The organism is Falsiroseomonas sp. HW251 (assembly GCF_050563545.1).
GTDB lineage: Bacteria > Pseudomonadota > Alphaproteobacteria > Acetobacterales > Acetobacteraceae > Falsiroseomonas.
Map to the genome: position 1 here is coordinate 1 of NZ_JBNXUM010000020.1, position 55,612 is coordinate 55,612.

Genomic DNA, 55,612 nt, shown 5'->3' on the forward strand with positions numbered 1-55,612 from the left:
ACGCTAAAATGCTCCGCCCGCCCCGAACACCTCCGTCCAGGCCGCCATCAGCGCGGAATCCGCCTCCTCCATCGTCGCCGTCACCCCGAGCCGGTGCAGGCTCGTCACCCCATGCTCCGCCACGCCGCAGGGCACGATCCCGCCGAAATGCGAGAGGTCGGGATCCACGTTCAGCGCCACCCCGTGCCAGCTCACCCAGCGCGTCACCCGCACGCCGATTGCGCCGATCTTGTCCTCCGTCCCGCGCGCGCGGTCCGCGACCCAGATACCGACCCGCCCCTCGCGCCGCTCGCCCCTGATGTTGAAGCGGTCGAGCGCCCGGATCAGCCATTCCTCGAGCCCATGGACATAGGCGCGCACGTCCCGCGCCTTCACCGTCCCATGCGGCTCCGTCAGGTCCAGCAGGACATACCCCGTCCGCTGCCCCGGCCCGTGGTAGGTCCACTGCCCCCCGCGTCCCGCCGCCACGGCGGGGAAACGCTTCTCCAGCAGGTCCTCGGGCCGCGCCGAGGTCCCGGCCGTGTAGGTCGGGGGGTGCTCGACCAGCCAGACCAGCTCTCTCGCCTCGCCGGCGCGGATGGCGGCGACGCGCGCCTCCATCGTCGCCACCGCCTCCTCATAGGGCGTGAGCCCGGGGGCGGCGATCCATTCGGGGGAGCGTGTTGTCGAGGCGATTGTCATGGGCTATAGGCGCGCCCTCTACCGGATCAGCGGTCGTGGCGGAATGGTAGACGCGCCAGCTTGAGGTGCTGGTGGGGGCAACCCCGTGGAAGTTCGAATCTTCTCGACCGCACCATCCGCCGGCCCGCCGGGGCCGGCGAACAGCACCGGCAGCTCAGCTCGCCTTTCGCTTCGTCCAGGCGTCGATCGTTGCCCGCGCCCCGTTCTTCGCGGGGTCCATGTCGGCGTCATGCCCCGCCGTCTTGGCCGCGAGCTCCACGACATAGCCGTTGGGATCCCGCAAGTAGATCGAGTGCATGATCCCGTGGTCCGACGGACCGCGCGCCTCCATCCCCGCCGCCTTCGCCTTCGCCAGCACGGCCTGCAGCTCGTCCGGCGAGGTTTCCATCGCGACATGCAGGTCGAAATCGTGCTGCGTCTTGAAGTCGAACTCGCTGTCCGGGACCTCGAAGAAGGCGAGGAAGCTGCCGTCCTTCAGCCGGTAGAAGCTGTGCAGGACCGAGGCGTCGCGCCCCGTCGCCGTCCGCTTGATCTCGAAGGCCTGTGCCAGCGGCATCCCGAGGAAATCCTCGTAGAAGGCGCGCGTCGCCTCGGAATCGCGGCAGCGATAGGCGACGTGGTGGAACATCTGCGCGGGGTTGCTCATGCCGCCTGCCCCCGCAGCATATCGCGCCAGCCATGGAAGCCGCCGTTGCAGGGGTTCCAGCTGGGCCGCGCCTTCATTGCCGCGATCCACTTCTCGACCCGCGGCCAGCGCGAGTAGTCCCAGCCCACGAGCTCGCCGATCGTGGCGAAGGCGACACCCATGAAGTCCGACAGGTCGGGCTCCTGCCCGCCGAGGAACGGCGCGGCGTCGGTCAGCATGTGGTCGTTCAGGATGCCGAACAGCCGCTCGGACTCCGCCTTGGCCTTCGCCAGCGCCGCCGCCTGCATCGCCGGATCCTCCCAGGCGAGGTAGGGCAGGACCTGCGGATAGACATAGCCGTAGCCGAAGTTGCGGTAGAAGGCGGTGTTGAACCAGTCCATCCGCGAATTCACCGCCGCCCGCGCGCGCGGATCGCTCGGCCAGGCCGCGTGCTTCGACACGTCGGCCAGGTATTTCAGGATCGCCGAGCTTTCGTACAGGCGGTGGCCGTCCCGTTCCTCCAGCACGGGGATGAGCTGGTTCGGGTTGATGCCGGTATAGGCCTCGCCCTTGTGCTCGCCGGCAAAGAGGTTGACGGGCACGGTCTCGATGGAAAGGCCGGCCTCGGTCGCGAACATCATGATCGGGCGGCAGGTGGTCGAGCCGTCGAAGAAATAGAGCTTCATGGCGTGTTCTCCCTCGCTCGGACCCCCGGGCATCGCCCGGGGTCGGCACGGCCTGGACCGGGCGGGGCGGTGTGCCGCGCCGTGGCGCGGGGCCCGTTCCGGGCTGCCCGTCGCACTGTCCCGCAGCCCGCGACGGCCGGCAAGCGCCGCCGCAATGTCGCCTCGGCGCCCGAACCCGCCTAGACTGTCGGCGGAGGTGCCGGGATGGACGAGGATTTCCGCAAGGCGGCGCTGGACTATCACCGCCTGCCGCAGCCCGGGAAGCTCAGCATCGAGCCGACCAAGCGCATGGCCACGCAGCGCGACCTGGCACTCGCCTACAGCCCCGGCGTCGCCGCGGCGTGCGAGGAGATCGCCAAGGACCCCGACAAGGCCTGGGACTACACCGCGCGCGGCAACCTGGTCGCGGTGATCTCCAACGGCACGGCGGTGCTCGGGCTCGGCGCGATCGGCGCGCTCGCCGGCAAGCCGGTCATGGAGGGCAAGGCCGTGCTCTTCAAGAAGTTCGCCGGCATCGATTCCATCGACCTCGAGATCGAGGAACGCGACCCCCAAAGGTTCATCGAGGCCGTGGCCGTGCTGGAGCCCAGCTTCGGCGCCATCAACCTCGAGGACATCAAGGCGCCGGAGTGCTTCGAGATCGAGCGCACGCTGCGCCAGCGCATGAAGATCCCGGTCTTCCACGACGACCAGCACGGCACGGCGATCATCGTGGCGGCCGCGGTGCGCAACGGCCTGCTGCTGCAGGGCAAGCGGATCGAGGAGGTGAAGGTCGTCAACACCGGCGGTGGCGCCGCGGCGATCGCCTGCCTCGACCTCCTCGTCGCGATGGGGCTGCGGCGCGAGAACGTGACGATCTGCGACATCGACGGCGTGGTCTGGAAGGGAAGGCCGAACACCGATCCCTTCAAGGCAGCCTATGCGCAGGACACCGACGCGCGGAAGCTGGAAGACGTGCTGGAGGGGGCGGACATCTTCCTCGGCCTCTCCGCGCCGCGCGTGCTGAAGGCGGAGTGGCTCGGCAAGCTCGCGCCGAAGCCGCTGGTGCTCGCGCTCGCGAACCCCGAGCCCGAGATCCTGCCCGAGGCCGTGCGCGCCGTGCGTCCCGACGCGATCGTGGCGACCGGGCGCAGCGACTACCCTAACCAGGTCAACAACGTCCTCTGCTTCCCCTTCATCTTCCGCGGCGCGCTGGATGCGGGTGCCACGACGATCAACGAGGAGATGAAGGTCGCCGCGGCGGATGCGATCGCCGCCCTGGCGCGCATGGAAGCCAGCGAGGTCGTCGCCGCGGCCTATGGCGGCCACGCGCCGGTCTTCGGCCAGGACTACATCATTCCCAAGCCCTTCGACCCCCGCCTGATCCTGGAGATCGCGCCGGCGGTGGCGAAGGCGGCTGCCGAATCGGGCGTCGCGCGGCGCCCGGTCGCCGACCTCGACACCTATCGCCGCGAGCTCGAGCGCTTCGTCTTCCGCAGCGGCAACCTGATGCGCCCGGTCTTCGAGGTCGCGCGCTCGCGCCCCGCGCGCGTCGTCTTCGCCGAGGGCGAGGACGAGCGCACTCTGCGCGCCGTGCAGACCGTGCTGGATGAGGGGCTTGCCGAGCCGATCCTGATCGGCCGGCGCGACCGCATCGCCGCGCGCGCCCAGGCCATGGGGCTGCGCATGGATTTCCGGGAGTCCGTGCGCGTGCTCGATCCCAATGCGGACAACGCGATCTTCGACCCGCTGGTCGCGCTCTATGTCGGCAAGGTCGCGCGGCGCGGCGTGCCGCCGGATGCCGCGACGCGGCGCGTCGGCAACCGCCCGACCGTCGCGGCGGCGCTGCTGCTGGAAGCGGGGCTGGCCGATGCCTGCCTTTGCGGCGGCACTGGCGACTGGCTGAGCCACTGGCACCACGCCTTTGACGTCATCGGCAAGCAGCCCGACGTCGCGCGGGTCTATGCGCTCTCCGCGCTGATCCTGCCGAACGGGCACCTGTTCTTCGTGGACACGCACCTGACCGTGGACCCGACGCCGGAGCAGCTCGCCGACATGACGATGCTGGCCGCCGAGCAGATCCGCGCCTTCGGGATCACGCCGAAGGCCGCGCTGCTGTCGCATTCCAGCTTCGGCGCCTCCGGCGCGCCCGGCGCGCAGAAGATGCGCCGCGGGCTGAAGGCGCTGCTGGCGCGCAACCCGGATTTCGAGGTGGATGGCGAGATGCACGCCGACGCCGCCCTGGTCCCCGCGATCCGCGCGCGCGCCGTGCCGCAGAGCCCGCTGACGGATGCCGCGAACCTGCTGGTGATGCCGGACCTCGACAGCGCGAACATCGCCTTCAACCTGCTGAAGGCCGCGGCCGAGGGCCTGCAGGTCGGCCCGATCCTGCTCGGCATGGCCAGGCCCATCCATGTGCTGGTGCCGAGCGTCACCGCGCGCGGCATCGTCAACATGACGGCACTCGCGGCAGCGCAGGCGAACGGGCTGAAGGCGGGATAGCGGACGGCGCGGCGCCGGTGCCGGTCGCCGTCACGCTGCGCCTCGACGACGCGGCGGCCGCGCGGATCGAGAGCCTGCGGCTGGCGGCGCGTGATCCCGCCGATCCGCCGCATCACGGCTATCCCGCGCATCTGACCCTGGCGGTGCTGGCCGATGACGCGCTTCCCGCGGTCGAGGCGACGCTGCCGCGCATCATCGCGCCATGGCGACGCCTTCCGCTGACGATCGCGGGTCTCGGGGTCTTTCCCATGCCGACGCCGGTGCTGTGGGCCGCCCCCGTGGTCACCCCGCCGCTGCTTGCGGCGCAGGAGGCGCTGTGCACGGCGCTCGCCGGCTTCGCCCTCGATCCGCATTATCGGCCGGGCGATTGGGTGCCGCATGTCACGTTGCAGCAGGGCGGTTCATCGTCGGCGACGGCGGCCCTCGGCCGTGCCTCGTCCGTCTGGGACGGTCCGATCTCGGGATGGCTGGATCGCGTGGAACTCGTCTCGTTCCACCCCGTGCGCGTCGTCGGCAGCCATGGGCTGCGCGGGTAACTCAGCGGAGGTCTGCGAGCAGCCAATCGTCCTGCCGCACCCGGTTCTCGAAGGTCACGCGGAAGCGCCGGCTGGCCTGCATGTAGGCCAGCAGCACCAGCATCCCCGCCGTGCCCACCAGGTCCGTCGCGACCTGCTCGGCCAGCGCATCCGACGACCCGCCATCGAGCGCGCGCCACTCCCAGAGATCGAAAGCCAGCGCGACCAGTGTCGCGACCACCACCAGCCCCGCGAAGAAGCGCCGGAAGCGGGGCCATGCGCGGAACCACAGCACCGCCACAACAAGCTGCACCGCCGTGGTGACCAGGCCGATGAGCGATTCCGCCACGGCATCCCCGCCCGCAGCCCCGGCCAGCGTTCCCGCGTCCCTGACCGCCAGCATAACCCCGCCGATCGCCGCCAGCGCGATCCAGATCGAGAAGAAGCGCAGCCACCCCCGCATGCCGTGCAGCGGATGCCTTGCCGCGACATCCGCCGGCACCTCGACCCAGCGTGCCATCAGCCCGGCATCGCGCCGTGGCGCAGCGCATGCGCCCAGTCCGGGCGGCCATTCGCCTCGGCGCGCCTGGCCGCGGCCTCGTGGTCGTAGGGAAGTGCGATCATCTCGGCCGCGCGCAGCAGGCCCTCCGCAATCTCCACCACGGCGTAGCGCGCGACCGGCGAGCCGGCCTCCGACACATGCGCCGGCGCCGTTGGATCGGCATAGGCGGGACAGCCGACGCTGCCAGGGTTCAGGACATGCCGCCCGTCCGGCAGCACGCGCAGCCCCGCGAGGTGGCTGTGCGCGCAGAGCACCAGCCCTGCCGCGACCTCGCCCAGCCGCGCCGCCACCAGTGCGGCCGGCGCCGGCACCAGCCGCCCGTCTCGGACATCCTCGAGCAGGTAGGCGTTGTCGTCCTCCGGGCAGGCGTGGAAGGCCAGCACGCCGGGGGCCGGCTCCAGCCGCACCGGCAGCGCGCCAAGCCAGGCGATGCTCTCCGCGTCCAGCGCGGCGATAGCGTGGCGGTCGGACGCGCCTTCGCCGCCCTCGCTCACCCAGCGGTCGTGGTTGCCGCGCAGCGCCGGGACGCCGCCCTCGCGCAGCACGGCCAGAGTCTCCCGCGGCCAGAGCGGGCCCGAGACGAGATCGCCGAGGTTCACCGCGGCGTCCACCGCGCGCCGGCGCATGTCGGCCAGGACGGCCTCGAGCGCCGGCAGGTTCCCATGCACATCCGCAAACACCCCGAGGCGCATGCCCCACCCTTTCCTGCCACGCCACCCGCGCCCATGTTCACCCCATGACCAACCTGCCGGACAAGCCCGGCAATGCCGCCGTCGCTGCCTTCCTCCAGAAGGTCGCCGCCATGCCGACGGTCCGGCCTGCCTCCGGCAAGCCGGGGCGGCTGATCTTCGCCATCGACGCGACGGCGTCCCGCCAGCCGACCTGGGACCGTGCCTGCCAGCTGCAGGGCGAGATGTTCATGGCAGTGCGCGACGTCGGCGGCCTGGCCGTCAGCCTCGCCTACTACCGCGGCTTCCAGGAATTCGCGGCGACGCCCTTCCTGACCAATGCCGACGACCTCGCGAAGCGCATGACGGGCGTCACCTGCCTCGGCGGCCACACCCAGATCCTGCGCACGCTGAAGCACTGCGTGGCGGAGACGCAGAAGGACAAGGTCAATGCGGTGATCCTGATCGGCGACGCGCTGGAGGAGGACATCGACCCGATCTGCCACGCCGCGGGCGAGCTCGGCCTGCGCGGCACGCCGGTCTTCACCTTCCAGGAAGGCCGAAACCCGGTGGTGGAGACCGCCTTCCGCCAGATCGCGAAGCTGTCGGGCGGCGCCTGGGCACCCTTCGACGCGGCCAGCGCCGACGCGCTGCGCGACCTGCTGCGGGCGGTCGCGGTCTTCGCCGCCGGCGGGAGGCAGGCGCTCGCGCGGCTGACCTCGGCCTCGGCGCGCGCCATCGCCGGGCAATTGCCGGCGCCCCGCAGATGACCTGGATCATCGTCGGGCTGATCGCCCTGACCGCGGTGCTGGGGCTGCTGCGCGTCTTCGCCGATGCGAAGCCCGCGCAGGTCAAGACCGCCGCGGTCTGGGGCGGCGGCATCATTGGCGCGCTCCTGCTGGGCCTGCTGCTTTGGTCGGGACGGGGCGTGCAGGCGCTGTGGTCGCTGCTGCTCTTCGGCCCGGCGATCTGGCGCACGGTGAAGGGGATCGGCGCGGCCCGCACCTTCGCTCGCGGCGGCTCGGCCTCGCCCGGCCAGGAGAGCGACGTCGAGACGTCGCACATCGCGATGGGCCTCGATCACGACAGCGGGCGGATGTTCGGCCGCGTCAAGGCCGGCCGGTTCGAGGGCGCCGACCTTGCCGAGCTCGATCTGCCGCGGCTGCTCGACCTCATGGCCGAGCTCGCCGCCCGCGACCCCGAGGGCGTGCCGCTGCTGGAAGCCTGGCTCGACCGCGCGCATCCCGACTGGCGCGACCAGGCGCAGGCCGCGCGCCCCGGCCGGGCGCCCGGGCCGATGACGCGGGAGGAGGCGCTGGAGGTCCTGGGCCTCGCCCCCGGCGCCGGTGAGGACGACATCCGCGCCGCCCATCGCCGCCTGATGCGCGCCGCCCATCCCGATGCCGGCGGCTCCGATTGGCTGGCCGCCCGGTTGAACGAGGCACGCGACGTTTTGCTCGGGGATTAGGGGGACGGGGCGCCGGTGGACGCATTAACCCGGTCGTGGCACATCCGCCCGATACAGCCAGGGACAACGCCGTGAAGCCTCTCCGGAAAGCCGTGCTGCCCGTGGCCGGGCTGGGAACCCGCTTCCTTCCCGCCACCAAGCAGATGCCGAAGGAGATGCTGCCGGTCGTGGACAAGCCCCTCATCCAGTATGCGGTGGAGGAGGCGCGCGCGGCGGGGATCGAGCAGTTCTGCTTCGTCACCGGCCGCGGCAAGACGATGCTGGTCGAGCAGTTCGACGTCGCCTACGAGCTCGAACGCACGCTCGCTGAGCGCAACAAGCAGAAGGAGCTCGCGGCGCTGCAGGCGCAGGCGCTGCCGCCGGGTTCCATCGTCTCGACTCGCCAGCAGGTGCCACTCGGGCTCGGCCACGCGATCTGGTGCGCGCGGCATTTCGTGCAGGACGACCCCTTCGCAATCATGCTGCCGGACGACCTGATGCTCTGCGAAACGTCCTGCATGAAGCAGCTCGCCGACGCCTACGAGGCGACGGGGGGTAACGTCGTCGCGATCGAGGAAGTGCCGATGGAGCATGTCTCGCGCTACGGCGTGATCGCCCCCGGCGCGACGAAGGGCAACCTTGTCGAGGTCACCGGCCTAGTGGAGAAGCCGCCGGCGGACAAGGCGCCGTCCAACCTGACCGTCATCGGCCGCTACGTGCTGATGCCGCAGGTGATGGCGTATCTGTCGAAGATGGAAAAGGGCGCGGGCGGCGAGATCCAGCTGACCGACAGCATGGCGAAGCTGATCGGCACGCAGCCCTTCCACGGCGTGCGCTATGAAGGCCGGCGCTTCGACTGTGGCGACAAGGCGGGATACCTGGAAGCGCAGGTCGCCTTCGCCCTCGCGCGCGAAGACATGGCACCCGCGATGCGCACCATCATCAAGAAATACGCCTGAGCGGCGAGCCCGGGAGCCACGACGCCATGACCGCCTTCCATCACAGCTTCGACCCGACCTCGCTGCGCGAATACGACATCCGCGGCATCGTCGGGCAGACGCTAAAGCCCGAGGATGCCTTCGCGATCGGCCGCTGCTTCGGCTCCATCGTGTCGCGCCAGGGCGGCAGCAAGGTCGCGGTCGGCTATGACGGCCGCCTCTCCTCGCCGGAGATGGAGGCGCAGCTCGTCGCGGGGCTGCGCGCCTGCGGGCTCGAGGTGCTGCGTGTGGGCTGCGGCCCGACGCCGATGCTCTACTACGCGGCCTATGCGCTGGAGGCCGACGGCGCGGCGATGGTGACCGGCAGCCACAACCCGCCGAACTACAACGGCTTCAAGATGATGCTTGGCAAGAAGCCGTTCTTCGGGAAGCAGATCCAGGAGATCGGCCGGATGGCCGCCGAGGGCGACGTGGTGCCCGCCGCCACCGGCAGCGACCGCGAGGTCGATGTCTCCGAACAGTATGTTGCTCGCATCCTGAAGGATTGGGACGGCGGCGATCGCGCCTTGAAGGTGGTGTGGGATCCCGGCAACGGCTCCTCCGCCGAGATCGTGAAGCAGCTCGTCGCGCGGCTGCCGGGCACGCATTACGTCATCAACGGCACGATCGACGGCACCTTCCCCGCGCATCATCCCGACCCGACGGTGGCGAAGAACCTCGAGCAGCTGATCACCGAGGTCGCGCAGGAAAAGGCCGATCTCGGCATCGCCTTCGACGGCGACGGCGACCGCATCGGCGTCGTGGACGACGAGGGCCACATCCTGTTCGGCGACCAGCTTCTGGTGGTGCTGGCGCGCGACGTGCTCAAGTCGAAGCCCGGCGGCACGATCATCGCCGACGTGAAGGCATCCCAGGTGCTGTTCGACGAGATCGCCAAGGCCGGCGGCAATCCGCTGATGTGGAAGACCGGCCATTCCCTCATCAAGGCGAAGATGGCCGAGACCGGCAGCCCGCTGGCCGGCGAGATGTCGGGCCACATCTTCTTCGCCGACAAGTGGTACGGCTTCGACGACGCGCCCTATTCCGCCGTCCGCCTGCTCGGCATCGTCGCGCGGATGACGACGAAGCTTTCCGCGGTCCGCGCCGCGCTGCCGCAGGTCATCAACACGCCGGAGCTCCGCTTCGATTGCCCCGACACCCGCAAGTTCGAGGTGGTGGAGGAGGTGAAGAAGCGCCTCGCCGCCGCGGGCGCGAAGGTCCAGGACGTCGACGGCGTGCGCGTGCTGACGGACGACGGCTGGTGGCTGCTGCGCGCCTCCAACACCCAGGCCGTGCTCGTCGCGCGTGCGGAAGCCAGGAGCGAAGCCGGGCTCGAGCGGCTGAAGGCGCAGATCGCGCAGCAGGTCGAGGCCTCGGGCCTCGCGGCGCCGGATTTCTCGGGCGCCAACGCCGGGCACTGATCGTTCGGGCCGAAGGTGGGCGAGGCGATCTTCGTCTACGGCACGCTGCTCGATCCCAGGGTCTTCGCCCGCTTTGCCGGCCGCACGCCGCCGCTGCGCGCGGTGCCGGCACGGCTTTCCGGGCACCGCCGCGTGCATCTCAGAGGGACGCCCTGGCCGACGCTGCTGCCTGGGCAAGGCGAGGTTGCGGGGCTGCTGATGCCGCGCCTGGCGCCGGATGCGATGCGGCGCCTCCGCGCCTATGAGGGGGCCTGCTACCGTTTGTCGCGGGTGCGCGTCGTAACCGCCCGCGGTGCGCGCATGGCCCGTGCCTGGATCGCGCCACGATGGCTGGCCGATCCGCGCCGGGACTGGGTCGCGCCTCGTTAAAACCGTTCCTCCGGCGCGATCACGCGCGAATGTGAGCGACTCCTCGGCGCATCTCGCGTTAGAGCTATCTCATTCGCGCGATGTCGTGCGTCTCGGGAGATGATCAAATGGCGATGGATGGGCGCAAGGTCCTGGTTGTCGAGGACGAGGCGCTGGTCGCCATGCTGGTCGAGGATGCGCTTCTCGATGCCGGCTTCGGCGTGATGGGCCCGGCCGCCACGGTGGACGAGGCGATGTCGCTGCTGGCGCGGGAGCGTCCCGACGCCGTGGTCCTCGACCTCAACCTGGCCGGCGAGACCTCGACTCCCGTGGCCGACGTGCTGGCGCAGCGCGGCATCCCCTATGTCATAGCGACGGGCTACGGCGCTTCCGGCCTGCCGGCGGGGCACCAGGATGCGATGGTGCTCGCCAAGCCTTACGATCCCGCGGAGCTCACGTCGATGCTCGGGCGGATCTGCAGGCAGGCGGCGTAACCAGGCCGACTACACGGCCCGGCTGTGCCGGGCCTGGCTGGCGGCGAGCCGGGCATCGAAGCAGGCAGCGACGTGGCGCACGAAGCGGCGCCCGTTCTCGGTCACCTTCAGCCAGCCATCTTCCAGGGTTGCCAGCCCGTCCTGAAGCAGCGGCGCGAGCCGTGGCTGCGCGGTCCGCATGACCTCGGCCGGCACGCGCGAGAGATCGAGTGCGAGGTCGCACATCACGGCCTCGATCAGGTCGCGGCGGACCCGGTCGTCCTCGGTCAGCGCGAGGCCCCGCGCAACGGGAAGCGTCCCCGCATTCACCGCGGCGAGCCAGGCGCGCTCATCCCCGATGTTCTGGACGTAGCCCTGCGGCAGCGACCCGATCGCACTCGCGCCCAGCCCGAGCAGCACCGGCGCGCGGTCCGTCGTGTAGCCCTGGAAGTTGCGCCGCAGCGTGCCTGTCCTGGCTGCGATCGCCATGGGGTCGTCCGGCCGCGCGAAGTGATCGAGCCCGACCGCGACATAGCCCGCCGCCAGCAGCGCACGTTCCGCTGCATCGGCCTGCTCCATGCGCGCCGAGGTGTCGGGCAGCAGCGCCTCCGCGATCGCCTTCTGCGCGGGCTTCATCCAGGGCACATGGGCGTAGCCGAAGACAGCCACGCGCGACGCGCCGAGGTCGGCGGCGAAGCGCGCGCTCGCCTCGACATGCGCGCAATCCTGGCCGGGCAGGCCGTACATCAGGTCGACATTGATGCCGGCGATGCCGGCGCCGCGCAGCCGCGTCACGGCGCTCTCCACCATCCCGCGGGGTTGGATGCGGCCGGACAGCCGCTGGACCTCCGCGTCGATGTCCTGCACGCCGAGGCTCGCGCGGTTGAAGCCGGCCTGGCCGAGAAGCGCGACGACGTCGTCGTCCAGCGTGCGGGGATCGAGCTCGACCGACAGTTCCGCATCCCCGCGGAAGGCGAAGCCGGTGCGCAGCGCGGCCATGATGCGCGCCAGCGCCGGCGCGCCGATCGCGGACGGCGTGCCGCCGCCGAGATGCAGGGACACCACGGGGAAGCGCGCGGGCAGCGCCTCGGCCAGCATGGCGATCTCGCGCAGCAGCGCATCGGCGTAGCGGCCGACCCGCGCCTCGCTGCGGGTGATCGCGGTGTGGCAGCCGCAATACCAGCAGAGCTCCTTGCAGAACGGGACGTGCAGGTAGAGCGAGAGCGTGTCGTCCGGCGCCAGCGCGCTCAGCCAGGCGTTATAGGTCGCCTCCTCCATCGCCGCGAAATGCGGCGCGGTGGGGTAGGAAGTGTAGCGAGGCAGGCTCTGCCGGGCATAGGCCTCGAGCCTGGTGCGCGGGTCGGGGAGGGCGTCCATCCGGCCAAGCTTGCCGCAGAAGGACCGCCGCGGTCCTTGCGCGGGATCAAGTTTCTGCGCCGTCAGCCCACCGCGCGCTCCAGCGCCGACAGCCGGGCCGGCAGGTCGTCTTCCAGGCACGCCATGACGGCGACGATGCCGGCGCCGACCTGCCGCTTCGCGCGGTCGCCGAGCGCGACGCCGTCGCCGGAATCGAGGTCCACCGCGATGCCCGCCGGCCCGCAGGCGGCCTGCAGCACGATGGTCGCCGTCTCGTCCTCGGCCAGCGCCAGGGCGCGCCAGGCTTCGGGTGCGGCACCGCGGGCGCGCAGGCGTAGCACGATCCCGCCGGGCGGGCCGCGCAGTTCCAGCAGCACGCGCGCCGGCGTGCCCTCGGGCGCGTCGAGCGGCAGGCTCAGCGTCGCGATGCCGTCGCGCGTCCAGCAGCCCCAGGCCTCCGGCCACCACCAGCCCAGCCCCTCGCGCACCGCCTCGCCCCAGGCGCCGGCCAGCGTCGGCGGCGGCGGCGCGGCGGCCAGCGGCAGGCGTTCGCCGGCCGGAAAGGGGGGGCGCGGCGCGGGCGCCTGCGGGGCGGCGAGATGCGCCAGCACCTCCTCGGCCGCGGCGGTCCAAGGGCGCGTCGCGGCGGCGCGGTCGATGCGGGATTCGAGCTCGGCGCGGTGGCCAGGGTCGGTCGCGAGGCGCGCGACGGTGCGCACCAGCGCCGGCAGGTCGCCCGGCGGGAAGTAGACGGCGCCCGGCGCGCCGGATTCCAGCAGGCCGCTATGCGCCGGCACGACGCAGAGCCGTCCCATCGCCAGGCTCTCGCTGACCGGCAGACCCCAGCCCTCGTGGAAGGAGTTGTAGAGCGTGAAGAGGCACTGCGCCGTCAGCCCCGCCAGCGCCAGGTCCGACACGCCAGAGACCACGCTGACCTTGCGCCGCAGCTCCGGCGATCGCTCCAGCAGGCCGAGCGCGGCTTCCGCGCGCCAGCCCGGCCGGCCGACGCAGACCAGCCGCGGCACCTGGTCCGGCGGCAGGCTGCGCAGCAGCTCGAGCCAGGCCTGGAAGACCATGAGGTGGTTCTTGCGGCTTTCGAGCGTGGCCACGAACAGCACGAAGGGCTCGCGCGTGGCGTCGAGGTCGAGCGCCTCCGCCGCGGCCAGCGCGGCATCGCGTTCGGGCGGCGGCTCGGCCGCGAGGGGGATCACAGCGGGGATCGCGTGCTGGCCGAGCGGGGCGGCGAAGTGGACGACGTCGGCGGCGGTCGCGCGCGAATTGGCCATCAGCGCATCGGCATGCAGGGCGAGGGCTGCGAACCAGCGGGCATAGAGGCGCGCGGTGAGGTCGAGGCAATGCTCCGGCATGACCAGCGGCACGCAGTCATGCAGGAAGGCGGCGTAGCGCAGCGGGACGCGGCGACGGAGCAGCCGCAGGCCGCGGAAGTAGTCCTCGACGCCCCAGGCATTGCCGAGGCTGGCGAGTGTCGCGCCGGCGATCAGCGGCGCCTCCGGCCTGACATCGGCGCGGCAGAGCAGGCCGGTCGCACGCACCCAGTCCGGATCGTCATGCGCCGCGCCGATGCGCGACAGCGCGAGGGCGCGGCGGAACAGCGCGTCGTCCACATGCCACCAGCGCCAGGCCGAGGGGTCGTACCCGACCAGGATGACGGGAGCCGGCGGCGCGGGGTGTTCCAGGATGGCGCCGAGCAGGCCCATCTGCACGCGCTGGATGCCCGTCGGCGTGCGGGCGTCGCGAAGGTAGTCCAGCAGGTCGGTCACGTCGAAGGCGAGCTGCGACGGCGGCCCGGGCGGCGCGGTGGGCAGCGCCTCGGGCGGCGCCACCGGCTCGGGCAGAAGGCGGTGCCCGAGCAGCCAGGTCTCGCGCCGCAGCAGCGGCGAGGACGGGTCGAGCGAGAGGGCGCGCGCCATGCAGGCGGCGGCTGCCCGCCCGCGGCCGAGCAGGCGCAGCGCATGGCCTTCCTGCAGGGCGGCGTCGGGGTCGAGCGGGTCGAGGCGCGCGGCCTCGCGGTAATGCGGCAGCGCGGCTTCGGGGTCGCCCTGTTCCTTCACGGCGTGGCCGAGCTGGATGTGGATCGCGGCGTGCAGCGGGCGCTGTTCGAGATAGGCGCGGTAGAAGGGCTCGGCGGCCGCCCAGTCGCCGCCGTCGCGCAGCGCGTCGGCGCGGGACAGGAGCTGGTCGGGGGTGGTGCTGGGCGTCGTCATGGGCGGCGCGACGACGATGCCCCCTCCCTTACTTCCCCCGCAACAGCGGGGGAGGGGAAGAGGCATCAGGCGGGCGCGGTTTCGCGCAGCGGCAGGCGCTGGCCCTCGCCGGAGAAGACGTGCCAGGCGGAGGGCGGCAGCGCGACGGGCAGCACCTCGCCGATGCCGCTGGCGGCGACGGGCAGGCGCGCAACCAGCACCTCGCCACCGGGGAGGCGGCCATGGATCACGGTCTCGGAGCCCAGCGGCTCGACGAGGTCGACCGCGACCGGCAGGGCGGCGGCATCGCCGGGGCGGTGCTCGACATGTTCGGGGCGGATGCCGATGACGAGATCCGTGCCGTCCGCACCCGCCGCGACGGGCGCGGCGAAGGGCAGGGTGGGGCCGGCCTTCAGCGTCGCGCCGGCGCCGCCCATCGAGACGGCGGCGTGCAGGAAGTTCATGGCGGGCGATCCGATGAAGCCCGCGACATAGGTGTCGGCGGGCTCGCCCCAGACCTGCATCGGGGACGCCACCTGCGCGGCGCGGCCCTTGTGCATCACCACCAGCCGGTCGCCGAGAGTCATCGCTTCCACCTGGTCATGCGTGACGAAGAGCGACGTCACGCCGAGCCGCTTCTGCAGGCGCCGGATCTCGGCGCGCATCTGCACGCGGAGCTTGGCGTCGAGGTTCGACAGCGGCTCGTCGAAGAGGAACAGCTTGGGCTCGCGCACGATGGCGCGGCCCATGGCCACGCGCTGCCGCTGCCCGCCCGAAAGCTGGCGCGGCTTGCGGTCGAGCAGCGGCCCGATCTCCAGCATCTCCGCGGCCTCGGCCACGCGCTTTCGGATGTCGGGCATCTTCAGGCCGCGGATCTTCAGGCCATAGGCCATGTTCTCGAACACGCTCATATGCGGATAGAGCGCGTAATTCTGGAACACCATCGCGATGTCGCGGTCCGCGGGCTCGAGCTGCGTGACGTCGCGGCCATCGATGCGCACGCTGCCGGAGGTCGGCGATTCCAGCCCGGCGACGATGCGCAGCAGCGTGGACTTGCCGCAGCCCGAGGCGCCGACGACGACGATCATCTCGCCATCCGCGACCTCAAGGTCGATGCCGTGCAGGACCTGGGTCTGGCCGAACTGCTTCTTGACGGAGGAAAGCGTCAGGGTCGCCATTACTTCTCGGTCTCCGTCAGGCCCTTCACGAACCAGCGCTGCATGAAGATCACCACGCCCACGGGGGGCAGCAGCGCGAGCACCGCGGTCGCCATGATGACGTTCCACTCGTTCTGCGCGTCGCCGTTGCCGATCATCTTGGTCATGCCGACGACGACCGTCTCCAGGCTCTTGTCCGTGACGATCAGCAGCGGCCAGAGATACTGGTTCCAGCCATAGATGAAGAGGATGACGAAGAGCGCCGCGATGTTCGTGACCGACAGCGGCAGGACGACGTCCTTGAAGAAGCGCATCGGCCCGGCGCCGTCGATCTTCGCGGCCTCGACGTATTCGTCGGGGATGGTGAGGAAGAACTGCCGGAACAGGAGCGTCGCGGTGGCCGAGGCGATGAGCGGCACGACCAGCCCCGTCATGCTGTTCGACAGGTTCATGTCGATGATGACCTGGTAGGTCGGCACGATGCGGACCTCCACGGGCAGCATCAGCGTGATGAAGATCAGCCAGAACGCGACCATGCGCCCGGGGAAGGAGAAGAAGACGACGGCATAGGCCGACAGCAGCGAGATCGCGATCTTGCCCACCGCGATCAGCACCGCCATGGACAGGCTGTTCCACAGCATCAGCCAGGCCGGCACGCCGCCCGTGGTGCGCACCGCGTTGCCGCCGGTGGTCCAGGCCGAGACGTAGTTCGCGATGGCCTGGGACCCGAACCAGAGCGGGACGTCGCCGCGGCCGATGGTGCTGACGTCGTGGGTGGAGCCCACGAGGGTGATCCAGATCGGGAAGGCGAAGACGAGCACGCCGGTCGCGAGGATCGCATGCGCGATCCAGCGGCTCCTCGCGTGCCGCCGCGCCGTGGCGCGGGCGAGGGCGATGTCCTCGGCGGTGTGGTCGCGCATCAGCATGGCGCGATTCCTAGAGAATGGGCGCTGGCGGACTGCCGCACTTCAGGCAGGCCGAGCGCGCGAACGCGCGCCGCGCACAAACCGACAGCCGTGCCCAGTACGACCGCCGTCTGCGCGAAAGCCAAGGCCGCGGAGCGGCCGCCCGGCGTCTGAGGGCACATCAGTAATGCACCTTCCGCTCGATGAACCGGAACTGCACCGCGGTCAGCGCCACCACGATCGCCATCAGGATCACGCTCTGCGCGGCGGAGGAGCCGAAGTTCAGGTTCTGCACGCCGTCCACATAGACGCGGTAGATCAGCGTCGTCGTCGCCTGGCCGGGCCCGCCGCGGGTCAGGGCATGTATCGTGCCGAAGGTCTCGAAGAAGGCATAGACCAGGTTCACCACCAGCAGGAAGAAGGAGGTCGGCGCAAGCAGCGGGAAGATCACCGTCCAGAAGCGCCGCATCGGCCGCGCGCCGTCGATCGCCGCGGCTTCCAGCACGCTGCGTGGGATGGATTGCAGCCCCGCGAGGAAGAAGATGAAGTTGTAGGAGACCTGCTTCCAGGCCGCCGCGATGATCACCAGCAGCATCGCCTGGTTGCCGTTGAGCTGGTAGTTCCAGTCGAACCCCATCTGGTTCAGCAGCCGGCCGAACAGACCGATATGCGGGTGGAACATGAAGAGCCACAGCACGGCAGCGACGGCGGGCGCGACGGCGTACGGCCAGATCAGCATGGTCTTGTAGACATCGGCCCCGCGGATCGCCTTGTCCGCCTGCACCGCGAGGAAGATCGCCACGCCGAGCGCGAGCACCGCGACCGAGGTCGAGAAGACCGCCGTGTTCCAGATCACGCCGATGTAGTTCGGGTCGGCCAGGATCTCCGCGAAGTTCTCGAAGCCGACGAAGTCGCGCGACAGGCCGAAGGCGTCCTCGCGCAGGAAGGAGCCGTATATCGCCTGGCCCGCGGGCCAGAAGAAGAAGATGCCGGTGATGATGAGCTGCGGGAGCAGCAGGAGGTAGGGCAGCGCCACTCCCTTGAAGATCACCTTTTTCCGCAAGGGTGCCGCCTCCGCCGCAGTGCGTTTCCCTCTCGAGGGGGAGGGTGGGGGTGCGAGGATGAGTGACTCGCCTGACGAAGCACCCCCACCCCATCCCTCCCCCGCTTGCGGGGGAGGGAGCCTCATGGGCGGGAGAGGTGGCGCGGGCCGCTCAGCCCGCGCGGTTCGCGCGCTCGAAGTTGCGCAGGACCTGGTTGGAGCGCGTGACGCTCGCCGCCAGCGCCTGCTCGGCGTTCTGCTGGCCCTGGAAGGCCTTCTCCATCTCCTCCGACATGATGTCGCGGATCTGGACGAAGCCGCCGAGGCGGATGCCGCGGGTGTTCTCCGTCGTCGGGCCGCGCAGCATCTGCTCGATCGGCACGTCGGCGCCGGCATTCTCGGGCTTGGCGTAGAAGCCGGTGGACTTCGCGTAGTCGAAGCCGGACCGCGTGATCGGCAGGTAGCCCGTGTCCATGTGCCACTTGCCCGCGATGTCGGGCTTGGCGGTGTAGGCGAAGAACTCGGCGATGCCGCGCTGCTCGGCCTCGCTGCGCGGGGCGTTCGGGCCGCCGTTCATCACCCAGAGGCTCGCGCCGCCGATGATGGAATTGGCCGGCGCGTTCCGCACGCCCTCGTAGTAGGGCAGCATCGCCACGCCCCAGCGGAACTGCGCCTCGCGCTGGACGCGCGCGCGGAAGCCCGAGGAGGTCGTCATGATTGCGCAGCCGCCCGAGGGGAAGAGCGGCTCGCCGTCGCTGTTGCGGCCGCCGTAGCGGAACAGTCCGTCCTTCGACCAGTTGATCAGGTTGCCCCAGTGGCGCTGCATCAGCGGGTTGTTGATGCTGAGCTCGGTGTTCATGCCGCCGAAGCCGTTGCCGAGCGTCGCCAGAGGGGTGTCGTGGATCGCGCTGAAGTTCTCGACATGCACCCAGGTCGGCCAGGCCGTGGACAGCGGCACCGCGACGCCGGCGGCCTTCATCTTCTTCAGCGCCTCTTCCACGCCCTGCCAGGTCGCGGGGAACTGGTCGGGGTTGAGGCCCGCCTGCCGGAAGGCGTCCTTGCTGTAGTAGACGATGGTGGTGGAGGAGTTGAACGGCATCGACATCTGCTTGCCGTCGGCCGCCGCGAAATAGCCGCGCACGCCGGGCAGGAAGTCCTCGAAGTTGACGGCAATGCCGGTACGGGACAGCAGCTCGTGCACGGGGATGATGGCACGGCCGGCATTGATCATGGTGCCGGTGCCGGCTTCGAACATCTGCACCAGGCCCGGCGCCTGGCCCGCGCGGAAGGCGGCGATCGCGGCGACCAGCGTCTCGGGGTAGGAACCCCGGAAGACCGGCACGATCTTCGCGCGGCTCTGGCTCGCGTTGAAGCCGGCAACGAGCTGCTCGAGCAGGCCGCCGAGCGGCTGGCTGAGCCCGTGCCAGAACTGGATCTCGGCGGGCGCCTGCGCGAGGGCGGGGCGGGCCAGGGCGCCAAGGCCGAGCGCGGCGGCGCCCGTCATCAGGTTACGGCGGAACATCAGGCTTTCCTCTCCCATGAAGCGATGATCGCGGACTGCTATCGGGGCCGCGTTGCGCACCTTTTACAGTTTTATGACGGCGCTATGAAGGGGCCTCATTCGACCTTTGCCGCGGCCCGCAGCCCGCTGATCATGGACGATCTCAGCAGCTGCTCCCTCGCCAGTGCGGGGTCGCCCGCGATGCGCTGGAGGTCGGCCAGCATCGCAGCGCGCCGTTCCGGGTCGGTCTCCCGCATGCGGGCGCGGTTGCGGTCGGCCTGGGCGATGATCTCGCGCTCCGCCACCGGGCGCCGGCGGCGCGTGTAGCGGTCGAGCAGTCCGTCCCCGGCCTCGCCGCGCCAGACCGGCGCGAGCGTCGCGGCCAGTTCCATCGCGTCATGGATGCCGCCGTTCATGCCCATCCCGCCGGAGGGGCTGTTGAGATGCGCGGCGTCGCCGGCCAGCAGCAGGCGGCCGCGGCGATAGGTCTCCACGATGCGCTGGTGGATGCGGTAGGGGCGGAGGTCCGGCACGTCATAGGGCGTGGCCTTGGGATGGATCGCCTGCAGCTTGCGCTCGATCGCCTCAGGGCGCAGCGCGTCCTCAACGCTCTCGCCCGGCGCGGGATAGAGGCTGGCGCGCCATTTCCCCGGCACGCGCAGCAGGCTGAAGGTGCCGCTGAAGGCCGGGTGCTGCGTCCAGACGTAGTTGACGTTGGACAGCCCGTCGAAGGCCTGGTCGAAGTCGAAGGGCGTGGTCGCGAGGATCGTCGTCTCGGGGTAGGTGTCGCCGGGGAAGTCGATCCCCATCGAGCGCCGCACCGCGCTGCGCGCGCCGTCGCAGCCGACGGCGTAGGGCACGCGCAGCGGGTCTAAGCCCTTGCCCGACAGCGTGACGCCGTCTTCGTCCTGCGCGACCTCCTCCACGCGGGCACCGAAGCGGAGTTCCACCGTGCCGGCATGGTCCGCGCGCAGCCGCGCCAGCAGCAGGCGCGAGAGCCTCCACTGCTCCGCCTGCAGCCGGTAGGGATGCGCGGTGTCGTCGCGCAGGACCGAGAGGTCGAAGACCGCGCGCGCCCCGTCCTCGTGCCGCCGGACCTGCCAGGTCGGTGTCACCAGCCCCTGCGCGATCAGCGCCGCCGCGACGCCGAGCCGGTCCAGCATGTCGAGCGTCGGGGGGTGGAAGGTGGAGGCGCGCAGCTCCTCCGAGATGTCGGGCTCGGCCTCCAGCAGGATGCTCGGGATTCCCAGCGTCGCCAGGCGGAGCGCCAGCACCAGCCCGACCGGACCCGCGCCCACGATGGCGATCCGCTGCTCCGCCGGGCGCCCGGTCATGGCGCGGTCTCCGCCACGGGCTCCAGCCCCGCGGCCAGGCGCTCCACGAGCTCGAGCTGGCGCGGCAGGCAGACCGTGCGGAGGTCGTAGCGCTCGACCACGCTGCGCCGTCCGGCCTCGGCGAGATGCGCATGGCCCTTCGGGTCGTCGAAGACCTTCAGCACGGAAGCCGCGATCGCCTCGGGAGCGAAGAAGGGAACGAGCAGCCCGTTCACGCCGTCCTCGATCACCTCCTGCACAGGCGGCGTGGCCGATCCCACCACCACGGCGCCGCAGGCCATGCTCTCCAGCATCGACCAGGACAGGACGAAGGGATAGGTGAGGTAAACATGCGCCCGCGTCACGCGGAAGAGGTGATGCAGGTCGTCATGCCCGACGCGGCCGGTGAAGTGGATGCGCGACAGGTCGAGCTGGCCCTCGAGCTCGCCCAGCACCTTCTCGCGCCAGGTCGCGGCGCCCTCGGGCTTGCGGCCATAGGACACCTCGTCCCCGCCGACCACGATCGCCTGCAGGTCGCGCCGTTCCTTCTGCATGATGGCGAGCGCCTTCATGAAGGACGGGAAGCCGCGATAGGGCTCGAGGTTGCGCCCGACATAGGAGATCACGGGATCGCCCCGGCGGAACTCGCGGCCCTCCGGCGTGCGGAACACCGCGCCGTCCCGCGGCGCGCAGCGCTGGGTGTCCACGCCTTCGTGCAGGATGGTGATGCGCCGGCGGGCCCAGCCGGGGTAGCGGCTCCATTGCCAGCGCGTCGGGCTGACGCCCCAATCCGCGGATTGCAGCGAGATCAACTGCGTCGCATTTAGCGCGCGCACCCGCGCCGCGTCGTCCAGCGTGACCTGCTGGGTGGTGTCGAAGCCGAGGTCCTGGCCGAAGGCGTTGTAATAGAACTCCCAGTAATAGAGCGTCTTCGCCTGCGGGAAGACGTCCTTCAGGAAAAGCCCGTCGCCCCAGCCGGGGTGGCAGACGATGACATCGGGGCGGAAGCCTTCCTCGTCGCGCATCTGCACGAGCCGGTTGGCGATCACCTGGCCACGCCGCACCGCCGCCTCGAGCGAGCGGATGTAGCGGTGCGTCTGGTCGCCGGCCCCCTTGGGCGTGCCGTAATGGATGTAGCGCACGCCCGGCGCGCTGTAGCCCGGCTTCTCGCCCATGCCCCAGACCTGCACCCCCGCGCGCTCCGCCAGGATGGGGGCGAGGTGGGCGTACTGGCCGGGGAAATTCTGGTGCACGAACAGCGCGCGCAGCGGTCGGCGTGGCTGGAAGGCGGTCATCGTCGGTCCGGTGGAGTCCTCGGGCCGAGGCTGCGGGGTGGCCGGGGCAGGGTCAAGCCGGGCGGTCCCGGAACGGTCGGCGCGGCGGCGCGTTCACCCTGCCTTCTCCGGGGCCTTCTCCGGAGGCGTTCCCCGCAGGACGGGGCTCGGGACCGGGGCAGGGCATGGCAAAGCGGCGGCGGAAGGAAGCGGGGCGGGAGCCCCTGTGGTGGCGCGACGCCGTCATCTACCAGCTCCATCCCAAGTCCTTCATGGACGCCAACGACGACGGGATCGGCGACTTCGCGGGGCTGATGGCGCGGCTCGACCATGTCGCCGGCCTCGGCGTGGACGCGATCTGGCTGCTGCCTTTCTACCCCTCGCCGCTGAAGGACGACGGCTACGACATCAGCGACTACACCGGCGTCCATCCGGACTACGGCAGCATGTCCGACCTGCGCCGCTTCATCGACGCCGCGCATGAGCGCGGGCTGAAGGTGATCACGGAGCTCGTCGTCAACCACACCAGCGCCGACCACCCCTGGTTCCAGCGCGCCCGCCAGGCGCCGCCCGGATCGAAGGAGCGCGCCTGGTATGTCTGGTCCGACGACGACAAGCGCTATGCCGGCACGCGGGTGATCTTCTGCGATACCGAGCCCTCGAACTGGAGCTGGGATCCCGTCGCCAAGGCCTATTACTGGCACCGCTTCTACAGCCACCAGCCCGACCTCAACTTCGACAACCCGCGCGTGCTGGCCGCGGTGCTGCGGGTGATGCGCTTCTGGCTGAACCTCGGCGTGGACGGGCTGCGCCTCGACGCCGTCCCCTACCTCGTGGAGCGCGAGGGCACCAGCAACGAGAACCTGCCGGAGACGCATGCGATCCTGCGGCGGATCCGCGCGGAGCTCGACGCGAAATACCCCAACCGCCTGCTGCTGGCCGAAGCCAACATGTGGCCCGAGGACGTGCAGCAGTATTTCGGCGGCGGCGACGAGTGCCACATGTGCTTCCACTTCCCGCTCATGCCGCGGATGTACATGGCGGTCGCGCAGGAGGACCGCTTCCCCGTCACCGACATCCTGCGCCAGACGCCCGACATTCCGGACGGCTGCCAATGGGCGGTGTTCCTGCGCAACCACGACGAGCTCACGCTCGAGATGGTCACGGATGCCGAGCGCGACGCGCTCTGGTCCGTCTACGCCGCGGAGAAGCGCGCGCGCATCAACCTCGGCATACGCCGGCGCCTCGCGCCGCTGATGGAGCGCGACCGGCGCCGGATCGAGCTGATGAACGGGCTGCTGCTGTCCATGCCCGGCACGCCCGTCATCTACTACGGCGACGAGATCGGCATGGGCGACAACGTGTATCTCCGCGACCGCGACGGGGTGCGCACGCCGATGCAGTGGTCGCCCGACCGCAACGGCGGCTTCAGCCGCGCCGACCCCGCCGCGCTGGTGCTGCCGCCGATCCAGGACCCGCTCTACGGCTTCCAGGCCGTCAACGTGGAAAGCCAGATCCGCGACCCGTCGAGCCTGCTGAACTGGACGCGGCGGATGCTGGCCGTGCGCAAGCGCACGCGGGCCTTCGGGCGCGGCGGGATGCGGCTGCTCTACCCCGGCAACCGCAAGGTGCTGGCCTATCTGCGGGAGCACGAGGGGGATGTCGTGCTCTGCATCTTCAACCTCTCTCGCGCGGCGCAGGCCGTGGAGCTCGACCTGTCGGAGCATGCGGGCCATGTGCCGGTGGAGATGCTGGGCGGCACGCCCTTTCCGCCGATCGGGCCGCTGCCCTATGTGCTGACCCTGCCGCCGCATGCCTTCCACTGGTTCATGCTGGCGCAGGGCGCCGCGCTCCCGCCCTGGCACGTCCCGGCGCCGGAGCCGCTGCCGGAGCTCCGCACCCTCGTGGTCCGCCCCGGCGCGGAGCGGCTCATCGCCGAGGCCCGCCACATACTGGATCAGGACGTGCTGCCGGCCTGGCTGCCGCTGCGCCGCTGGTTCGCGGCGAAGCAGCGCGGCGCGAAGGGCGCGCGGCTGGCGCTCGCCGTGCCGATGCCGGCGCCGGCGGGCGAGCTGCTCGTCCTGGCGGAGGTCGAGGCCGCCGACGCACGCTGGGCGCTGCCGCTCGCCCGCATCGGGGAGGAGGAGGCCGCGCGCCCCGCCGGCCAGCTTGCCCTCGCGCGGCTGCGCCAGGGCGCGCGGGTCGGCCTGCTGACCGACGCCGCGGCGACCGAGGCCTTCCCGCGCGCGGTGCTCGCGGCCTGCCGCGCGGGGACGGAGGTCGCGACCGACCAGGGCGTCATCCGCTTCCGCGCCACGCCGGCGCTGGCCGCCCTCGAGATCCCCGACGTGCCGGAGATCCGCCGCCTCGGCGCCGAGCAGTCGAACAGCTCCGTGGTCATCGGGGACTCCGCGGTGCTGAAGGTGCTGCGCCGCATCCATCCCGGCCTGCACCCCGAGGCCGAGATGGCGCGCCACCTGACGGCGCAGGGCTATGCCGGCGCGCCGCCCCTGCTGGGCGAGGTGGTCAGGGAAGCGCCCGACGGCACCCCGCATACGCTGATGCTGCTGCATGGCTTCGCCCGCAACCAGGGCGACGCCTGGGCCTGGACGCTGGACTGGCTCGCCCGCACCGTGGACGAGGCCGCGCTGACCGAGGCGGAGCCCGACGACCCGCTCGGCGGCTACCTGCCGCTGGCTGAGGCGATCGGGCGGCGGCTGGCGCAGCTTCACCTGGTCCTCGCGCGGCCGAGCGACGACCCCGCCTTCGCGCCGGAGCCGGGCGACCCGGAGGCCTGGGCCGAGGCCGCGATCCGCGAGCTCGACGCCGCGCTCGACCTGCTGGGGCGAACCGGCCTGGCGACCGGGCAGGACGAGCCGGTGGCGGCCTGGCTGCGCGCGCGGCGCGAGCCCCTTCGCGCGGCGCTTCGCGCGATCGCGCCGGCGGCCGCGGGCCTGCCCGCGACCCGCATCCATGGCGACTTCCACCTCGGCCAGGTGCTGGTCGCACCCGGCGACGCTGTGATCCTGGATTTCGAGGGCGAGCCCGCGCGGGCGCTGGAGGCGCGGCGCGCCAAGTCGAGCGGCTGGCGCGACGTCGCGGGACTGCTGCGCAGCCTGGACTACGCCGCTGCGGTTGCCGCCGTGACGGAGGAGAGCGGCACCGCCACCGCTGCGCCGACGGGGCGCCGGACGGAGCTGATCGCCCGCTGGCGCGAGGCCGCGGGCGCCGCCTTCCTCGCTGCCTATCGCGCGGAATGGGACGAGGTGCCGCCGGGCGCCGAGGCCGCGCTGCGCCTCTTCCTCGTCGAGAAGGCTGCCTACGAGCTGGCCTATGAGGCCGCGAACCGGCCGACCTGGCTGCATGTGCCGCTGCACGGGCTCGCCGTTCTGGCTAAAGATCTCCTGGGGGAAGATCAACCTCAGGATGAAAAATCACATTGACGTGAATATCGTATACACGTAGACGTGAGCGCGCCGGCCTTTTTCCGCCTTTGGCGGGAAGACCGGCGGCGCCGCGGCCCACCGGCGGCGTCCCTGTCCACGGCCAGGGAGCCCCTGATGAACCTGAACGTCCTTGTGCGCGGCCAGTCCAATGCGATCCTGGCGATGGAGGCCAATGGCTGGGCCGGATCCGGCGCCCTGCAGGCCGAGGTCGCCCGGCTACTAGGCTTCGACGGCACGCATGACACGGTGAGCCTGGTCTATGACCGCTTCGACCAGAACGCCTCCACCGCCTTCGGCGGCAGCGCGCTGATCGGCGACTGGCTGACCGCGCGCAACGGCGATTGGCGCCAGGGCTGGACCAATGCCTTCGACGAGAACTCGCTGCTGGCCAAGGTCGGCGGCCTGCCGGCCGACCAGAGGGACGACCCGACTGCGACGCTCTGGTTCCACAGCGAGAACGACAGCAAGCGCGGCGACCTGACGGCCGAGGAATGGATGTCGGCGGTGCGCCACGACGCGCAGGCGGTGCGCGCGGCGCTGGGCCAGGATGCCTCCACCACGCCCTATCTCTTCGTCTCCGCCATGCCGTATTGGGGGACGGAGCAGGGGCACGACGCCATCCGCCTCGGCATGGAGCAACTCGCGCGGGACGCGTCCTTCAACGGCGGCATCGCCGCGCGGGCGCAGGACACCGACATCGACTACGACGACCTCGACGGCAACTGGCAGACCCGCGACTACGGCGGATCGCACATGGACGCCGAGGACGGGATGCAGACGCTGATGCGCGCGGCCCGCGCGATCGCCGAGAGCTTCGCGTCCTACGCCAGGCCCGGCTCGCCGGTCGCGGCCGCAGGCGGGAACATCGACGACCTCGGGCCGCAGGTCGTGCGTGCCGCGCTGGTCGGGCCGAACCAGGTCCAGGTGGATGTCGCGCATGACCAGGCGCATGGCTTCCAGGCGCTGGACGCTGACGCCGCGCATGGCGTGGGCTGGACGGTGGCGCAGGGCGGGCAGGAGATCCACGCCACCGCCACGGCGGTGGTGGACGCCGACACGCTGGTCGTGACCTTCGATGCGCCGGTCTCGGCGGACGGCACGCTGTTCTACGCGCATGGCTATGGCCGCCTTGCCGGCGCCGACGGCACGGGGCGCGGCAACGCCGTCTATGACGACCAGGGCATGCCGATCTGGGTGCAGGCCGATGGACTGAGGATCGGCACCACGGGCGCGCCGCTCGAGACCTCCGGCACGACCCCGCCGGCCGCCTCCGGCACGACCCCGCCGGCGGGCACGGAGCCTGTCCCGCCGCCGGTCGCCGACCCCGGGGTAATCTCGCCGCCGCCCGTCGTGCCATCCGGACTGAGCCTGATCGGCACCGCGGCCTCCGACAGCCTGTCCGGCGGGACGAATAACGACACGATCATCGGTGTCCTGGGCCGCGACACGCTGGCGGGCGGGGACGGCGCGGACTGCCTGATCGGTGGGGCCGGCGCCGATTCCCTGATGGGCGAGGTCGGCCGCGACACGCTGGTCGGCGGCGAGGGCAATGACTGGCTGCGCGGCGGGAAGGGGGCGGACCTGCTGCTGGGCGGCGCCGGCAACGACTGGCTGCGCGGCGGCGCTGGCCCGGACACGCTGACGGGCGGCGACGGCACCGACCGCTTCGTCTTCGGCCGCGGTGAAGGCAAGGACGTGATCACCGACTTCCAGCACGGCACCGACATCCTGCGCTTCGAGGGTATCAAGGAGGTCACGCAGGCCGTCGCGACGCGTGACGGCGTCGACGGCCTGGCGCTGACCATCGCCACGGGCCAGGAGGTCTTCCTGCAGGGCGTGACCACGACACTGCCCGGCAGCGATTTCGTGTTCGCCTGAGGGGTTCGCGCCGCGGTTGGGGTCGAACCGCGGCGCGGGCTTTGCTTAACTCCAGGGCATGAGCGGGATCTGCTTCACCCTGAACGGGCGTCCGGTGGCGCTGCCGCCGGGCGCCTCCCCCACCACGTCGCTGCTGGACTGGCTGCGCGCCCAGGGGCTGACCGGCACCAAGGAAGGCTGCGCCGAGGGCGATTGCGGCGCCTGCACCGTGGTGCTGGAGGACGGCGCGCGCCGCACGCCGATCAATGCCTGCCTCGCCATGCTGGGCCAGATGCATGGCCGCGCGGTCCGCACGGTCGAAGGCCTGCGCGGGCCGGACGGCGCGCCGCACCCGATCCAGGTTGCGATGGCCGAGAGCGACGGCACGCAATGCGGCTTCTGCACGCCGGGCATCGTGATGTCGGCCTGGGCGCATGCCCGCCAGGGCGGCGAGGTGCATGAGGCGCTCGCGGGCAATCTCTGCCGCTGCACGGGCTACCGCCCGATCGTCGAGGTCTTCGAGAAGCTGGAGCACGAGGCGCCCACCGCCTTGCTGCCGCCAGCGCCGATGGCGCCCGCCACCTTCGAGGCGCCGGGCCAGGTCTTCCATCTGCCGACGCGGCTGCCGGACCTGCTCGCGCTGCGCGCCGAGAAGCCCGGGGCCTGGCTGCTGGCCGGCGGCACCGATCTCGGCCTGCGCGTGTCGGATCATCGCGAGGTGCCGCCGGAGGTGATCTGCCTGCTGAACGTGCCGGAGCTGCACGCCGTCGAGCGTCGCACCGACGGCCTGGGCATCGGGGCCGCGGTTTCGTATGGCGTGCTGCTGGATCTCTGCCGGCAGGAGGAGGGCTTCGCGCCCTTCGCGGCGCTGCTGGCGCGGCTGGGATCGCGGCAGATCCGCGGGCTCGGGACGCTGGGTGGCAATCTCGGCACGGCGTCGCCGATCGGGGATGCGCTGCCGCCGCTGGTGGCGCTCGGCGCGGCGGTGCGCGTGGCGTCGGTGCGGGGGACGCGCGAACTGCCGGTGGAGCGGTTCCTGACGGGCTACCGGAAGAACGCGCTCGATCCGGACGAGGTGATCGTCTCGGTCTTCCTGCCGCGGCCGCGGGCCGGCGCGCATCTCGCCTGCGAGAAGATCAGCAAGCGCCACGACCAGGACATCGCGACGGTCGGCGCGGCGCTGCTGGTGCGGGAGGAAGCTGGAGTTGTCGCCGAGGCGCGCCTCGCGTTCGGCGGCGTCGGCGCGACGGTGGTGCGCGCCGCGCAAGCCGAGGCCGCGCTGCTCGGCAGGCGCTTCGACGCGGCGTCCGTCTCGGCGGCGGCCGAGGCGGTGGCGCAGGACATCGCGCCGCTGTCGGATTGGCGCGGATCTGCGGCCTATCGCCTGGCCGTCGCGCAGGGCCTGCTGAAGCGCCTGCATCTGCGCGCGACGCGGCCCGACATCGCGCATGAGGTCACGAGCTTCGCGGAGGCGGTGTGATGGACGGCACGCTCCCCCGCAAGGGCGCCGGCGCCGCGCTGCGGCACGACAGCGCGCTGAAGCACACCACGGGCGAGGCGCGCTACGCCGACGATATCCCGGAAGTGCCGGGGATGCTGCACGCGGCGCTGGTCCTGTCCGATCTGCCGCATGGCACGCTGACCGCGCTCGACATCGCGGCTGCGCGCGCCATGCCGGGCGTCATCGCGGTGATCGGACCGCGCGAGATCCCGGGGAAGAACGACATCGGTCCCGCCGGCAAGGAAGAGCCGCTGTTTGCCGACCCGATCGTCGAATTCGCGGGCATGCCGCTGGCGATTGTCGTCGCCGACACGCGCGACCAGGCGCTGCGCGCGGCGCAGGCCGTCAAGGCCGCGATCGCGCCGCTCGAGCCCGTGCTGTCCATCGAGCGCGCGCTGGAGCTTGGCCAGGACGTCGTGCCGCCGCAGACGATCCGCCGCGGCGATCCCGCGGCCGCCATCGCCGCCGCGCCGCGCCGGCTCTCGGCGGAGCTGCGGGCCGGCGGGCAGGAGCATTTCTACCTCGAAGGCCAGGTCGCCCTCGCCACGCCCGGCGAGGACGGGGAGATGCAGGTCGTCTCCTCGACGCAGCACCCGTCGGAGGTGCAGCACATCGTCTCCCGCGTGCTGGGCTGCGACTACAACCGCGTCACCGTGACCTGCCGGCGCATGGGCGGCGGCTTCGGCGGCAAGGAGAGCAATGCGAGCTGGGTCGGCGCCGCCGCCGCCATCGCCGCGCGCGTGATCGGTCGCCCCGTGAAGCTCCGCCTGCCACGCCGCGTGGACATGACGGCGACGGGCAAGCGGCACCCGTTCCTCTATCGCTGGACCGCGGGGTTCGACGAGACCGGCCGCATCCTGGGGCTGGACGCGCTCATGGCCGCCGATGGCGGCTGGAGCCTCGACATGTCGGGCGGCGTGGTCTTTCGCGCGGTGACGCATGCCGTCAACTGCTGCGACGTCCCGGACCTCGCCATCACCTGCCAGGCCGTGAAGACCAACACGGTCTCCAACACCGCCTTCCGCGGCTTCGGCGGGCCGCAGGGCGCGCTGCTGATGGAGGATGTGGTCCACCGCGTCGCCGCCGCGCTGGGCAAGTCACCGGAGGACGTGCGGGCGCGCAACTTCCTCGGCGTCGGCGGCAATCCGGACGAGCTTCCCTATGGCCAGCGTGTCGAGGGCGACCTGCTCGAACGCACATGGGCCGAGGCGAAGAGCGGCTCCGACTGGGACCGCCGCCGCGCCGCGATCGACGCCTTCAACGCCTCGCATCCCACCCTGCGGCGTGGTCTTGGCAGCATGGTGCTGGCCTTCGGCATCTCCTTCGGCCTGCGCCATCTCAACCAGGCCGGCGCGCTGCTGCATGTCTATTTCGACGGCTCGATCCGCCTGAACCATGGCGGCACCGAGATGGGGCAGGGGCTCTTCGTGAAGATCGCCCAGGTCGTCTGCGACGTCTTCGGCGTGGACCTCGAGCGCGTCGCCATCACGGCGACCTCCACGGCCGAGGTGCCGAACACCGCGCCGACCGCGGCCTCCACCGGGTCCGACCTGAACGGCTGGGCCGCGCACAACGCGGCGATGACGATCCGCGGTCGCATGGCGGAGGTCGCCGCGCAGAAATGGGGCATCGCGCCGGAGGCCGTGATCTTCGCGGACAACCGCGCCTGGGCGGAACGCGCGGGGGCCAACCGCTGGCTCGATTTCGGCGAGCTCGCGAAGCTCTGCTTCACCGAGCGCGTGTCGCTGTCCGCGACCGGCTTCTACCGCACGCCCGACATCCACTGGGATCCCGTCGCCATGCGCGGCCATCCCTTCTTCTACTTCACCTATGGCGCCGCGATCGCCGAGGTGATCGTGGACACGCTGACCGGCGAGCACCGGTGCCTGCGCGCCGACCTGCTGCAGGATTGCGGCCGCAGCCTCAACCCCGCCGTGGACAAGGGCCAGATCGAGGGCGCCTTCGTCCAGGGCGTGGGCTGGCTGACCTGCGAGGAACTCTGGTGGGACGCGCAGGGCCGCCTGCGCACGGTGGGGCCGAGCACCTACAAGATCCCGGGCTCGCGCGACGTGCCGCCGGTGCTGAACGTGCGGCTGCTGGAGGGATCGGCGGCACGGGTGGACACGATCTTCCGCTCCAAGGCGGTGGGCGAGCCGCCGCTGCTGCTCGCGACCAGCGTGTGGAACGCGCTGAAGGACGCGATCGGCACGGCCGACCTCGATTTGCCGGCGACGCCGGAGCGGGTGCTGATGGCGCTGCGCAGGAAGCGCTGACCCGCGGCTTGTCCTGACGGCGCCGCCCCCGCAAGCTTGGCGCTACCTCTCCCGCCGCCGATTGCCCTCCCCCGCAAGCGGGGGAGGGATGGGTGGCGGTGCGAGGATAAGGGCGGCGCTGAACGAAGCACCCCCAACCCGGCCCTCCCCCGCCAGCGGGGGAGGGAGAAGACGAGCGAGGGAGGAACAATGCGCCTCGGCATGGTCGGCCTCGGCCGTATGGGCGGCAACCTGGTGCGGCGGCTGGCGAAGGCCGGCATCCCCGCGGTGGTCTTCGACCGCGATCCCGCCGCCGTCGCCGCGCTCGCTGCCGAGAGCGCGGAGCCCGCGACATCCCTCGCCGACCTCGTCCAGCGCCTGGCCTCGCCGCGCGCGGTCTGGGTCATGCTGCCCGCGGGCGACGCGACCGAAGGCGCGATCGCCGAACTCGCGACGCTGCTCTCGCCCGGCGACGTCGCCATCGATGGCGGCAACGGCATGTGGAAGGACGCGATCCGCCGCGCCGCCATGCTGCGCGACAAGGGCATCGACTTCCTCGACATCGGGACATCCGGCGGCGTCTGGGGCCTGGCGCGCGGCTACTGCCTGATGATCGGCGGACCGGCCGCGCCCGTCGCGCGGCTCGACCCGGTCTTCGCCGCGCTCGCGCCGGGAGAAGGCGCCGCGCCGCCCACCCCCGGCCGCGATCCCGCCGCCGATCCGCGGCCGCCGCAGGGCTATGTCCATTGCGGCCCGAACGGCGCCGGCCACTTCGTAAAGATGGTCCACAACGCCATCGAATACGGGATGATGCAGGCGATGGCGGAGGGGCTGGAACTCCTCCAGCAGGCCGACAGCGACCGCCTGCCCGAGGCGCATCGCCTGACGCTGGACGTGCCCGACATCACCGAGGCCTGGCGCCGCGGCTCCGTCGTCGCGTCCTGGCTGCTCGACCTGACGGCGCAGGCGCTCGCGGCCGATGGCGAGCTGTCGTCCTACTCCGGCCGCGTCGGCGATTCCGGCGAGGGGCGTTGGGCCGTGCAGGCCGCGATCGAAAGCGCGGTGCCGGCGCCGGTGCTCTCCGCCGCGCTCTACGCACGCTTCCGGTCCCGCCAGGACGGACCCTTCGCGGATCGCTCCCTGTCCGCGATGCGAAATGCGTTCGGCGGACATCTCGAGCCCGACCGTCCGATCGGCGGAGCGCCGAACGGCGCGAAGCCGTGAATCGGCCGGTCCAACCATGAAGCCGCTGCTTGTCATCATGGGCGTGACCGGCGCGGGCAAGTCCACGGTCGGAACGCTCATCGCCGAACGGCTCGGCCTTTCCTTCCGCGACGCCGACGATTTCCATCCGCCGGCCAACATTGCGAAGATGTCCAGCGGCCAGCCGCTGACCGATGACGACCGCTGGCCCTGGCTCGACGCCATCGGCGCGCATCTCGCGGCGCAGGCGGCGCAGGGGGCCGTCGTGACCTGTTCCGCGCTGAAGCGCGCCTATCGCGACCGCCTGCGCAAGGCAGCCCCGGCGCTGCGCTTCGTCCATCTGCGCGGCGACATGGCGCTGGTCGCGTCGCGCCAGGCCGCACGCCGGGGCCATTTCATGCCGGCGAGCCTGGTGGCCAGCCAATACGCGACGCTCGAGGAACCCGCGCCGGAGGAAAGCGTGATCGAACTCGACGTCGCGGCTACCCCGGCCGCGCTGGCCGACGCCGCCGTCGCAGCCCTGCAGGAGACCGCGCGATGACCACTGATTTCCGCGGCATCTATCCCATCCTCTACGCCTTCTTCGCTGCCGACGGACGCCTGGACGAGGCCGCGATGCGCAGGCAGGTCCGCTGCTGCCTGGCGGGCGGCGCGCATGGCCTGGCCGTCCTCGGCCTGGCGACCGAGGTCAACAAGCTCAGCCCCACGGAGAAGCGCGACGTCATCCGCTGGTCTGCCGAGGAGATCGCGGGCCGCGTGCCGCTCGCGGTCACCGTCGCCGAGGCGACGGCCGAGGAAGCCGCGGCCTTCGTGATCGACGCGGAAGCGCTCGGCGCATCCTGGATCATCCTGCAGCCGCCGCCCGTGCGCGGCCTGCCCGAGGCGGAATACGTCGCGTGGTACGGGCGCGTCGCGGATCTCGTGGGCCGCCGCAGCGCCATTCCGCTCGGCATCCAGAACGCCGCGGCCTATATCGGTGTCGGCCTCTCGCCCGGCGGCGTCGCGGCGCTGGCTCGCAACCATGCCAACGTCCGCCTCATCAAGGCCGAGGACAGCGCGGTGGACGTGCAGCGCCTGGTGGAGGCGACGGGCGGCGCGCTGACGGTCTTCAACGGCCGCGCCGGCCTCGAACTGCCGGACTGCCTGCGCGCGGGCTGCGCCGGCATGATCCCCGCGCCGGAATGCGCCGATGTCCAGGCCCGCGTCTTCGACCTGTTCGCCGCGGCCGACGAGGCCGGCGCCGAGGCGGAGTACCGCCGCATCGCGCCAATGATCGCCTTCGCCATGCAGGGCGTCGCGATGTTCCTCTGCTACGGCAAGCGCATGACGGGCTGGCGGATGGGCCTGCCGGAGGTGGTCGAGCGCCCGCCCTCCCTCGCACCCACGCCCTTCGGCCTGGACTGCGCGCGGCGCTTCGCCCGGGACCTCGGGCCCTATCCCGGCGAGGGTCCTGCATGAAACTCGCCATCCTCAGCGATATCCACGCCAACCGCGAGGCCTTCGAGGCCTGCCTCGGGGATGCGGAACGCCGCGGTGCGCAGCGCCTGGTGATCCTCGGCGACATCGTGGGCTATGGCGCCGATCCCAACTGGACGGCGCGGCGCGCGATGGACCTCGCGCAGGCAGGGGCGGTCGTCATCAAGGGCAACCACGACGAGGCCGCGCTGACCGAGCGCGGCGGCATGTCCGCGCATGCGGCCGCTGCCGCGGCCTGGACGCGCGGGGTACTAGACGCGGAGGCGAAGACCTTCCTCGATGCCCTGCCGCTGGAGGTGGAGGAGGAGGATCGCCTGTACGTGCATGCCGGCGGCCTCGAGCCCGCGAAATGGCATTACGTCACCGATGCCGAGGATGCGCGCGCCAGCATCGACGCCACGCACTCCCGCGTGACCTTCTGCGGCCATGTGCATGTCCCGGCGCTGTACGGGCTGACCGCCGCGGCGAAGCTGGTGAGCTTCCGGCCGGTGGCGGAGATCCCCGTGCCTCTGATGCGTCCGCGCCGCTGGCTCGCCGTGCTAGGGGCCGTCGGCCAGCCCCGCGATGGCGAGCCGGCGGCGGCCTATGCGATCTACGACACCGCGAGCAGCGAGCTGACGACGCTGCGCGTGCCCTACGACATCGCGGCGGCCGCGGAGAAGATCCGCAATGCCGGCCTGCCGGAACGCCTGGCGTCGCGCCTGTTCCAGGGGCGTTGAGCATGGCCGGGCACCAGCTGTCCGAAGGCGAGGAGATCGACGGCTTCCGCATCGGCGAGCGTCTGCATGTCGGCGGCATGGCGGTGCTGTTCGCGGCGACGCATCCCGGCTTCGACTTCCCGCTCCTGGTCAAGGCGCCGCGCCTGGCGGAAGGCGAGGATCCCGCGGCCATCGTCTCCTTCGAGATGGAGCAGATGATCCTGCCGCGACTCTCGGGCCCGCATGTCCCGCGCTTCGCCGGCGCCGGCGGCTTCGACGGCCGGCCCTACCTCGCCATGGAGCGCATCCCGGGCACGAGCCTGCTGCCGCTGCTCGACGAGCTCCCGCTGGCCGTCGAGCGCATCGCCGATCTCGGCGCGCGCATAGCCGATGCCCTGGACGCGCTGCACCGGCAGAATGTGGTGCATCTCGACGTGAAGCCCTCCAACATCCTGACGCGCCCGACCAGCGAGGCGGTCATGGTTGATTTCGGCCTGTCGCACCACGCGCAGCTGCCGGACCTCATGGAGGAGGAGTTCCGGCTGCCCTACGGCACCGCGCCCTACATGGCGCCGGAGCAGATCATGGGCATCCGCGACGAGCCGCGCAGCGACCTGTTTGCGCTGGGTGCGATGCTGTATTTCTTCACGACGGGCGAGCGGCCCTTCGGCGACCCGCAGCGCCTGTCCGGCCTGAAGCGCCGGATCTGGCGCGATCCGAAGCCGCCGAAGGCGCTGCGGCGCGACTGTCCGGACTGGCTGCAGGAGATCATCCTGCGCTGCCTGGAAGTGCAGCCCGACCGCCGCCATCCCACGGCCGCGCAACTCGCCTTCGACCTGCGCCATCCCGACCAGGTGCCGCTGACGGCGCGGGCGCGGAAGGAAAGGCAGGATGGCTGGGCGAAGGCCATCCAGCGCCGTTTCCATCCCGACCACCAGCCCCGCTTCCGCCGGCTCGTCTCCTGCGCCGAGGCAGCGGCCGCCGCGCCGATTGTCGCCGTCGCGGTGGACCTGGCCGCCGATCCCGCGCTGCACGAGGCGATGCGCGAGACCGTCGGGCGCATCCTGGCCACGCTGCCCGGCGCGCGCCTGGCCTGCCTGAACGTGCTGCGCACCAACCGCATCGCGCTCGACACCACGCTGGACGAGGAAGGCCGCAACAAGCATCTGCAGCGGCTGATCGAGCTGAAGCACTGGGCGTCCGCGCTCGGCCTGGCGGAGGGGCGCGTGACGTTCCATGTGCTGGAATCCGTGGACCCCGCAGGCGCGATCCTGGAGCATGCGCGGGTGAACGGCGTGGACCACATCGTGCTGGGCGCGCGGGCGCGGTCACTGAAGCGCCGCGTGCTGGGCAGCGTCTCGGCCGAGGTCGCGTCGGAGGCTGCCTGCAGCGTGACGGTGGTGCGCGCGCGGGTGGGTGTCGAGGATGAGCGGATACCGGCGGCGAAGGCCGACGCGCCGTTCTGAGACGGCGCTACCCCCTCCGAAACCCTGCGAAATCCCCCCGCGTCTTGCCTTCCAGCGCGCGCAGCAGCGCCACCCAGGCCGCGAAGCCTTCCTCGATCGCGGATTCCCGCCAGTTCTCGTTCGGCGCGTGGAAATCCTCGTCGGCCGTGGCGAAGCTGAACATCACCGTGCCGATGCCGAGCACGCGGCTCACGATGTCGGTCAGCGGCAGGGTCGCGCCCATCCGTACGCGGAGCGGCCTCATGCCCGTCGTCGCTTCCAGCGCATCCTCGGCCGCGACCAGCAGGGGATGGTCGCCTTCCAGCAGCGTCGCCACCGTGCCGTCCCGCGTCGCCTCAATGGTGAGCGTCGCGCCCTTCGGGCAGTGCCGGCGCAGATGCGCGGCCAGGGCGTCCGCCACCTTCGCCGGCACCTGGCCCGGCACCAGGCGCATGGACAGCTTCGCATGCGCCTCCGCCGGGATGACGGTCTTGCCGCCGGCGCCGGTGTAGCCGCCCCACAGCCCGTTCACGTCGAGCGTCGGCTTCAGCCAGAGGCGCTCCAGGAACTCGGCTGTGCTCCGCCCGGACGGCGCGATGCCGATGGCGGCGTCATGTGCGGCAACGTCGTAGGGAATCGCGGCCAGCGCGGCGCGCTCGCCCTGCGTCGCCGGCGGCACGCCGTCGGTGAAGCCGTCCACCACGATCGTGCCGTCCTCGTCATGCAGCGTCGCCAGCAGCCGCACCATGGCATGCAGCGCATTCGGCGCGACGCCGCCATACCTGCCGGAATGCAGGTCCTTCGCCGCGGTCCGCAGCGTGATCTCCAGCGCCATGTTGCCGCGCGTGCCGATCGTCATGGTGGGCAGGTCGGCGCGCCAGCGCGCGCCGTCGGCGGACAGCACGGCGTCTGCGGCGAAGCGGTGGCGATGCGCGTCCAGCAGCGCGGCCATGGTGCGGGAGCCGATCTCCTCCTCGCCCTCCAGCAGGACCGTGACGTTGACGGGCAGGCGGCCCTCGGTGGCGAGGAAGGCGCCGAGCACCTCGAGCGCGAGCAGCGAGGGGCCCTTGTCGTCGGAGACGCCGCGCGCATGCAGCCGGCCGTTGCGCGCGGTCAGTTCGAAGGGCGGCGAGGCCCAGGCCTCGATCGGGTCGGGCGGCTGGACGTCGTAATGGCCATAGACCAGCAGCGTCGGCGCGTCATGTCCAGCGCCGTGCCAGCGCGCGGTGACGGCGGGATGGCCGCCTACGCCGATCTCCTCGACATCGCGGAAGCCGAGCGCGGCGAGCCGCCCTCGCCACCAGGCGCGCGCGGCCGCCATCCCCTCTGCATAGGCGGGATCGGTGGAGACGGAGCGGCAGGCCACGAGCTCGGCCAGGCGCGCGACGAAGCCGGCGCGGTCGTCCAGCAGCGTCGCGAGAACGGGATCGCTCAAGAAATCGCCTTCATGAGTTCGCCGAAGGTCTCGGCGGACTGCTCGCGCTTTCCGTCCTCGACGTCGGCGATCAGGCGGCCGACCGCGTCCAGCGCCGGCGTGGGGATGCCGAGTTCCGCCGCGGATTTCGGCACGATGAGAAGCTGCGCGCCGGCCTCGGTCTTGCGCTTGCGCACCGCGAGGTCGCGCCAGATGCCGGAATGGGTCTTGGCGTTGGGCGCGTTGAAGTCGCGCAGCCAGTCCACCGCCGCGTGCGCTTCCGCGACGTCGCGGCCAGGCGCGAAGGCCATGGGGTCGTATTGCCCGAAGCCGCGCGGCGTGACGCCACGGGCGAGGGCCACCGCCACCACCTCCCGCCCCAGCGCCAGCCAGGCGGGAAAGCGCGCGGGATCCGCGAAGTTCGCGGTCATGGAATCGTGGTTCAGCGCGGTCGCGAAGAGCATCGCGCCATAGGACATCTTGCCCCAGAGATAGCCCCAGATGTCGTCGGTCAGGATCGCCTCGGGCTCGAAGATCCGGCAGAGCTCGTGCATCTCCCGCGTGCGGTCGCGGATGCTGCCGTCGATCTCGCCGACGGCCACCGCGCTGCGGCCGCCGAACAGGATGCGGCCGGGCTCGTGCCAGTCCGCGCTGAAATTGACGAAGCAGCCCATGGTGCGCTCGGCACCGACGGCCTCCGCGATCTCGATCTCGTTCAGCCCGTTCTGGGCGGAGAAGACGAAGCCGTCGGGAGCGAGGTGCGGCGCCAGCATCGGCAGCGCGACCTTTGTCGCCTGCGCCTTCACCGCCAGCACGATGCGGGAATAGGTGCCGGTCAGCTCCTCCGGCGTCACGGCGGGGATGCGGATCGTGAAATCCTCTATGGGGCCGAAGATGTTGAGGCCCGTCGTGCGGCAGGCCTCGACGTGTTCCTTCACGTTGTCCACCAGCAGCACGTCGTGACCCGCGCGCGCCCAATAGGCGCCGAGCGTCCCGCCGATCGCGCCGGCGCCCCAGATGACTATCGGGTCGGCCATGGACCTTCCAATGCTTCTCGCGTCTCGGCAACGCCGCTGTCCCAGATCGCCCGCGTCACCACATCAGGCAGCTGCCCCGGCCCGCCGAAGGAACCGTCCTGCAGCAGCTCCCGCACCTTCAGGGGTGGCGACGCCTTCATGAGCGCGGTGTTGACCTGCGGCTTGCGCCCGTCGGGCGCCGGCGCGTGGGCCAGGCGCGTCCAGGGAAAATTCTCGAACCAGTTGCCGTGGCTGGCAGAGGGTTCGGCCGCCATCGCCGCGGCCCATGTCCGCGGCGCGTTGTACCAGTTGTGGAACTTGATCGAGAGCTCCGGCCGCTCCGTCATCATCTGCAGCGCGAGCGCGCCGACCGGCGCGTTGCCGCCATGCCCGTTGACAATGAGGATACGCCGGAAGCCCGACGCCGCGACGCTGTCGATGAGGTCGCGCGCGACGGCCAGCAGCGTCTCGACGCGCAGGCTGACGCTGCCCGGGAAGGCCGCGAAATAGGGCGCGAGGCCGAAGGGCATGGCGGGATAGACCGGCACGCCCAGCGGCTCCGCCGCCTCCACCGAGACCCGCTCCGCCAGGATCGCGTCCACGCAGAGCGAGAGGCCGGCATGCTGCTCCGTGCTGCCGAAGGGCAGCACGCAGCGGTCGTCATGGCGCAGGTACTCCTCGACGTCGCGCCAGTTGCTGTCCGCTATGCGCATGCGCGGCCCGATTCAGACCTTCGCGGCTGCGCCGCTGCGGTCATCGGGACGCGTCACCGGCCCGCGACGGGCGTCACGTTCCAGGCATAGGTCTCCTCGTCCGCGCGCCCGCCCGACATCGTCGCGCGGTCGCGGCGCAGCGCCCAGGCCGAGTTCACCGAGGCCAGCGGCAGCGCGATCCTCTCCCGCGCCGCCAGTGCGCCGATCTGCTGCAGGATCTCGCGCCGCTTGGCGTCATCCAGCTCGAACTCCGAGGCCTGGATCAGGCGATCCATCTCGGGATTGGAGTAGCCGTGCCAGTTGAAGGCGCCGAGGCGGAGCTGCGGGTTGTTGGTGTGGAAGTTGGAGGAATAGGTGTAGCTCGCCTCGCCGGTCAGCGTGCCCCAGCCCGCCATCATGTTGGACAGCTCGCCGCGGGTGCGCTGCGGGAACACGACAGCCGCGGGCTGGCCGGCGGCCTGCACCTCGATGCCGATGCGCGCCAGCATCTGCGCCAGCGCCGTGCCGACGCCGCGGTCGCCGGGCAGGCGGTCATTGGTGAAGTTCACGGGCATGCGGAAGCCGTTGGGGAAGCCGGCCTGGGCCAGCAGCTCCCGCGCGCGGGCGATGTTGGGCGTCGGGATCGGCAGGTTCGGGTTGAAGCCGAAGATGTTGGGCGTGACCATCTGGCCCTGCGGCGTGCCCATGCCCTCCATCGCAACCTCGGCCAGCGCGCGGCGGTCGATGGCGAGGTCGATCGCCTCCCGCACGCGGGGGTCGCGATAGGGGTTGGACGCCAGGCGCGAGCCATCGCGGGCGCTCAGCTGCGGCGAGTTCTCACGGAAGTCGAACTGGAAGTTGAAGACATAGACCGTGTCGGCCTTGACGATCTGCAGGCTGCGGTCGCGTTCGAGCGTCGCGATGTCGGCGGCGGGGACGCGGACGATCATGTCCACCTGGCCGGTGCGGAGCTGCGCTACGCGGTTGGCGTCGTTCGGGATCTCGCGCCGGACATGGCGCGCCCAGGCCGGGCGGCCGCCCCAGTACTCGTCGAAGCGGTTCATGCTGAACACCTCGCGCGGGGTCCAGGCGTCGAAGCGGTAGGGACCGGTGCCGATCGTGACGCGGCCGCCGTTGAAGGCCTCGTTCGAGTTCTCCGGCGTCAGCCCCGCGGTCGCGCGGGCCGAGACGACGAAGAGGCGGATGAAGTCGTTCGGCAGCGTGGGCGAGGGCCCGCCCGTGATGATGTGGAGGGTGTAGGGATCCACCACGCGGACGTCGGTGATGCGGCGGACATAGATGCGCGTCGGGTTCGGCCCCGACAGCGTCTGCATGCGCCGGATCGAGGCGACGACGTCCTCCGCCGTCATCTCGCTGCCGTCGTGGAACTTGACGCCGCGGCGCAGCTTGAATTCCCACGTCGTGGCGTCGACGACGCGCCAGGATTCCGCCAGGCCCGGCTCGATCTGCAGCTGGTCGCCCGACCGGGTCAGCGTCTCGAAGACATGCATCAGCGCCTCGGCATGGGTGCCGGTGGCGGTGAAATGCGGATCCATGCTTTCGGGCCCGGCGCGCACGCCCATGGTCAGGGTCTGCGCGGTCGCGCTGCCCGCCATGACGGCAGTCGCGGCGGCAAAGGCAAGCAGATTGCGTCGCATGGGTCCGTTCTCCCGTCAGCTTTCCGACTTCCACACTAGGGATGGCTTGCGGCTTCTGTCCATGCCCCGGTAAGGGTTGGGCGAATGCTCGGCTTCGTCATCCAGCGCCTGCTCCAGGCCGCCCTCGTCATGCTGGCGATGTCGGCACTGGTCTTTGTCGGCGTGTATGCCATCGGCAACCCGATCGACGTGCTGATCTCGCCGGACGCGACGCAGGACATCCGGGCGGCGGTGATCCGCGCCTATGGCCTCGATCTGCCGTTGTGGCAGCAGTATCTGCGGTTCCTCGGCCGGCTGGTGCAGGGCGACCTCGGCAAGTCCTTCGTGCTGAACATACCGGTGCTGGACCTCGTGCTGAGCCGCCTGCCCGCGACGCTGGAACTCGCCTTGTGCTCGGTGCTGATCGGGGCCTTCGTGGGCATCCCGCTCGGCATTTATGCGGGCTACCGGCCGGACAGCCCGGTCTCGAAGACGATCATGGCGGGGTCGGTGCTGGGTTTCTCGGTGCCGACCTTCTGGATCGGGCTGATCCTGATCCTGACCTTCGCAGTCAATCTGGGCTGGCTGCCGGCGGGCAACCGGGGCGAGACCGTGCGCTTCCTCGGCGCGGACTGGTCGTTCGTGACCTGGGACGGGCTGCAGCATCTGGCTCTGCCGGCGATCAACCTGTCTCTCTTCAAGCTCGCGATGATGATCCGGCTGAGCCGCGCCGGCACGCGGGAGATCATGCTGTCCGACACCGTGAAGTTTGCCCGCGCGGCGGGGCTGTCGGAGCTCACCATCCTGCGCCGGCATGTGCTGCGCCTGATCTCCATTCCGTTGGTGACGGTGTTCGGGCTGGAATTCGGCTCCACGCTCGCCTTCGCGGTGGTGACGGAAACGATCTTCTCCTGGCCAGGGGTTGGGAAGCTCATCATCGATTCCATCACCTCGCTCGATCGGCCGGTGATGGTGGGCTACCTCGTGCTCGTGGCCTTCCTGTTCGTCACGATCAACCTGGTGGTGGACCTGACCTACGCGCTGCTGGATCCGAGGCTTCGCAGGGGTGGTCGCAGCGCATGACCGCCTTCTGGAGGGAGTACCGCGAGAACTACTTCGCGGTGATCGCGCTCGCGGTCGTCGTGCTGGTGGTCTCGATGGCCGTCGGCGCGCCGCTGATCACGCCGCAGGATCCCTATGACCTCGCCAATCTCGACCTGATGGATGCGCGGCGGCCGCCGGGCTTCGTGGGGTCGGGCGGCTACGTCCACTGGCTCGGGACGGACTCGCAGGGGCGGGACCTCTACTCCGCCATCCTCTACGGGCTGCGCATCTCGCTGCAGATGGGGCTCGCGGCCGGCGTGGTCGCGATGGCGATCGGCGCGACGCTCGGCATCGTGGCCGCGCAGGCCGGCGGCAGGATCGAGCAGGGCATCATGCGCGTTGTGGACCTTCAGCTGTCCTTCCCCGCGATCCTACTGGCTCTGGTCCTGGTCGCGGTGCTCGGGCAGGGGAAGGTGCCGCTCATCATCGCGCTGGTCACCGCGCAATACGCCTATTTCGCGCGCACCGCGTATGGCGCCGCCGCAACCGAGCGTCAGAAGGACTATGTCGAGGCGGCGCGCGCCACGCCGCTGCCGGCCCGCAGCGTCGTGTTCCGCCACATCCTGCCGAACTGCCTGCCGCCGTTGATCGTGGTGGGCACGGTGCAGGTCGCCAACGCCATCGCGCTGGAGGCGACGCTGTCCTTCCTGGGGCTCGGGCTTCCGCCGACGCAGCCTTCGCTCGGCACGCTGATCGCCAACGGCTTCCAGTACATGATGAGCGGGCGGACCTGGATCAGCGTCTATCCCGGCGTCGCGCTGATCGTGCTGATCGTCGCGATTAATGTGGTCGGTGACCAGTTGCGCGACCAGTTCAACCCGAGGCTGCGGCGATGAAGTCGGCTGACGCCGCGGCCCCCTCTCCATCCCTCCCCCGCGACAGCGGGGGAGGGGGAATAGGGGCGCGAGCAGCGCTGCTCGAGGTCACCGATCTCCGCACGCATTTCTTCACCCGCGCCGGCGTGGTGAAGGCGGTGGAGGGCGTGTCCTTCTCGCTCGAACGCGGCGAGATCCTGGGGCTCGTCGGCGAATCCGGCTCCGGCAAGACCGTCACGGGCTTCTCGCTCATCGGCCTCGTGGATCCGCCTGGCCGGATCGCCGGCGGCTCGATCCGCTTCGCCGGGCAGGAGCTGGTCGGGCTGCCGCAGGCCGGCATGCGCGCGCTGCGCGGCAAGCGGATCGCGATGGTCTTCCAGGACCCCGCGGCGACGCTGAACCCGGTGCTGACCATCGGCGCGCAGATGACGCTCGCGGTGCAGGCTCATGACAAGGCAGGCGAGAAGGCGGCGCGCGACCTGGCGGCGCGGACGCTCACCCGGGTCGGCATCCCCGACGCCGCGGCCAGGCTCGACGCCTATCCCCACGAATTTTCCGGCGGCATGCGCCAGCGCGTCGCGATCGCGATCGCGCTTCTGCACGGGCCGGAGCTCATCATCGCGGACGAGCCGACGACGGCTCTCGACGTCTCGATCCAGGCGCAGATCCTGGCGGAGATGAAGCAGCTCGCGAGGCAATCGGGCACGGCGCTGATCTGGATCAGCCACGACCTGGCCACCGTCTCCTCGCTCGCCGATCGCGTGCTCGTCATGTATGCCGGGCGTATCGTGGAAAGCGGGCCGGTCGCATCCGTGCTGCGCGCGCCGCTGCATCCCTACACGCGGGGGCTGCTGGACAGCCTGCCGGCCATGGCAGCGCCGGGCGAGAAGCTGAACCAGATCCCGGGCAGCACGCCGTCGCTGCTGTCGCTGCCGCCGGGCTGCCCTTTCGCGCCACGCTGTGCCCGCGCGACGGATGTCTGCCGCACCGATCCGCCTGTTGTCACGCAGCCCGGCAGGCTCGCGCTCTGCCACCATCCGCTCGAGGAGGCGGTCGCGGCATGAACGCCATCCTTGCCGCGGAACGCGTCACGCGCCGCTTCGCCCCGCGCATCACCCTCGGAGACCGCATCGCCGGCGCGCTGGGCGCGAAGGTGGACCGGCGCGCGGTGCAGGCCGTGACCGACGTTTCGCTCGAGGTCCGGCAGGGCGAGACGCTCGGCCTGGTCGGCGAATCCGGCTGCGGGAAGTCAACCCTCGGCCGCATGCTGGCCGGCATCCTGGCGCCGAGCGACGGCGCCGTGCGGCTGCACGGCACAGACCCGATGCGCGGCAAGCACAAGGTCACGACCCGCATCCAGACCGTCTTCCAGGACCCCTTCGCCTCGCTCAATCCGAGACTGCGCATCGGCGACACCATCGCCGAGGGGCCCATTACCCACGGCCTGGTCAAGCGCGCCGACGCACCCGCGATGGTGGCGGAGTGGCTGTCGCGGGTCGGCCTCGATCCCGCCTACGCGCAGCGCTTCCCGCACCAGTTCTCCGGCGGCCAGCGGCAGCGCGTCGCGATCGCCCGCGCGCTGGCCATGCAGCCCGAGGTGCTGGTCTGCGACGAGCCCGTGGCGTCGCTCGATGTGTCGATCCAGGCGCAGATCCTGAACCTGTTCCTGGATTTGCGGCGGCAGCTCGGCCTGACCTGCCTCTTCATCTCGCACGACCTCTCCGTCGTGCGCCACGTCAGTGACCGCGTTGCCGTGATGTATCTCGGCCGGATCGTGGAGATGGGCGAGGCGGCCACGGTCTATGCGATGCCGCGTCATCCCTACACCCAGGGGCTGCTGGATTCCGTGCCGAAGCTGATGCTCGGCGGCAACCAGGCCATCAACTTCCGGCCGATCGCCGGCGAGCTGCCGTCCCCGCTCTCGCCACCGCCGGGCTGCGCCTTCAACCCGCGCTGCCCAAAGGCGACGGAGCTCTGCCGGCACGAACGCCCGCCCTTGACGCCGCGCGACGACGGCACGCTTGTCGCCTGCCATCACGCGTGATCGTCACCACAGCATCGGCACCAGCGTCGCGGCCAGCAGCAGGCCCATGACGACATTGAACCACCTGAGCCGCGCGGGCTCCGACAGCCAGTCGCGCAGCGCGACGCCGAAGCCGGCCCAGGCCGCCAGGCTCGGTAGGATTGCCAGCGCGAAGACTGCGGCGACCAGCAGCGCGGAGACGAAGGGTGCCTCGGCCGAGGCATAGACCGCCATCGCGCTGCCCGCGGCGATCCAGGCCTTGGGGTTGATCCACTGGAAGGACGCGGCCTCGCGGAAGGTCAGGGGCTTCGCTACCGCGCCTTCGCGCCCCATGGACCGCGACGAGCCGAGCCGCCAGGCCAGGCTCAGCAGCCAGGCCGCGGCCGCCAGCTTCAGCACGAGGTGAAGCGCCGGCGCCGCGGCCAGCAGCGCGCCGAGGCCGAGGCCCACGGCCAGCAGCAGCGCCCCGAAGCCTGCCGCGATGCCGAAGAGCTGGGGGAGCGTGCGGCGGAAGCCGAAATTCGCGCCGGAGGCCAGCAGCATGAAGTTGCTCGGCCCCGGGGTGATGGAGCTGACGAAGGCGAAGACGAGCAGCGCGACAAGCGCATCGGCGGACATGATGGGACCTCGGGATGTCGACGAACCCGTAATGCGCCGGGCGGGCGCGCAAGGGCGGTCCGGAATCCGGACCACTCAGGCTGCCGGGCGCACCGCCGCGAATCGGTAGCGCGCGAACCAGCGGGGAAAGGCGCGGACGAGGTCGCGTTGTCCCTCGAGGCCGAGCCCCATGCGCCGTGCTGCGGAGAGTTCCACGTCGCCGCGCCACCACGCGGCCAGCGCGGGCAGCGATCCGTGCAGCCGCAGCGGCTCGGGGAAGCCGGGATTGTGGTCGCAGAGCGCGGCCTCGGCATCGCGCAGCAGCAGGAAGCGGCGGGGCTGGCCGCGCATCTCGATGCGCAGGACGACGGGCCCGCGGGGCAGGGCCTCCGGCACCACGCGCCGCTGCATGTCCACCAGCACGGGCTCGAGGTCGATGTCCTCGGCCGCTGCCCGGCGCGGCAACCAGCGCTGGCCCCAGGCCGCCAGCGCGCCGATCGTCGCGGCCAGTTCCTCGCCGGCCGGCGTCAGCGCGTATTCCGGACCATGCGCGCCGTCCTGCTTCGCCACGGCGCCGGCCTCGGCCAGCGCGACAAGGCGCTCGGCCAGCACGGTGCGGGAGATGCGGGGGATACCCCGCCTTATGTCATTGAAGCGGCGGCTGCCGCAGAGCAGCTCGCGGACGACGAGCAGCGTCCAGCGCCCGCCCAGGACGTCCAGCGTGCGCGCGACGGCGCAGAACTGACCATGGCTTGCCATGCCCAAGCCTATCACGAGGCGCAGCCCGTGGCGGTCCGGAATCCGGACCGCGGGCTGCGCCACGAATCATCAACCTTCCTCCCGCATCCTGAGTTCGCATCCCAGGGGATCGCCGGAAGGAAGAAGGGTCATGCGTCGTCTCGCCGCCGCTGTCGCGTTCATGCTGCACGCGCAGCTCGCCTCGGCGCAAATCGTCCATCTCGGCGAGGTCGAGCGCTGGCTGCTCGCTCTCGGCCCGATGGTGGAGGCGATGGGCTGCATCGGGCATGACGACCCGCTGCGGCCGGGGCTGGACGCCATGCTGCGGGAGACGCACACGCAGGCGCTGCGCGCCATCCATGGCGACTACGAGAAGGGCATGCTCGCCGGGCGCCTGGCCGCGCACCAGCCGGCGGCGGTCGAGGACGACGCCGACTGCCACCGCGTCCTTGCCGCCATGGCGCGCGGCCTTCTGCGGCTGCAGCTGCTTCGCTGAACCCTCTCCACCCGCAGGGGGGCCGACGCACGGCGTCGGCGCCGGAGCGGTCTGCTTCAGCCGACAACGCGCAAGCTAGGGCAGGGCCAGGGGGCGCGCAAAATGCTGAGGGCGTTCCAAAATCTGCACGTGCCCCTCACCCAACCCTCTCCCCCATAGGCGGGGGAGAGGCTTTCGGCAGCTCCTTGCCCTCAGAACGCGACCTTGTCGCCGCCCTTCAGGCTCAGGATCTCCCGCGCCTCGTCCGGAGTCGCGATCTCCATCCCCAGCCCCTCGATGATCTGGCGCGCGAGCCGCACCTGCTCCGCGTTGCTCTCGGCGAGTCTGCCCGGCCCGGACCACAGGCTGTCCTCCAGCCCCACACGGACGTTGCCGCCCATCGCCGCGGCCTGCGCCGCAACCCGCAGCTGCGACGCGCCGGCGCCGAGCACGGACCACCGGTACTGCTCGCCGAACAGCCGGTCGGCCGTGCGCTTCATGTGCAGCACGTCCTCGGGGTGGGCGCCGATGCCGCCCTGGATGCCGAACACCGTCTGGATGAAGAGCGGCGGCTTCACCAGGCCCTGATCCAGGAAGTAGCGCAGGTTATAAAGGTGCGCGGTGTCGTAGCACTCGAACTCGAAGCGGGTGTCGTTCTCCCGGCAGGTCGTCAGGATGTGCTCGATGTCGCCGAAGGTATTGCGGAACAGGATGTCCTTGTTGGCGAGGTAGTCCCGCTCCCACTGGTGCTTGAAATCCTTGAAGCGGTTCAGCATCCCGAACAGGCCGAAATTCATCGAGCCCATGTTCAGCGAGGCGACCTCGGGCTTGAACACCGCGGCGGGTTTGACGCGCTGCGCGATCGTCATGTTGGGCGAGCCGCCGGTGGTCAGGTTCACCACGCAGTCACTGCGCTGCTTGATCACGCGGAGGAAGGGCTCGAAGGCCTCCGGCGACTGGTCAGGGCGCCCATCCCCGGGATCGCGGGCGTGCAGGTGGACGATGGCGGCGCCGGCCTCCGCCGCGCCGATCGCGGCGTCCGCGATCTCCTGCGCGGTGACCGGCAGGTGCGGCGACATGGACGGCGTATGGATCGCACCGGTGACGGCGCAGGTGATGATGACCTTGCGGCCGAGCTTGCCGGACATCGCAACCTCCCTTGGATCGTGCCGCCAGCGTGGCCGCGCGGCGCGCGGTGCGCAAGCCGGTCAGCATGCTGCCGGCGCTAGCCGGTCAGCACGCTGCCGCGCGCTAGCCGGTCTGTACGCTGCCGCGCGCAACCCGGTCAGCGCGTGGCCAGCGCCGAGGCCAACAGCAGCGCACCCTCGGCTGCAAAGGCGAGCGCGGCGCTCGCCGCCGCACCCTGGATCACCATCACCTGGTTCTGGTTTTGCAGGCCGAGCACGATGGGCGTGCCGAGCGTTGTCGCCCCGGCCAGCGCGCCGACGGCAGCGGTTGCGACGGACAGCACCAGCGCCACGCGCAGCCCGTCCAGCATCAGCGGCCAGGCCAGCGGCAGCTCGACTTCCGTAAGGGCACGGCGCGGCGGCAGGCCGATGGCACGCGCCGCGGCCAGCGCATCGCGCGGCACCGCCTCGATCCCCGCAACGGTCGCGCGCAGCACCGGCATCACACCGTAGAGCAGCAGCGCGAGCGCCGTCGGCCAAAGCCCGAAGCCGAAGGCCGGCACGGCGATCGCGACCACGACGACGGGCGGCACCGCCTGCGCGGCCGCAGCCGCCGCGTCCACCGCCGGCCGCATGCCGAGGCCCGACGCGCGGGTGACCCAGATGCCCAAGCCGAGGCCGAGCAGCGCCGCCGCGCCGGCGCCGACCAGCGCGAGTCCGCCATGCGCCACCGCCAGGCCGCCCAGCCGGTCGGCAGGGAAGGGGCTCCCGGGCTGGCCGATGGCGCGGCCGGCCAGCGTCGCGCCCTGCGGCGTGGCCAGCGCCGCGAAGATCGCCGCGAGCAGCAGGGGCGGCCAGGCGCGTCTCATTGCGCGCGCAGCAGCCCCGTGGCGGAAAGCGATCCCGTCGCGCCGGCCAGCGCGACCCGGTCGCAGCCGCGCTCGGCCATCACTGACAGCGCATCGGCCAGGCTGGCGTCTTCCGGCAGCACCGGTGCATCGCCGGGCGCGGGTTCCGGCTCCAGCGCCGACGCGGCAGGCAGCACGGAAAGGCGTCGAAGGCCGGGCTGTGCGCCGCCCAGCAATTCGCGCGCGAAGGGATCGCCGCCGGGCGCCATGATCGCCCCCGGCGGCCCGTTCGCGACGACGCGGCCGGCGCGCAGCACGACGACATGCGTGCCGAGTTCCAGCGCTTCCTCTGGGTCATGCGTCACCAGCAGGATGGTCTTGCCGGTCTCGGCATGGATGCGGCGGAGCTCCGCGCGCAGCTCGCGCCGCGTGATCGGGTCCACCGCGCCGAAGGGCTCGTCCATCAGCAGGATGTCGGGATCGGCAGCCAGCGCGCGGGCGATGCCGACGCGCTGCGCCTGGCCGCCGGACAGCGCGCCCGGCAGCCGCTCCGACAGCGCGGGGTCGAGCCGCAGCATCGCCAGCAGCTCCGCGACGCGCGACGCGATGCGCGCGCGGTCCCAGCCCAGCAGCCGCGGCACCGTCGCGATGTTCTCGGCCACCGTGCGATGCGGGAAGAGGCCGACGGACTGCATGGCATAGCCGATGGACCGGCGCAGCGCGGCGGGGTCCATGCGCATCACGTCCTCGCCGCGCACGCGCACCGCACCGGAAGCCGCCTCGACCAGCCGGTTGACCAACCGCATCAGCGTCGTCTTGCCGGAGCCCGAGGGCCCGACCAGCGCGCAGAGCTCGCCTGCCCCGACCTCGAGGCTGACGCCATCCAGCGCGCGCATCGCACCGAAGCTGACCACGGCATCGCGGATCGAGATCACGCGAAGCGCCTTTCCGCCGCGCGGACCAGCGAATCCGCGACCAGTGCGAGCGCCACGACGGGCAGAGCGCCCAGCAGCATCAGGTCGGTCGCGAATTGCGCGAGGCCCTCGAAGACCAGCGCGCCCAGCCCGCCCGCGCCGACCAGCCCGCCCAGCGTGACCAGCCCGATGGCCTGCACCAGCGCCACGCGCAGCCCCGCCACGAAGACCGGCAGCGCGAGCGGGATGCGGACCTCGCGCGTGATGCGCGTCTCCGTCATGCCGATCGCCTGCGCGGCGGCGACGGCCGCGGGATCGGCGGCCGCGAGGCCGCCGCAGAGGCTGCGGAACAGCGGCAGCGCGAGATAGGCCGCCGTCGCAATCACCGCCGGCGCCGGCCCGATCGCGCCGAGCCCGGTCGCGCGCAGCCCCGGCAGCGCCGCGAGCACCGCCGCCAGCAGTGGGATCAGCAGCGCGAAGAGCGCGATGGCGGGGATCACCTGCACGCCCGCGAAGGCCGCGTCGAGCAGCGCGGCGAGGCGCGGGATGCGGAACGCCGCCCAGGCCAGCGGCGCCGCGACCAGGATCGCCACCGCCAGCGCCGACGCCGCCAGCGACAGGTGGCGCAGCAGCGCGGCCTGCACCGCCTCGGACCGCGCGCGGTACTCCACCATCAGCGACAGCGGATCGAGCATGCCGGAGGCCAGCAGGATCGCCACACCCGCGACGGCGCCCACGGCCAGCACCGCGCGCGCCATCGGCCGAAGCGCCGCGGCGCGTGCGGCGGCCAGCACCAGCGTCCCCGTCAGCGCCAGCCAGAAGCCTCCGCCAAGGCCCGCCCGCGCCGCGGGCGACGAGCCCGCCAGCGCCTGGCCGGCCTCGCGCCCCGTGTCGCCGAGCAGCAGCAGCGCCGCCGCGACCGCGCAGAAGGCCGCGACCGCGGGCGGCGTGCGGCGGGGCAGGGCGACGACAACCAGCAGCGCGACCGCGATCCCGACCGCGCCCAGCGCATCCAGCGCGGATACCGCCTCGCCCGGCAGCAGCCGGTTCGGCGCGACGGCGAGCCAGGGCAGCGGCAGCAGCAGCGCCGCCAGCGCCGCCACCGCCGGCAGTGCGATCACCGCAGCATGCCGATCTCGCCGAGATAGGCGCGCGCCACGGCGGGCGCCGGCTGGCCCTCCACCGCGATCCTCGCGTTCAGTTTCTGCAGCGTCGCCAGGTCCAGCGAGGCGAAGACCGGTGACAGCGCATCGCGAATCGCGGGGAAGCGTTCCAGCACCGCAGCGCGCACCACCGGCGCGGGCTCGTAGACGATCTGCGCGCCCTTGTCGTCGCGCAGCACCACCAGGTTCAGCGCGGCGATCGCGCCATCCGTCCCATAGGCCATCGCGGCGTTGACGCCGGAGATGCCCTGCGCCGCGGCGCGCAGCGTCACCGCGGTGTCGCCGCCCGGCAGCACGGTGATCCGGTCGCGCGGGAAGCTCGCGCCATAGGCCGCCTCGAAGGCCGGCAGCGCCGCGGGGCTTTCCACGAACTCCGCCGAGGCCGCGAGCCGCATCGCCCCGCGACCCGCGGCGGCAAAGAGGTCGCCGATGGTCGCGAGGCGCTCGCGTGTCGCGACGTCGCGGCGGACGGCAATCGTCCAGGTGTTGTTCGCCGGTGCGCGCGGAAGCCAGACCAGGTTGTTGCGTCCCTTGTCGAGCTCGGCCGCCATGGCATAGGCGCGGTCAGCGTCTCGCCATGCCGGATCGTTCGCCCGGTCGAAGAAGAGCGCCGCGTTCCCCGTGTATTCGGGGTAGAGGTCGATCTCGCCCGCCAGCAGCGCCTGCCGCACGATCCGCGTCGGGCCGAGGCCGAGCCGCGCCTCGGTCGGCACCTGCGCCTGCCCCAGCGCCAGCAGGATCAGGTTTCCAAGCAGCGCGCCCTCGGTGTCGATCTTGGAGGAGACGACGACCCGCGCCTCCCGCTGCGCGAGGGCGCGGCCTGCCGCCAGCGTCGCCATGCCGCCGAGCAGGGCCCGCCGGCGCCATTCGATGTGTCGCATGTCTTGCTTCCGTCCGCTCCCGGAAGCGACAAAGCGCGAGCAAGCGCCCGGTTCAGTCCCGGTGGTCGAGTGCGCGCCACAGCGCCAGCGCGGCCTGGCGCGCGGCATCCTCCTCGGCGGCCAGGCGCAGCCGCTGCCCGTCGCGCGTGACGAGCTGCAGCTCGGCGCCGGTCCCGGAGGTGATCAGGGAGGCCGCGACCAGATCAACCGGCGCGTTCGGCCGGGCCGGTCGGCAGGTGGTCGGCGTCATCGGGTATTCCTCTCGTCCCGTCTCGCGCGCGGTCTTCGCGCGTGGCGGTAGAGTGGCGAACCGAATCTTGCCGTCCGGTGAACGATCCTCGTCTCAGCGCAAGGCCGCGCGCACCCGTTGCAGCATGGCCAGCGCGTCGTCGCCCAGCTCGTCCTCCGGGCCCGCCACGTCCTCCACGGTCTGCAGCGCGCGGCGGCGCTCGGCCTCGGTGGGCAGCAGCGTCGGCAGCGTCGCGATCGCCTCCTCCGGCGCGAGGTCCACGACCAGCGTCTGCTCGCGGATCAGCGCCTGGCGGGCGGCGGCCGTCATCTCGGCGAAGGGCGCCTCGCCCGTCAGCAGGGCCTGGCTGCGCGCGAGGCGCGTGCGCCGGACCGCGCCGCGGGCGCGCGCCATCAGGATCATCATGCGGATCACCGCCTCGGCGTAGCCGCCCACCGCGACGTTGGCGAGCGCGGTGCGCACCTCTGGCGCATCGGCCAGCATGTCGGCGGTCTCGACCACCTCGTCCTCGGGCGTGGCCGCGGCCATGCCCCAGGCCGAGAGCCCGCCATAGACCGCGTGGAAGGCGGCCTCGGTCCAGGCGTCGCGCCAGTCGCGCCAGGTGTCGATGGCGTCGCCGACGCGCTCGGCCATCGCGCGCTCGGCGTCGAGATAAGGGTTGCCGGGCGAGGCGGTCGCGCGGCCTGCCTTCACGCGCTCCGCGGCCGCCGCGAAGGGCGCCATGAAGGGGTTGAGGTCGGACACGAGGTAGCGCCGAGCGCGGAGCGGATGCAGCTGGCGCCGCAGCTCCGCCGTCCGCTCCGTCGTCATCTGCCGCAGGATCGGCCCGACGACGAGGTCGTAGACCGTCTGGTTGGCAGCGGCGATCTTGGCGACGGCGGGGAAGGCCTCGTTCTCCGCCTCGCCCGACAGCGCCAGGATGTCGGCGATGGAGCGCGAGACCAGCTCCACCTGGTAGCCGGTGTTGAGGCCGCTGCCCTCGGTGTCGGTGATCCGCATCTCATACAGGCCCGGCGCCACCGCCTCGATCATGTCGAGGGTGTTGGCGATTTCCGTGTGTTCGCGGTTCGCGACCTTGCCGCTGACGAAGATGCCGAGATGCCCGATGTCGTCATGGACGAGGTAGACGATGGTCTGGCCGAGGCGCCGGATCTCCTTCTCGTCGCGATAGACGTCGGCGATCCAGCGCAGCGCCTGGCCGGGAGGGGTGATGTTGTCGCCGGCCGAGGCGAAGACGACGATCGGCGACTTGATCGCGCGCATGTTGAAGGTCGTGCCGCCGCGCGCATTCGGGCCGGCGCTGATCTCGCCGCGGGCGAAGCGGTCGCCGATGAAGAGGTTCTCGACGATCCAGCGGATCTCGTCGCGGTTCATCAGGAAGTAGCCGCCCCACCACTTCTCGAATTCCAGGAAGCGCTCGGGCTCGGTGTCGGCCTGCTCGTACAGCGCCCAGTACTTGCGCCACCAGGTGTTGCCGGGCGACAGCGCCTCGAAGTTGAGCACGAGGTTGGCGCCGTCGAACTTGCCGTTGCCGAGGTCGGCCAGCATCGCCGCCGGCCATGACCCGCCAGCCAGCCCACCCATGTAGCGCATGGGATTGCGGCCCTTCTCGCCCGCCCAGTAGGACAGCGGCGCGCCGTTCAGCACCAGCGGGCCCGTCAACTCGGGGTCGGAGGCGCCGAGCATCATCACGGCCCAGCCGCCCTGGCAGTTGCCGATCACGACAGGCTTCTGCGCCTTGGGGTGGAGTTCGTGCACCTTGCGCAGGAAGGTGCGCTCGGCCGCGGTGATGTCGAGGATGGTCTGCCCGGGCTCCGGGTCCTTGAAGAAGATCACGAAGTAGACGGGATGGCCGCGGCGCAGCGCGACGCCGACCTGGCTGTCCGACTTGAAGCCGCCGATCCCGGCGCCGTGGCCGGCCCGCGGGTCGATGATGACGAAGGGCCGCATCGCCGGGTTCGTCGCGGGGTAGCCCGCGGGCGGCCTGATCGCGACGAGGGCGTAGTTGCAGGGCCGCGACAGGGTGCGGCCGTCCACCAGCATCTCCCACTCGAAGAACAGCACGGGCGGGCAGCCCGCCTTCTCGTGCTCGACGAAGGCGTTCCCGGCACGGCGCATCGTGTCCCAGAACAGGACGCCGCGCTGCGACGCGTCCACCGCGTATTCCATCGCGTCCCGCATCAGGGACAGCGGGCCGCGGCCGAGGAAGGCGAAGGCGGCGGGGGTGCGCGGCGGCTTCGGCTTCAGCGCCTCGGCTTGGCGGGCGGCGACCTCGGCGAGGCTGCGGGCCTGTTCGATGGCGCGGCTGACGCGCTCGGCGCCGCGGGCGACGTATTCGGGCAGCGGAGGGATGGCGTTCACGGCGAGATTCGGTCCTACTTTCCTGTGTCATGCTGCAACGCAGCAAAGCACGGTCGGTCGCATAGCACGGTGCCCGCGGCGGGACCACAGCGACGTCGTCTCGCGTCCAGGTTGTATCACAGCCGCGTGTTTATGTACCGGACGGTCCGGGAACGGCGCGTGTAAGCATCTCGGAGGGGGAGGCGCGCGCCGCGCGGTCCCCTGCCGGGGTGGCGCTGTGCGTCCCGGATCCCAGCACCCTGCCCGGGGTGCGCCGCGGACGGGCCGGGCAGCCCGCCGCCCCACTCAACGCTTCCCGGCCAGCGCGCACACCGCGCGGCGCCGGCAGCCCATGACCCCGAGGAGAAACCCCGCGCATGGCGGCCAACGACCCCCTGCACATCACCTTCGACAACGGCGACTTCGGCTCGATCGGCAACATCTTCAACGTCAACACGTCCGTCCCCGGCCAGGTGACGCTCGGGCCGAGCGGATCGGCCATGATGGAATGGGCTGTCGGGCCCGATGCCGGGCACGGCTACGGCACCTACACCGTGGTCGCGAAGCTCGACGGCGGCACGGAAGGCGCCGGCATCGTCTTCTGGCCTGCCGACAACAGCTGGCCGGGGCAGGAGATCGACCTGGTCGAAATGATGCCGGACGGGTCGGGCCGGCAGTACGGCACGCTGCACTGGAACGCTGGCGGATCCGACGCCTACGAGTCGCGCATCTTCGACGGCGTCTATGGCGGCAGCTGGCACGAGTACCAAATGGTCTGGGAGCCCGGGAAGATCACGATGAGCGTCGACGGGCAGGTGAAGACCGCCTTCACCGACCACGTTCCCGCGGATTACGCGCATGGCGGGATGAACAACACGATCGGGGCGCTGAACCTGAAGGACTACACCTCGATCAGCATCGCCGATGTCCGCTACGACCCGCTGTATGCAGCGGCACCGGCGCCGACGCCCGCCGCGACGGTCTCGGCGATCGCCGCCGACGTGGTGCACGACGCCGCGACGACCACCGACGTGGCGAATGACGCCGCGACGACCCTCGCGGCGGCGGCCGACGTCATTGACTGGAACGCGTTGGCGGCGCTGGCCACCGCCAACTACGAGGCGACGGGCAGCTGGTTCGTCTAGCCGCGCGCCCTCGGGCAGCGACGTGACCGTGGCGGCCGGCACACAGCCGGCCGCCCATCCCATTAATCGAAGCGTCGCGCTGCATCCCGACGCAACCTGTCGCGCTTTCAGCGCACAAGCCCCGAGCCCTGGCCCGATCGGTCAGTGCTGAGCGGGCCGGAGACAGGACCACCGCATGGCCCAGGCACCCCACGAGCCCATCCTCTACGATCCCTACGCGCCGCTGCACATTACCTTCGACAATGGTTGGCAGACCATCGGCGACATCTACCACGCCGACACATCCGTGCCCGGGCAGGTCACGCTGGCGAGCGACATGACGCTCGGCCATTCCATGTTCAAGGAATGGTCGGACGGGCCGGCCGCCGGCCATGGCTACGGCACCTACACCGTTGTCGCGAAGCTTGACGGATATCTCTCGGGGCCCGGGATCGTGCTCTGGCCAGGCGACGACAAGTGGCCGGGACCCGAAGTCGACATGGTCGAGATGATGCCGGACTGGACGGGCCGGCAATACGCCACGATGCACTGGAATGGTGGCGGGTACGACGACTACTACTCGCAGCTCTTTCCCGGCTACGTCGAGCCCGGCGTCACCCATACCTACCAGATGGTTTGGCAGCCCGGGAAGATCACCATGACGGTGGATGGCGACCACAAGGTCGACTGGGCGGTGAACGTGCCCGCGGACTATGCGCATGGCGGCGTGAACCTGACGCTCGGGGCGATCAACCTGAACCTCGAGACATCGATCACGGTCTACGACATGAAGTACGACCCGCTCTATCCCGAGCTCGCGGGCCAGTACACGTCGCTGTCGGGCACGTCCCTGACCGGGGCGCCGCCGACCGCCACGACGCCGCCGCCCGTCACGACGCCCGTCACGACGCCCGTCACGACGCCCGTCACGACGCCACCG

50 protein-coding genes and 1 tRNA gene (1 of these 51 cut by a window edge) are annotated in these 55,612 nt (G+C 71.4%); 25 read left to right on the top strand and 26 right to left on the bottom strand.

What is annotated here, in order from left to right; all coding sequences use genetic code 11:
• Positions 1-3 precede the first annotated feature (3 nt).
• Positions 4-681, bottom strand: a complete 678-nt coding sequence (gene lipB, locus ACLF3M_RS22200; RefSeq protein ID WP_430659168.1) for a lipoyl(octanoyl) transferase LipB — start codon at positions 679-681, stop codon at positions 4-6.
• 29 nt (positions 682-710) lie between these two features.
• Between lipB and ACLF3M_RS22205 the strand changes: the two genes are divergently transcribed.
• Positions 711-796: transfer RNA gene (locus tag ACLF3M_RS22205), tRNA-Leu, on the top strand.
• A gap of 39 nt (positions 797-835) precedes the next feature.
• On the opposite strand, the gene ACLF3M_RS22210 is transcribed toward ACLF3M_RS22205, so the two are convergent.
• Together ACLF3M_RS22210 and ACLF3M_RS22215 are read right to left on the bottom strand one after the other, a co-directional pair.
• Positions 836-1,327: a VOC family protein gene (locus ACLF3M_RS22210; protein WP_430659169.1), complete on the bottom strand. Its 492-nt coding sequence runs from the start codon at positions 1,325-1,327 to the stop codon at positions 836-838.
• A complete protein-coding gene (locus tag ACLF3M_RS22215; RefSeq protein WP_430659170.1) occupies positions 1,324-1,992 on the bottom strand; it encodes a glutathione S-transferase family protein in 669 nt (222 codons plus the stop codon). The genes ACLF3M_RS22210 and ACLF3M_RS22215 overlap by 4 nt, the downstream gene beginning before the upstream one ends.
• Positions 1,993-2,196: 204 nt before the next feature.
• On the opposite strand from ACLF3M_RS22215, the gene ACLF3M_RS22220 reads away from it, so the two are divergent.
• Together ACLF3M_RS22220 and ACLF3M_RS22225 are read left to right on the top strand one after the other, a co-directional pair.
• A complete protein-coding gene (locus ACLF3M_RS22220; protein WP_430659171.1) occupies positions 2,197-4,473 on the top strand; it encodes an NADP-dependent malic enzyme in 2,277 nt (758 codons plus the stop codon).
• Positions 4,474-4,490: 17 nt separating this feature from the next.
• A complete protein-coding gene (locus ACLF3M_RS22225) occupies positions 4,491-5,009 on the top strand; it encodes a 2'-5' RNA ligase family protein (protein WP_430659172.1) in 519 nt (172 codons plus the stop codon).
• A gap of 1 nt (position 5,010) precedes the next feature.
• On the opposite strand, the gene ACLF3M_RS22230 is transcribed toward ACLF3M_RS22225, so the two are convergent.
• The gene (locus ACLF3M_RS22230) at positions 5,011-5,508 is read right to left on the bottom strand and encodes a hypothetical protein (RefSeq protein ID WP_430659173.1); all 498 of its coding nucleotides are present in this window, start codon (positions 5,506-5,508) and stop codon (positions 5,011-5,013) included.
• Positions 5,508-6,242, bottom strand: a complete 735-nt coding sequence (locus ACLF3M_RS22235; RefSeq protein ID WP_430659174.1) for a metallophosphoesterase family protein — start codon at positions 6,240-6,242, stop codon at positions 5,508-5,510. Before ACLF3M_RS22235 ends, ACLF3M_RS22230 begins: the two co-directional genes overlap by 1 nt.
• Before the next feature lie 44 nt (positions 6,243-6,286).
• On the opposite strand from ACLF3M_RS22235, the gene ACLF3M_RS22240 reads away from it, so the two are divergent.
• The 6 genes from ACLF3M_RS22240 (at position 6,287) to ACLF3M_RS22265 (ending at position 10,905) form a co-directional block, all read left to right on the top strand.
• Entirely contained in the window at positions 6,287-6,988 is a 702-nt protein-coding gene (locus ACLF3M_RS22240; protein ID WP_430659175.1) for a VWA domain-containing protein, read from the top strand.
• A complete protein-coding gene (locus ACLF3M_RS22245) occupies positions 6,985-7,686 on the top strand; it encodes a hypothetical protein (RefSeq protein ID WP_430659176.1) in 702 nt (233 codons plus the stop codon). The genes ACLF3M_RS22240 and ACLF3M_RS22245 overlap by 4 nt, the downstream gene beginning before the upstream one ends.
• 71 nt (positions 7,687-7,757) lie before the next feature.
• Positions 7,758-8,624 carry a UTP--glucose-1-phosphate uridylyltransferase GalU gene (gene galU, locus ACLF3M_RS22250; protein ID WP_430659177.1) on the top strand — a complete coding sequence of 289 codons (867 nt, stop codon included), beginning with the start codon at positions 7,758-7,760 and terminating at the stop codon, positions 8,622-8,624.
• A 26-nt stretch (positions 8,625-8,650) separates the two neighbouring features.
• Complete coding sequence (gene pgmG, locus ACLF3M_RS22255) at positions 8,651-10,063, top strand: phosphoglucomutase/phosphomannomutase PgmG (RefSeq protein WP_430659178.1); 1,413 nt, start codon at positions 8,651-8,653, stop codon at positions 10,061-10,063.
• 15 nt (positions 10,064-10,078) lie between these two features.
• Positions 10,079-10,432, top strand: coding sequence for a gamma-glutamylcyclotransferase family protein (locus ACLF3M_RS22260; RefSeq protein ID WP_430659179.1), 354 nt, complete (start codon positions 10,079-10,081; stop codon positions 10,430-10,432).
• A 107-nt stretch (positions 10,433-10,539) separates the two neighbouring features.
• Positions 10,540-10,905 (top strand): response regulator, encoded by a 366-nt coding sequence (locus ACLF3M_RS22265; RefSeq protein ID WP_430659180.1) that lies wholly within the window; start codon positions 10,540-10,542, stop codon positions 10,903-10,905.
• A 9-nt stretch (positions 10,906-10,914) separates the two neighbouring features.
• On the opposite strand, the gene hemN is transcribed toward ACLF3M_RS22265, so the two are convergent.
• The 8 genes from hemN to ACLF3M_RS22305 all read right to left on the bottom strand — a co-directional run bounded on the left by hemN (position 10,915) and on the right by ACLF3M_RS22305 (position 21,657).
• Positions 10,915-12,261: an oxygen-independent coproporphyrinogen III oxidase gene (hemN, locus tag ACLF3M_RS22270; protein WP_430659181.1), complete on the bottom strand. Its 1,347-nt coding sequence runs from the start codon at positions 12,259-12,261 to the stop codon at positions 10,915-10,917.
• Between the two features lie 62 nt (positions 12,262-12,323).
• A complete protein-coding gene (locus tag ACLF3M_RS22275; RefSeq protein WP_430659182.1) occupies positions 12,324-14,465 on the bottom strand; it encodes a glycosyltransferase in 2,142 nt (713 codons plus the stop codon).
• Positions 14,466-14,530: 65 nt separating this feature from the next.
• A complete protein-coding gene (ugpC, locus tag ACLF3M_RS22280; RefSeq protein ID WP_430659183.1) occupies positions 14,531-15,622 on the bottom strand; it encodes a sn-glycerol-3-phosphate ABC transporter ATP-binding protein UgpC in 1,092 nt (363 codons plus the stop codon).
• Complete coding sequence (ugpE, locus tag ACLF3M_RS22285) at positions 15,622-16,527, bottom strand: sn-glycerol-3-phosphate ABC transporter permease UgpE (RefSeq protein WP_430659184.1); 906 nt, start codon at positions 16,525-16,527, stop codon at positions 15,622-15,624. Before ugpE ends, ugpC begins: the two co-directional genes overlap by 1 nt.
• Before the next feature lie 160 nt (positions 16,528-16,687).
• The gene (gene ugpA, locus ACLF3M_RS22290) at positions 16,688-17,557 is read right to left on the bottom strand and encodes a sn-glycerol-3-phosphate ABC transporter permease UgpA (RefSeq protein WP_430659185.1); all 870 of its coding nucleotides are present in this window, start codon (positions 17,555-17,557) and stop codon (positions 16,688-16,690) included.
• 163 nt (positions 17,558-17,720) lie between these two features.
• Positions 17,721-19,088 (bottom strand): sn-glycerol-3-phosphate ABC transporter substrate-binding protein UgpB, encoded by a 1,368-nt coding sequence (gene ugpB, locus ACLF3M_RS22295; protein ID WP_430659186.1) that lies wholly within the window; start codon positions 19,086-19,088, stop codon positions 17,721-17,723.
• A 77-nt stretch (positions 19,089-19,165) separates the two neighbouring features.
• Entirely contained in the window at positions 19,166-20,383 is a 1,218-nt protein-coding gene (locus tag ACLF3M_RS22300; protein WP_430659187.1) for an FAD-dependent oxidoreductase, read from the bottom strand.
• Positions 20,380-21,657 carry a glycosyltransferase family 4 protein gene (locus ACLF3M_RS22305; protein WP_430659188.1) on the bottom strand — a complete coding sequence of 426 codons (1,278 nt, stop codon included), beginning with the start codon at positions 21,655-21,657 and terminating at the stop codon, positions 20,380-20,382. The genes ACLF3M_RS22300 and ACLF3M_RS22305 overlap by 4 nt, the downstream gene beginning before the upstream one ends.
• A gap of 164 nt (positions 21,658-21,821) precedes the next feature.
• On the opposite strand from ACLF3M_RS22305, the gene treS reads away from it, so the two are divergent.
• From treS to ACLF3M_RS22350, 9 genes are all read left to right on the top strand, one after another.
• Positions 21,822-25,079 carry a maltose alpha-D-glucosyltransferase gene (gene treS / locus ACLF3M_RS22310; protein WP_430659189.1) on the top strand — a complete coding sequence of 1,086 codons (3,258 nt, stop codon included), beginning with the start codon at positions 21,822-21,824 and terminating at the stop codon, positions 25,077-25,079.
• Positions 25,080-25,196: 117 nt separating this feature from the next.
• Complete coding sequence (locus tag ACLF3M_RS22315) at positions 25,197-26,960, top strand: calcium-binding protein (protein ID WP_430659190.1); 1,764 nt, start codon at positions 25,197-25,199, stop codon at positions 26,958-26,960.
• Positions 26,961-27,018: 58 nt separating this feature from the next.
• Complete coding sequence (locus ACLF3M_RS22320) at positions 27,019-28,419, top strand: xanthine dehydrogenase small subunit (RefSeq protein ID WP_430659191.1); 1,401 nt, start codon at positions 27,019-27,021, stop codon at positions 28,417-28,419.
• Positions 28,419-30,713 (top strand): xanthine dehydrogenase molybdopterin binding subunit, encoded by a 2,295-nt coding sequence (gene xdhB, locus ACLF3M_RS22325; RefSeq protein ID WP_430659192.1) that lies wholly within the window; start codon positions 28,419-28,421, stop codon positions 30,711-30,713. The genes ACLF3M_RS22320 and xdhB overlap by 1 nt, the downstream gene beginning before the upstream one ends.
• Positions 30,714-30,749: 36 nt before the next feature.
• Positions 30,750-31,916 carry a phosphogluconate dehydrogenase (NAD(+)-dependent, decarboxylating) gene (gnd, locus tag ACLF3M_RS22330; protein WP_430659193.1) on the top strand — a complete coding sequence of 389 codons (1,167 nt, stop codon included), beginning with the start codon at positions 30,750-30,752 and terminating at the stop codon, positions 31,914-31,916.
• A 16-nt stretch (positions 31,917-31,932) separates the two neighbouring features.
• Entirely contained in the window at positions 31,933-32,436 is a 504-nt protein-coding gene (locus tag ACLF3M_RS22335) for a gluconokinase (protein WP_430659194.1), read from the top strand.
• On the top strand, positions 32,433-33,353 hold the full coding sequence (locus ACLF3M_RS22340; RefSeq protein WP_430659195.1) for a dihydrodipicolinate synthase family protein: 921 nt from the start codon (positions 32,433-32,435) through the stop codon (positions 33,351-33,353). Before ACLF3M_RS22335 ends, ACLF3M_RS22340 begins: the two co-directional genes overlap by 4 nt.
• Positions 33,350-34,090, top strand: coding sequence for a metallophosphoesterase family protein (locus ACLF3M_RS22345; RefSeq protein ID WP_430659196.1), 741 nt, complete (start codon positions 33,350-33,352; stop codon positions 34,088-34,090). Before ACLF3M_RS22340 ends, ACLF3M_RS22345 begins: the two co-directional genes overlap by 4 nt.
• 2 nt (positions 34,091-34,092) lie before the next feature.
• Positions 34,093-35,535, top strand: a complete 1,443-nt coding sequence (locus ACLF3M_RS22350; RefSeq protein ID WP_430659197.1) for a serine/threonine protein kinase — start codon at positions 34,093-34,095, stop codon at positions 35,533-35,535.
• A 7-nt stretch (positions 35,536-35,542) separates the two neighbouring features.
• On the opposite strand, the gene ACLF3M_RS22355 is transcribed toward ACLF3M_RS22350, so the two are convergent.
• The 4 genes from ACLF3M_RS22355 to ACLF3M_RS22370 are packed head-to-tail and all read right to left on the bottom strand — an operon-like array spanning position 35,543 to position 40,294.
• Entirely contained in the window at positions 35,543-36,949 is a 1,407-nt protein-coding gene (locus ACLF3M_RS22355) for a M20/M25/M40 family metallo-hydrolase (RefSeq protein ID WP_430659198.1), read from the bottom strand.
• On the bottom strand, positions 36,946-37,965 hold the full coding sequence (locus ACLF3M_RS22360) for a ketopantoate reductase family protein (RefSeq protein WP_430659199.1): 1,020 nt from the start codon (positions 37,963-37,965) through the stop codon (positions 36,946-36,948). The genes ACLF3M_RS22355 and ACLF3M_RS22360 overlap by 4 nt, the downstream gene beginning before the upstream one ends.
• Positions 37,950-38,657, bottom strand: a complete 708-nt coding sequence (locus ACLF3M_RS22365) for a creatininase family protein (protein ID WP_430659200.1) — start codon at positions 38,655-38,657, stop codon at positions 37,950-37,952. Before ACLF3M_RS22365 ends, ACLF3M_RS22360 begins: the two co-directional genes overlap by 16 nt.
• A gap of 53 nt (positions 38,658-38,710) precedes the next feature.
• Positions 38,711-40,294: an ABC transporter substrate-binding protein gene (locus ACLF3M_RS22370; RefSeq protein WP_430659201.1), complete on the bottom strand. Its 1,584-nt coding sequence runs from the start codon at positions 40,292-40,294 to the stop codon at positions 38,711-38,713.
• 84 nt (positions 40,295-40,378) lie between these two features.
• On the opposite strand from ACLF3M_RS22370, the gene ACLF3M_RS22375 reads away from it, so the two are divergent.
• Genes ACLF3M_RS22375 through ACLF3M_RS22390 form a run of 4 tightly spaced genes read left to right on the top strand, consistent with a single transcriptional unit; the run spans position 40,379 to position 44,236 of the window.
• On the top strand, positions 40,379-41,356 hold the full coding sequence (locus ACLF3M_RS22375; RefSeq protein WP_430659202.1) for an ABC transporter permease: 978 nt from the start codon (positions 40,379-40,381) through the stop codon (positions 41,354-41,356).
• Entirely contained in the window at positions 41,353-42,213 is an 861-nt protein-coding gene (locus ACLF3M_RS22380) for an ABC transporter permease (RefSeq protein WP_430659203.1), read from the top strand. The genes ACLF3M_RS22375 and ACLF3M_RS22380 overlap by 4 nt, the downstream gene beginning before the upstream one ends.
• Positions 42,210-43,256 (top strand): ABC transporter ATP-binding protein, encoded by a 1,047-nt coding sequence (locus ACLF3M_RS22385; RefSeq protein ID WP_430659204.1) that lies wholly within the window; start codon positions 42,210-42,212, stop codon positions 43,254-43,256. Before ACLF3M_RS22380 ends, ACLF3M_RS22385 begins: the two co-directional genes overlap by 4 nt.
• A complete protein-coding gene (locus ACLF3M_RS22390) occupies positions 43,253-44,236 on the top strand; it encodes an ABC transporter ATP-binding protein (RefSeq protein WP_430659205.1) in 984 nt (327 codons plus the stop codon). The genes ACLF3M_RS22385 and ACLF3M_RS22390 overlap by 4 nt, the downstream gene beginning before the upstream one ends.
• Before the next feature lie 3 nt (positions 44,237-44,239).
• Here ACLF3M_RS22390 and ACLF3M_RS22395 read toward each other — a convergent pair whose 3' ends face one another.
• Positions 44,240-44,833, bottom strand: coding sequence for a LysE family translocator (locus ACLF3M_RS22395; RefSeq protein WP_430659206.1), 594 nt, complete (start codon positions 44,831-44,833; stop codon positions 44,240-44,242).
• 75 nt (positions 44,834-44,908) lie between these two features.
• Positions 44,909-45,571 carry a winged helix-turn-helix transcriptional regulator gene (locus ACLF3M_RS22400; RefSeq protein ID WP_430659207.1) on the bottom strand — a complete coding sequence of 221 codons (663 nt, stop codon included), beginning with the start codon at positions 45,569-45,571 and terminating at the stop codon, positions 44,909-44,911.
• 130 nt (positions 45,572-45,701) lie between these two features.
• Between ACLF3M_RS22400 and ACLF3M_RS22405 the strand changes: the two genes are divergently transcribed.
• Complete coding sequence (locus tag ACLF3M_RS22405; RefSeq protein WP_430659208.1) at positions 45,702-46,046, top strand: hypothetical protein; 345 nt, start codon at positions 45,702-45,704, stop codon at positions 46,044-46,046.
• 191 nt (positions 46,047-46,237) lie between these two features.
• On the opposite strand, the gene ACLF3M_RS22410 is transcribed toward ACLF3M_RS22405, so the two are convergent.
• From ACLF3M_RS22410 to ACLF3M_RS22440, 7 genes are all read right to left on the bottom strand, one after another.
• On the bottom strand, positions 46,238-47,173 hold the full coding sequence (locus ACLF3M_RS22410) for a 3-keto-5-aminohexanoate cleavage protein (RefSeq protein WP_430659209.1): 936 nt from the start codon (positions 47,171-47,173) through the stop codon (positions 46,238-46,240).
• A 137-nt stretch (positions 47,174-47,310) separates the two neighbouring features.
• Entirely contained in the window at positions 47,311-48,021 is a 711-nt protein-coding gene (locus ACLF3M_RS22415; protein ID WP_430659210.1) for an ABC transporter permease, read from the bottom strand.
• Positions 48,018-48,935, bottom strand: coding sequence for an ATP-binding cassette domain-containing protein (locus ACLF3M_RS22420; protein ID WP_430659211.1), 918 nt, complete (start codon positions 48,933-48,935; stop codon positions 48,018-48,020). Before ACLF3M_RS22420 ends, ACLF3M_RS22415 begins: the two co-directional genes overlap by 4 nt.
• Positions 48,932-50,035 (bottom strand): ABC transporter permease subunit, encoded by a 1,104-nt coding sequence (locus ACLF3M_RS22425; RefSeq protein ID WP_430659212.1) that lies wholly within the window; start codon positions 50,033-50,035, stop codon positions 48,932-48,934. The genes ACLF3M_RS22420 and ACLF3M_RS22425 overlap by 4 nt, the downstream gene beginning before the upstream one ends.
• Positions 50,032-50,958, bottom strand: coding sequence for a glycine betaine ABC transporter substrate-binding protein OsmF (gene osmF / locus ACLF3M_RS22430; RefSeq protein WP_430659213.1), 927 nt, complete (start codon positions 50,956-50,958; stop codon positions 50,032-50,034). Before osmF ends, ACLF3M_RS22425 begins: the two co-directional genes overlap by 4 nt.
• A gap of 52 nt (positions 50,959-51,010) precedes the next feature.
• Complete coding sequence (locus tag ACLF3M_RS22435; RefSeq protein ID WP_430659214.1) at positions 51,011-51,208, bottom strand: hypothetical protein; 198 nt, start codon at positions 51,206-51,208, stop codon at positions 51,011-51,013.
• A 93-nt stretch (positions 51,209-51,301) separates the two neighbouring features.
• A complete protein-coding gene (locus ACLF3M_RS22440; protein ID WP_430659215.1) occupies positions 51,302-53,569 on the bottom strand; it encodes a DUF3141 domain-containing protein in 2,268 nt (755 codons plus the stop codon).
• A 356-nt stretch (positions 53,570-53,925) separates the two neighbouring features.
• Here ACLF3M_RS22440 and ACLF3M_RS22445 point away from each other — a divergent pair, with 356 nt between their 5' ends.
• Positions 53,926-54,693 carry a family 16 glycosylhydrolase gene (locus tag ACLF3M_RS22445; RefSeq protein ID WP_430659216.1) on the top strand — a complete coding sequence of 256 codons (768 nt, stop codon included), beginning with the start codon at positions 53,926-53,928 and terminating at the stop codon, positions 54,691-54,693.
• 175 nt (positions 54,694-54,868) lie between these two features.
• On the top strand, positions 54,869-55,612 hold the 5' portion of the coding sequence (locus ACLF3M_RS22450) for a family 16 glycosylhydrolase (protein WP_430659217.1). The gene runs 288 nt beyond the window's last position; only the first 744 of its 1,032 coding nucleotides appear in the window; the start codon lies at positions 54,869-54,871; its stop codon lies beyond the right edge, outside the window.

Excerpts from the sequence above, each read along its gene's own strand:
- lipB (WP_430659168.1), bottom strand. The coding sequence starts at position 681 with ATGACAATCGCCTCGACAACACGCTCCCCCGAATGGATCGCCGCCCCC.
- ACLF3M_RS22210 (WP_430659169.1), bottom strand. The coding sequence starts at position 1,327 with ATGAGCAACCCCGCGCAGATGTTCCACCACGTCGCCTATCGCTGCCGC.
- ACLF3M_RS22215 (WP_430659170.1), bottom strand. The coding sequence starts at position 1,992 with ATGAAGCTCTATTTCTTCGACGGCTCGACCACCTGCCGCCCGATCATG.
- ACLF3M_RS22220 (WP_430659171.1), top strand. The coding sequence starts at position 2,197 with ATGGACGAGGATTTCCGCAAGGCGGCGCTGGACTATCACCGCCTGCCG.
- ACLF3M_RS22230 (WP_430659173.1), bottom strand. The coding sequence starts at position 5,508 with ATGGCACGCTGGGTCGAGGTGCCGGCGGATGTCGCGGCAAGGCATCCG.
- ACLF3M_RS22235 (WP_430659174.1), bottom strand. The coding sequence starts at position 6,242 with ATGCGCCTCGGGGTGTTTGCGGATGTGCATGGGAACCTGCCGGCGCTC.
- ACLF3M_RS22240 (WP_430659175.1), top strand. The coding sequence starts at position 6,287 with ATGACCAACCTGCCGGACAAGCCCGGCAATGCCGCCGTCGCTGCCTTC.
- ACLF3M_RS22245 (WP_430659176.1), top strand. The coding sequence starts at position 6,985 with ATGACCTGGATCATCGTCGGGCTGATCGCCCTGACCGCGGTGCTGGGG.
- pgmG (WP_430659178.1), top strand. The coding sequence starts at position 8,651 with ATGACCGCCTTCCATCACAGCTTCGACCCGACCTCGCTGCGCGAATAC.
- ACLF3M_RS22265 (WP_430659180.1), top strand. The coding sequence starts at position 10,540 with ATGGCGATGGATGGGCGCAAGGTCCTGGTTGTCGAGGACGAGGCGCTG.
- hemN (WP_430659181.1), bottom strand. The coding sequence starts at position 12,261 with ATGGACGCCCTCCCCGACCCGCGCACCAGGCTCGAGGCCTATGCCCGG.
- ACLF3M_RS22275 (WP_430659182.1), bottom strand. The coding sequence starts at position 14,465 with ATGACGACGCCCAGCACCACCCCCGACCAGCTCCTGTCCCGCGCCGAC.
- ugpC (WP_430659183.1), bottom strand. The coding sequence starts at position 15,622 with ATGGCGACCCTGACGCTTTCCTCCGTCAAGAAGCAGTTCGGCCAGACC.
- ugpE (WP_430659184.1), bottom strand. The coding sequence starts at position 16,527 with ATGCTGATGCGCGACCACACCGCCGAGGACATCGCCCTCGCCCGCGCC.
- ugpB (WP_430659186.1), bottom strand. The coding sequence starts at position 19,088 with ATGGGAGAGGAAAGCCTGATGTTCCGCCGTAACCTGATGACGGGCGCC.
- ACLF3M_RS22300 (WP_430659187.1), bottom strand. The coding sequence starts at position 20,383 with ATGACCGGGCGCCCGGCGGAGCAGCGGATCGCCATCGTGGGCGCGGGT.
- ACLF3M_RS22305 (WP_430659188.1), bottom strand. The coding sequence starts at position 21,657 with ATGACCGCCTTCCAGCCACGCCGACCGCTGCGCGCGCTGTTCGTGCAC.
- treS (WP_430659189.1), top strand. The coding sequence starts at position 21,822 with ATGGCAAAGCGGCGGCGGAAGGAAGCGGGGCGGGAGCCCCTGTGGTGG.
- ACLF3M_RS22315 (WP_430659190.1), top strand. The coding sequence starts at position 25,197 with ATGAACCTGAACGTCCTTGTGCGCGGCCAGTCCAATGCGATCCTGGCG.
- ACLF3M_RS22320 (WP_430659191.1), top strand. The coding sequence starts at position 27,019 with ATGAGCGGGATCTGCTTCACCCTGAACGGGCGTCCGGTGGCGCTGCCG.
- xdhB (WP_430659192.1), top strand. The coding sequence starts at position 28,419 with ATGGACGGCACGCTCCCCCGCAAGGGCGCCGGCGCCGCGCTGCGGCAC.
- ACLF3M_RS22335 (WP_430659194.1), top strand. The coding sequence starts at position 31,933 with ATGAAGCCGCTGCTTGTCATCATGGGCGTGACCGGCGCGGGCAAGTCC.
- ACLF3M_RS22340 (WP_430659195.1), top strand. The coding sequence starts at position 32,433 with ATGACCACTGATTTCCGCGGCATCTATCCCATCCTCTACGCCTTCTTC.
- ACLF3M_RS22345 (WP_430659196.1), top strand. The coding sequence starts at position 33,350 with ATGAAACTCGCCATCCTCAGCGATATCCACGCCAACCGCGAGGCCTTC.
- ACLF3M_RS22350 (WP_430659197.1), top strand. The coding sequence starts at position 34,093 with ATGGCCGGGCACCAGCTGTCCGAAGGCGAGGAGATCGACGGCTTCCGC.
- ACLF3M_RS22360 (WP_430659199.1), bottom strand. The coding sequence starts at position 37,965 with ATGGCCGACCCGATAGTCATCTGGGGCGCCGGCGCGATCGGCGGGACG.
- ACLF3M_RS22365 (WP_430659200.1), bottom strand. The coding sequence starts at position 38,657 with ATGCGCATAGCGGACAGCAACTGGCGCGACGTCGAGGAGTACCTGCGC.
- ACLF3M_RS22370 (WP_430659201.1), bottom strand. The coding sequence starts at position 40,294 with ATGCGACGCAATCTGCTTGCCTTTGCCGCCGCGACTGCCGTCATGGCG.
- ACLF3M_RS22375 (WP_430659202.1), top strand. The coding sequence starts at position 40,379 with ATGCTCGGCTTCGTCATCCAGCGCCTGCTCCAGGCCGCCCTCGTCATG.
- ACLF3M_RS22380 (WP_430659203.1), top strand. The coding sequence starts at position 41,353 with ATGACCGCCTTCTGGAGGGAGTACCGCGAGAACTACTTCGCGGTGATC.
- ACLF3M_RS22385 (WP_430659204.1), top strand. The coding sequence starts at position 42,210 with ATGAAGTCGGCTGACGCCGCGGCCCCCTCTCCATCCCTCCCCCGCGAC.
- ACLF3M_RS22390 (WP_430659205.1), top strand. The coding sequence starts at position 43,253 with ATGAACGCCATCCTTGCCGCGGAACGCGTCACGCGCCGCTTCGCCCCG.
- ACLF3M_RS22395 (WP_430659206.1), bottom strand. The coding sequence starts at position 44,833 with ATGTCCGCCGATGCGCTTGTCGCGCTGCTCGTCTTCGCCTTCGTCAGC.
- ACLF3M_RS22400 (WP_430659207.1), bottom strand. The coding sequence starts at position 45,571 with ATGGCAAGCCATGGTCAGTTCTGCGCCGTCGCGCGCACGCTGGACGTC.
- ACLF3M_RS22405 (WP_430659208.1), top strand. The coding sequence starts at position 45,702 with ATGCGTCGTCTCGCCGCCGCTGTCGCGTTCATGCTGCACGCGCAGCTC.
- ACLF3M_RS22410 (WP_430659209.1), bottom strand. The coding sequence starts at position 47,173 with ATGTCCGGCAAGCTCGGCCGCAAGGTCATCATCACCTGCGCCGTCACC.
- ACLF3M_RS22415 (WP_430659210.1), bottom strand. The coding sequence starts at position 48,021 with ATGAGACGCGCCTGGCCGCCCCTGCTGCTCGCGGCGATCTTCGCGGCG.
- osmF (WP_430659213.1), bottom strand. The coding sequence starts at position 50,958 with ATGCGACACATCGAATGGCGCCGGCGGGCCCTGCTCGGCGGCATGGCG.
- ACLF3M_RS22435 (WP_430659214.1), bottom strand. The coding sequence starts at position 51,208 with ATGACGCCGACCACCTGCCGACCGGCCCGGCCGAACGCGCCGGTTGAT.
- ACLF3M_RS22445 (WP_430659216.1), top strand. The coding sequence starts at position 53,926 with ATGGCGGCCAACGACCCCCTGCACATCACCTTCGACAACGGCGACTTC.